At 72.1% G+C, this 43,394-nt stretch carries 43 protein-coding genes; 23 read left to right on the forward strand and 20 right to left on the reverse strand.

What is annotated here, in order from left to right; all coding sequences use genetic code 11:
* From ACTB72_RS05315 to cysK, 7 genes are all read left to right on the forward strand, one after another.
* A partial coding sequence (locus tag ACTB72_RS05315) for an MFS transporter (RefSeq protein ID WP_463035944.1) occupies positions 1–580 on the forward strand: 580 nt, incomplete at its 5' end.
* A gap of 133 nt (positions 581–713) precedes the next feature.
* Positions 714–1,433 (forward strand): endonuclease III, encoded by a 720-nt coding sequence (gene nth, locus ACTB72_RS05320; RefSeq protein ID WP_463035945.1) that lies wholly within the window; start codon positions 714–716, stop codon positions 1,431–1,433.
* Complete coding sequence (locus ACTB72_RS05325) at positions 1,430–2,431, forward strand: adenosine kinase (protein ID WP_463035946.1); 1,002 nt, start codon at positions 1,430–1,432, stop codon at positions 2,429–2,431. Before nth ends, ACTB72_RS05325 begins: the two co-directional genes overlap by 4 nt.
* A gap of 138 nt (positions 2,432–2,569) precedes the next feature.
* Entirely contained in the window at positions 2,570–3,811 is a 1,242-nt protein-coding gene (gene coaBC, locus ACTB72_RS05330; RefSeq protein WP_463035947.1) for a bifunctional phosphopantothenoylcysteine decarboxylase/phosphopantothenate--cysteine ligase CoaBC, read from the forward strand.
* Positions 3,808–4,290, forward strand: coding sequence for a dUTP diphosphatase (gene dut, locus ACTB72_RS05335; RefSeq protein ID WP_463035948.1), 483 nt, complete (start codon positions 3,808–3,810; stop codon positions 4,288–4,290). The genes coaBC and dut overlap by 4 nt, the downstream gene beginning before the upstream one ends.
* Before the next feature lie 2 nt (positions 4,291–4,292).
* Complete coding sequence (locus tag ACTB72_RS05340; RefSeq protein ID WP_463035949.1) at positions 4,293–4,742, forward strand: RrF2 family transcriptional regulator; 450 nt, start codon at positions 4,293–4,295, stop codon at positions 4,740–4,742.
* Positions 4,743–4,799: 57 nt separating this feature from the next.
* Positions 4,800–5,795, forward strand: coding sequence for a cysteine synthase A (gene cysK / locus ACTB72_RS05345; RefSeq protein ID WP_463035950.1), 996 nt, complete (start codon positions 4,800–4,802; stop codon positions 5,793–5,795).
* A 160-nt stretch (positions 5,796–5,955) separates the two neighbouring features.
* On the opposite strand, the gene ACTB72_RS05350 is transcribed toward cysK, so the two are convergent.
* Positions 5,956–7,185, reverse strand: coding sequence for an FAD-dependent monooxygenase (locus ACTB72_RS05350; RefSeq protein WP_463035951.1), 1,230 nt, complete (start codon positions 7,183–7,185; stop codon positions 5,956–5,958).
* 96 nt (positions 7,186–7,281) lie between these two features.
* On the opposite strand from ACTB72_RS05350, the gene ACTB72_RS05355 reads away from it, so the two are divergent.
* A complete protein-coding gene (locus tag ACTB72_RS05355; protein WP_463035952.1) occupies positions 7,282–8,619 on the forward strand; it encodes an amidase in 1,338 nt (445 codons plus the stop codon).
* A gap of 198 nt (positions 8,620–8,817) precedes the next feature.
* On the opposite strand, the gene miaB is transcribed toward ACTB72_RS05355, so the two are convergent.
* The 7 genes from miaB to ACTB72_RS05390 form a co-directional block, all read right to left on the reverse strand.
* Entirely contained in the window at positions 8,818–10,122 is a 1,305-nt protein-coding gene (gene miaB, locus ACTB72_RS05360; RefSeq protein WP_463035953.1) for a tRNA (N6-isopentenyl adenosine(37)-C2)-methylthiotransferase MiaB, read from the reverse strand.
* Between the two features lie 91 nt (positions 10,123–10,213).
* On the reverse strand, positions 10,214–10,618 hold the full coding sequence (locus ACTB72_RS05365; RefSeq protein WP_463035954.1) for a GFA family protein: 405 nt from the start codon (positions 10,616–10,618) through the stop codon (positions 10,214–10,216).
* Between the two features lie 123 nt (positions 10,619–10,741).
* Positions 10,742–11,158 carry a Ros/MucR family transcriptional regulator gene (locus ACTB72_RS05370; protein WP_463035955.1) on the reverse strand — a complete coding sequence of 139 codons (417 nt, stop codon included), beginning with the start codon at positions 11,156–11,158 and terminating at the stop codon, positions 10,742–10,744.
* 219 nt (positions 11,159–11,377) lie between these two features.
* Complete coding sequence (locus ACTB72_RS05375; protein WP_463035956.1) at positions 11,378–11,926, reverse strand: GNAT family N-acetyltransferase; 549 nt, start codon at positions 11,924–11,926, stop codon at positions 11,378–11,380.
* On the reverse strand, positions 11,923–12,723 hold the full coding sequence (gene tsaB / locus ACTB72_RS05380; protein WP_463035957.1) for a tRNA (adenosine(37)-N6)-threonylcarbamoyltransferase complex dimerization subunit type 1 TsaB: 801 nt from the start codon (positions 12,721–12,723) through the stop codon (positions 11,923–11,925). Before tsaB ends, ACTB72_RS05375 begins: the two co-directional genes overlap by 4 nt.
* Positions 12,724–12,739: 16 nt before the next feature.
* Complete coding sequence (locus tag ACTB72_RS05385) at positions 12,740–13,315, reverse strand: NifU family protein (protein WP_463035958.1); 576 nt, start codon at positions 13,313–13,315, stop codon at positions 12,740–12,742.
* A gap of 154 nt (positions 13,316–13,469) precedes the next feature.
* Positions 13,470–13,925 carry a universal stress protein gene (locus ACTB72_RS05390; protein WP_463035959.1) on the reverse strand — a complete coding sequence of 152 codons (456 nt, stop codon included), beginning with the start codon at positions 13,923–13,925 and terminating at the stop codon, positions 13,470–13,472.
* A 165-nt stretch (positions 13,926–14,090) separates the two neighbouring features.
* On the opposite strand from ACTB72_RS05390, the gene ACTB72_RS05395 reads away from it, so the two are divergent.
* The 4 genes from ACTB72_RS05395 (at position 14,091) to ACTB72_RS05410 (ending at position 19,140) form a co-directional block, all read left to right on the forward strand.
* A complete protein-coding gene (locus tag ACTB72_RS05395; RefSeq protein ID WP_463035960.1) occupies positions 14,091–15,386 on the forward strand; it encodes an amidohydrolase family protein in 1,296 nt (431 codons plus the stop codon).
* A complete protein-coding gene (locus ACTB72_RS05400; RefSeq protein ID WP_463035961.1) occupies positions 15,383–16,207 on the forward strand; it encodes a purine-nucleoside phosphorylase in 825 nt (274 codons plus the stop codon). Before ACTB72_RS05395 ends, ACTB72_RS05400 begins: the two co-directional genes overlap by 4 nt.
* Positions 16,204–17,007 (forward strand): SDR family NAD(P)-dependent oxidoreductase, encoded by an 804-nt coding sequence (locus ACTB72_RS05405; RefSeq protein ID WP_463035962.1) that lies wholly within the window; start codon positions 16,204–16,206, stop codon positions 17,005–17,007. The genes ACTB72_RS05400 and ACTB72_RS05405 overlap by 4 nt, the downstream gene beginning before the upstream one ends.
* Before the next feature lie 123 nt (positions 17,008–17,130).
* The gene (locus tag ACTB72_RS05410) at positions 17,131–19,140 is read left to right on the forward strand and encodes a lytic transglycosylase domain-containing protein (protein WP_463035963.1); all 2,010 of its coding nucleotides are present in this window, start codon (positions 17,131–17,133) and stop codon (positions 19,138–19,140) included.
* 103 nt (positions 19,141–19,243) lie between these two features.
* Here ACTB72_RS05410 and ACTB72_RS05415 read toward each other — a convergent pair whose 3' ends face one another.
* From ACTB72_RS05415 to ACTB72_RS05445, 7 genes are all read right to left on the reverse strand, one after another.
* On the reverse strand, positions 19,244–20,719 hold the full coding sequence (locus tag ACTB72_RS05415; RefSeq protein ID WP_463035964.1) for a pilus assembly protein TadG-related protein: 1,476 nt from the start codon (positions 20,717–20,719) through the stop codon (positions 19,244–19,246).
* A gap of 343 nt (positions 20,720–21,062) precedes the next feature.
* Complete coding sequence (locus tag ACTB72_RS05420; RefSeq protein WP_463035965.1) at positions 21,063–22,478, reverse strand: pilus assembly protein TadG-related protein; 1,416 nt, start codon at positions 22,476–22,478, stop codon at positions 21,063–21,065.
* Positions 22,471–22,872, reverse strand: coding sequence for a TadE/TadG family type IV pilus assembly protein (locus tag ACTB72_RS05425; RefSeq protein ID WP_463035966.1), 402 nt, complete (start codon positions 22,870–22,872; stop codon positions 22,471–22,473). Before ACTB72_RS05425 ends, ACTB72_RS05420 begins: the two co-directional genes overlap by 8 nt.
* Before the next feature lie 360 nt (positions 22,873–23,232).
* Complete coding sequence (locus ACTB72_RS05430) at positions 23,233–23,970, reverse strand: peptidase (RefSeq protein WP_463035967.1); 738 nt, start codon at positions 23,968–23,970, stop codon at positions 23,233–23,235.
* A 135-nt stretch (positions 23,971–24,105) separates the two neighbouring features.
* Entirely contained in the window at positions 24,106–24,972 is an 867-nt protein-coding gene (locus ACTB72_RS05435; protein ID WP_463035968.1) for a transglutaminase domain-containing protein, read from the reverse strand.
* 13 nt (positions 24,973–24,985) lie between these two features.
* A complete protein-coding gene (locus tag ACTB72_RS05440) occupies positions 24,986–25,921 on the reverse strand; it encodes an alpha-E domain-containing protein (protein ID WP_463035969.1) in 936 nt (311 codons plus the stop codon).
* Positions 25,922–25,988: 67 nt separating this feature from the next.
* The gene (locus ACTB72_RS05445; RefSeq protein ID WP_463035985.1) at positions 25,989–27,383 is read right to left on the reverse strand and encodes a circularly permuted type 2 ATP-grasp protein; all 1,395 of its coding nucleotides are present in this window, start codon (positions 27,381–27,383) and stop codon (positions 25,989–25,991) included.
* A 366-nt stretch (positions 27,384–27,749) separates the two neighbouring features.
* Here ACTB72_RS05445 and ACTB72_RS05450 point away from each other — a divergent pair, with 366 nt between their 5' ends.
* The 6 genes from ACTB72_RS05450 (at position 27,750) to ACTB72_RS05475 (ending at position 33,438) form a co-directional block, all read left to right on the forward strand.
* Positions 27,750–30,194, forward strand: coding sequence for a ligase-associated DNA damage response DEXH box helicase (locus ACTB72_RS05450; protein ID WP_463035970.1), 2,445 nt, complete (start codon positions 27,750–27,752; stop codon positions 30,192–30,194).
* Between the two features lie 96 nt (positions 30,195–30,290).
* On the forward strand, positions 30,291–30,950 hold the full coding sequence (locus ACTB72_RS05455; protein ID WP_463035971.1) for an MliC family protein: 660 nt from the start codon (positions 30,291–30,293) through the stop codon (positions 30,948–30,950).
* A complete protein-coding gene (locus ACTB72_RS05460) occupies positions 30,947–31,492 on the forward strand; it encodes a GNAT family N-acetyltransferase (protein WP_463035972.1) in 546 nt (181 codons plus the stop codon). Before ACTB72_RS05455 ends, ACTB72_RS05460 begins: the two co-directional genes overlap by 4 nt.
* A 126-nt stretch (positions 31,493–31,618) precedes the next feature.
* A complete protein-coding gene (gene pdeM / locus ACTB72_RS05465) occupies positions 31,619–32,356 on the forward strand; it encodes a ligase-associated DNA damage response endonuclease PdeM (protein ID WP_463035973.1) in 738 nt (245 codons plus the stop codon).
* A 49-nt stretch (positions 32,357–32,405) separates the two neighbouring features.
* On the forward strand, positions 32,406–32,849 hold the full coding sequence (locus tag ACTB72_RS05470) for a PaaI family thioesterase (RefSeq protein ID WP_463035974.1): 444 nt from the start codon (positions 32,406–32,408) through the stop codon (positions 32,847–32,849).
* A 127-nt stretch (positions 32,850–32,976) separates the two neighbouring features.
* On the forward strand, positions 32,977–33,438 hold the full coding sequence (locus tag ACTB72_RS05475; RefSeq protein ID WP_463035975.1) for a PaaI family thioesterase: 462 nt from the start codon (positions 32,977–32,979) through the stop codon (positions 33,436–33,438).
* 15 nt (positions 33,439–33,453) lie between these two features.
* Here ACTB72_RS05475 and folD read toward each other — a convergent pair whose 3' ends face one another.
* The 4 genes from folD to ACTB72_RS05495 form a co-directional block, all read right to left on the reverse strand.
* Positions 33,454–34,374 (reverse strand): bifunctional methylenetetrahydrofolate dehydrogenase/methenyltetrahydrofolate cyclohydrolase FolD, encoded by a 921-nt coding sequence (folD, locus tag ACTB72_RS05480; RefSeq protein WP_463035986.1) that lies wholly within the window; start codon positions 34,372–34,374, stop codon positions 33,454–33,456.
* A gap of 16 nt (positions 34,375–34,390) precedes the next feature.
* Positions 34,391–34,852, reverse strand: coding sequence for a preQ(1) synthase (gene queF, locus ACTB72_RS05485; protein ID WP_463035976.1), 462 nt, complete (start codon positions 34,850–34,852; stop codon positions 34,391–34,393).
* Between the two features lie 13 nt (positions 34,853–34,865).
* The gene (locus ACTB72_RS05490; protein ID WP_463035977.1) at positions 34,866–35,399 is read right to left on the reverse strand and encodes a hypothetical protein; all 534 of its coding nucleotides are present in this window, start codon (positions 35,397–35,399) and stop codon (positions 34,866–34,868) included.
* 156 nt (positions 35,400–35,555) lie between these two features.
* Positions 35,556–36,722 carry an NAD(P)/FAD-dependent oxidoreductase gene (locus tag ACTB72_RS05495; RefSeq protein ID WP_463035978.1) on the reverse strand — a complete coding sequence of 389 codons (1,167 nt, stop codon included), beginning with the start codon at positions 36,720–36,722 and terminating at the stop codon, positions 35,556–35,558.
* 287 nt (positions 36,723–37,009) lie between these two features.
* Between ACTB72_RS05495 and ACTB72_RS05500 the strand changes: the two genes are divergently transcribed.
* Genes ACTB72_RS05500 through ACTB72_RS05510 form a run of 3 tightly spaced genes read left to right on the forward strand, consistent with a single transcriptional unit; the run spans position 37,010 to position 39,589 of the window.
* The gene (locus ACTB72_RS05500; RefSeq protein WP_463035979.1) at positions 37,010–37,648 is read left to right on the forward strand and encodes a uracil-DNA glycosylase family protein; all 639 of its coding nucleotides are present in this window, start codon (positions 37,010–37,012) and stop codon (positions 37,646–37,648) included.
* Positions 37,645–38,748, forward strand: coding sequence for an alpha/beta fold hydrolase (locus ACTB72_RS05505; protein ID WP_463035980.1), 1,104 nt, complete (start codon positions 37,645–37,647; stop codon positions 38,746–38,748). Before ACTB72_RS05500 ends, ACTB72_RS05505 begins: the two co-directional genes overlap by 4 nt.
* Positions 38,741–39,589: an SseB family protein gene (locus ACTB72_RS05510; RefSeq protein ID WP_463035981.1), complete on the forward strand. Its 849-nt coding sequence runs from the start codon at positions 38,741–38,743 to the stop codon at positions 39,587–39,589. Before ACTB72_RS05505 ends, ACTB72_RS05510 begins: the two co-directional genes overlap by 8 nt.
* Before the next feature lie 83 nt (positions 39,590–39,672).
* Here ACTB72_RS05510 and ACTB72_RS05515 read toward each other — a convergent pair whose 3' ends face one another.
* The gene (locus ACTB72_RS05515) at positions 39,673–39,927 is read right to left on the reverse strand and encodes a DUF3253 domain-containing protein (protein WP_463035982.1); all 255 of its coding nucleotides are present in this window, start codon (positions 39,925–39,927) and stop codon (positions 39,673–39,675) included.
* 274 nt (positions 39,928–40,201) lie between these two features.
* Here ACTB72_RS05515 and ACTB72_RS05520 point away from each other — a divergent pair, with 274 nt between their 5' ends.
* Positions 40,202–42,502: a xanthine dehydrogenase family protein molybdopterin-binding subunit gene (locus ACTB72_RS05520; RefSeq protein ID WP_463035983.1), complete on the forward strand. Its 2,301-nt coding sequence runs from the start codon at positions 40,202–40,204 to the stop codon at positions 42,500–42,502.
* A 19-nt stretch (positions 42,503–42,521) separates the two neighbouring features.
* On the forward strand, positions 42,522–43,343 hold the full coding sequence (locus tag ACTB72_RS05525) for a metallophosphoesterase (RefSeq protein WP_463035984.1): 822 nt from the start codon (positions 42,522–42,524) through the stop codon (positions 43,341–43,343).
* Positions 43,344–43,394: the final 51 nt, after the last annotated feature.

Here is a 43,394-nt window from a genome sequence, read left to right on the forward strand (position 1 = left end):
GATGGCCGAGGGCGCCCGCTACGTCGCCGGCCATCCGATGATCCGCGACGCGATCCTGCTGACCGCCGTGGTCTCGCTGCCCGCCCGCGGGGCGCTGGAACTGCTGCCGGTCGCGGCCGACGGGCTCTATGGTCGGGGCGCGAGCGGCTTCGGGGCGCTGACCGCAACGGCGGGGGCCGGGGCGGTGATCGCGGCGCTGTGGCTCGCCCGCGGCCGGCCGGGGCCCGAGCAGATGCGTCGGCGCGCCATGGTCTGCGCCGCGATCTCGCTGGCCTGCGTGGCGCTTCTGGGCCTGATCGAGAGCTGGCCGGCCGCCATCGCGCTGGTCGCCGGCCTGGGCTTTCTTGGCACCGCGGTAGGCGTGTCGAACCAGACCATCGCCCAGACCCAGACCTCCGACGACCGGCGCGGGCGGGTGATGTCGCTGTGGCTGCTGGTGGCGATCGGCGGGACGTCTCTGGGCGCGATCGGCATCGGCGTGCTGTCGGACCTGATCGGCATCCGCCCGGCCCTGCTCGCGGTCACCATGGTCGCCGCCATCGGCCTCGCCGCGATCTGGCGGTTTTCGGAGCGCGCCTAGGCTCGGCGCCCGTCCCGACCCGCGCCCCCGGCTCCGCGCGCCGCGGGCGCCCCGATCCCGCCCGCGCGTCGCCGGCGCGGCGCCTCTCTCCCCGCTTGCGCCCCGCCCCGCCTCCGGGGCAAGGTCCGGCGCCATGACAGCCCAGCTCCCCTACGCCGCCATCTCCGAGATCTTCCGCCGCTTCCAGCAGGAGGAGGCCGAGCCGAAAGGCGAGCTCGAGCACGTCAATGCCTTCACCCTGCTGGTCGCCGTCGCGCTCTCCGCCCAGGCCACCGACAAGGGGGTCAACCGCGCCACCCGCGCGCTGTTCGCCATCGCCGACACGCCCGAGAAAATGCTGGCGCTGGGCGAAGAGGGGCTGACCGCGCATATCAAGACCATCGGGCTCTTCCGCAACAAGGCCAAGAACGTCATCGCCCTGTCGCGCCGGCTGATCGATGAATTCGACGGAGAAGTCCCGTCGTCGCGCGCCGCCCTCGAATCCCTGCCCGGGGTGGGGCGCAAGACCGCCAACGTCGTGCTCAACATGTGGTTCGGTCATCCGGCGCAGGCGGTGGACACCCATATCTTCCGGGTCGGCAATCGCACCGGCCTCGCGCCCGGCAAGGACGTGGTCGCGGTCGAGCGCGCCATCGAGGATCACGTCCCCGCCCCCTACCAGAAGCACGCCCATCATTGGCTGATCCTTCATGGTCGCTATGTATGCCTCGCCCGCAAACCGGGCTGCCCGGACTGTCTGATCGCCGACCTCTGCGGCTTCGAGGAGAAGACGCTCCCCGAGGTCCCCAAACCCATTCGCGCCCGCAAGGCCGCGCTCAAGTCCACCCAAACGCCTCCTGAGGAGCCCGCATGAGCGATAAACGCTTCCACGTCGTCGGCATCGGCAACGCCATGGTGGACGTGCTCGCGCGCGTCTCCGACGAATTCCTGACCCGCAACGCCGTCGAAAAGGGCATCATGACCCTGATCGACGCCGAACGCGCCGTCGCGCTTTACGGCGCGATGGGTCCGGCGCAGGAGATCTCGGGCGGCTCGGTCGCCAACACCATCGCCGGGCTCGGCATGCTCGGCGCGAAGGCGGCCTTCGTGGGCAAGGTCAAGGACGACCAGCTGGGCGCGATCTTCGCCCATGACATCCGCTCGCTCGGCGTCGCCTTCGACACGCCGATGACCGGCCGGGAACGGCTGGACGAGGAGACCGGGCGCTGCATCGTGCTGGTCTCGCCGGATGGCGAGCGGTCGATGAACACCTATCTCGGCGTCTCGGCCGACCTCGCCGCCTCGGATATCGACGAGGCGCTGATGGCGGACACCGACTGGCTCTACCTCGAGGGCTACCGCTTCGACGGGTTCGAGAGCCAGGAGGCGTTCCGCAAGGCCATCGCCGCCTGTCGGGGCGCGGGGGGCAAGGTCTCCATCACCCTGTCGGACCCGTTCTGCATCGAGCGTCACCGCGATCTTTTCCGCGCCATGGTGCGCGACGAGGTCGATCTGCTCTTCGCCAACGAGCATGAGCTGGTGTCGCTCTACCAGACCGAGACGCTGGAGGACGCGATGGACGCGGCCCGCAAGGAGGTCGAGCTGGTCGCCTGCACCGTGGGTCCCGCCGGCGCCTATGTGCTGAAAGGCGACCGCACCGTGCACGCGCCCGCCGCGCCGATGGCGCGGGTGGACGCGACCGGGGCGGGCGACATGTTCGCGGCGGGCTTCCTCTACGGCCTGACCCGCGGGCGCAACCTGCTGACCTGCGGCACCATGGGCTGCGTGGCGGCGGGGGAGATCATCTCCCATATCGGCGCCCGGCCCGAAGAGAACCTCAAGTCCCTGTTCGACAGGTTCGGCCTGAACTGAGGCCCCGCCGGCCGGGCTCGCGCCCGGTCGGCGCCTCCCCCACGGGCTTTCCGTTAATCCACGCCTTGCCGCGCCCTCCGGCGCAAACTACGTTCCGCTCTCGTGAATGCGCGCCAACTCCCGCGGAAGGGTGGCCAAATGCTTCAGGGCAAGCGGATACTGCTGGTGATCGGCGGCGGCATCGCCGCCTTCAAGGCGCTGGACCTGATCCGGCGGCTGCGGGCGCGCGGGGCCGAAGTGGTTCCGGCGATGACGGCTGCGGCCGAGCATTTCGTGACGCCGCTCTCGGTTTCCTCGCTGGCCGGGGTGGCGGTGCATCGCGCCCTCTTCGACCTGACCAAGGAAGCGGAGATGGGGCATATCCAGTTGTCCCGCGCCGCCGATCTGGTGGTGGTGGTCCCCGCCACCGCCGACCTGATGGCGAAGATGGCGGGCGGGCATGCCGACGACCTGCCCTCGACCCTGCTGATGGCCACCGACAAGCGGGTGCTGATCGCGCCCGCGATGAACGTGCGGATGTGGGAGCATCCCGCGACACAGCGCAATCTCGCGACGCTGATCGCCGACGGCGTGCTGGTCTGCGGACCCGACGACGGCGACATGGCCTGCGGCGAGTTCGGGCCCGGCCGGATGTCGGAGCCCGAGACCATCCTCGCCGCCATCGAGACCGCGCTCGCCTCCGGCCCGCTGGTCGGCAAGCGGGTGCTGATCACGTCCGGCCCGACGCATGAGCCGATCGACCCGGTGCGCTACATCGCCAACCGATCTTCGGGCGCGCAGGGCACGGCGCTGGCCGAGGCGCTGCGGGATCTGGGGGCCGAGGTGGTGTTCGTCACCGGCCCCGCCGCCGTCGCCCGCCCCACAGGGACCCGGGTGGTGGAGGTCGAATCGGCCCGCGACATGCTCGACGCGGTGGAGGCGGCGCTCGCCCCCGAAGCCCCCGTGGTCGACGCCGCGATCTTCGCCGCCGCGGTGGCGGACTGGCGGGTCGCCTCGGCGTCCACCTCGAAGATCAAGAAGCGCGCCGACGGGACCACGCCGGCCCTGGAATTCGCCGAAAACCCCGACATTCTGCGCACCGTCGCCCGGCGGGCGGAGGGGCGGCCCGGTCTGGTGGTCGGCTTCGCGGCCGAGACCGACGACGTCGTCGCCCACGCCGCCGCCAAGCGGCTGCGAAAAGGCTGCGACTGGATCGTGGCCAACGATGTCTCGCCCGGCACCGGCATCATGGGCGGCACCGAAAATGCCGTGACCCTGATCACCGCGGCTGGATCCGAGAACTGGCCGCGCCTGACCAAGACCGAGACGGCGCGCCGCCTCGCCGCCCGCATCGCCGCCCACCTGACCGGGCCGGACCACGCGGACCGGGGGGCCGCATGACCGCGCCCCTCTCCGGCCCCGAAGTGGCGCTGATGCGCCTGCCCCATCACGACGCGGCCCTGCCCCTGCCGGCCTATGAGACGCCCGGCGCCGCGGGCATGGACCTGCGCGCCTGCTTTCCTGAGCGCGACCCGAAAACCCTCGCCCCCGGCGCCCGGGCGCTGATCCCCACCGGGCTCGCCATGGCCCTGCCCGTGGGGTGGGAAGGCCAGGTCCGCCCCCGCTCCGGCCTCGCGCTGAAACGCGGGCTGACGGTGGCCAATGCGCCCGGCACCATCGACAGCGACTATCGCGGCGAGATCGGGGTGATCCTCATCAATCTGGGGACCGAGCCCGTCGAGATCGCCCATGGCGACCGCATCGCCCAGCTGGTCATCGCCCCCGCCCCGCAAGCGCGGTGGAGGGAGGTCGAGACCCTCGACGACACCGCGCGCGGCGCAGGGGGCTTCGGCTCCACCGGCATGGGGGGAAAGACCTGACCATGCTGAAACTGACCCGCAAGACCCTGCTCGCCATCGAGGCGGTGGCCGACATCGCCTACAACGCCCGCCCCGACCCGGTGCAGGCCCGCGACGTGACCGAACGCCAGGGCATCCCGCAGCGCTATCTCGAACAGGTCATGCAGGCCCTGGTGCGCGCCGGCGTGCTCAAGGGGGTGCGCGGCCCCCGCGGCGGCTATACCCTGGCGCGGGAGCGGCGGCGGATCACGGTGGGCGAAGTGGTCCGCGTGGTCTCGACGCTCGACCAGGAGGACGGCGACGAGGGCGTGACCTCGGCGCTGGGCCTCGGCGTGGTGGCCCCGGTGTGGGAGGAGATGCAGCGTGAGCTGCTCGACCGGCTCGACCGGATCACCATGGAAGATCTGTGCCGCGAGGCGCAGCGCAAGCGGGTGCCGCGCGCCGACGAGGCGCGCCCCGATTTCACCATCTGATCCGCCGCGGGGGGCCTGGACCGGCCCCGACGTGGCGACGCAGGGAGGACCCCGACGATGAACGCTCCTGGACCGCACGACGCCGCGATCGCCACCCATGGCCGCTACACGCCGCCGCGGGGGCGCATCTACGACGACATCACCCAGACCATCGGGGCGACGCCGCTCGTGCGCCTCGGCCGGATCGCGGTGGAGCTGGACCTGAAGGCGGAGATCCTGGCCAAGCTGGAGTTCTTCAACCCGCTGAGCTCGGTCAAGGACCGCATCGGGGTCGCGATGATCGAGAGCCTGGAGCGTCAGGGACGCCTCGGCCCCGACACCACGGTGATCGAGCCGACGTCCGGCAACACCGGCATCGCGCTCGCCTTCGCCTGCGCTGCGCGCGGCCGCAAGCTGATCCTGTGCATGCCCGAGAGCATGTCGATCGAGCGGCGCAAGATGCTCGCCCTGCTCGGCGCGAAGCTGGAGCTGACCGACCCCGCCAAGGGGATGCGCGGCTCGATCCAGCGGGCGGAGGAGCTGGCCGAGGAGATCGGCGACTCGGTGATCCCCCAGCAGTTCGAGAACACCGCCAACCCCGCGATCCACGAGGCGACGACCGCCGAGGAGATCTGGGCCGACTGCGGCGGAGAGATCGACGTGTTCATCTCGGGCGTCGGCACCGGGGGCACGCTGACCGGCGTGGGCCGGGTGCTGAAGGCCCGCGCGCCCCATGTGCGCATCGTGGCGGTGGAGCCGGAGGACAGCCCGGTGCTGTCGGGCGGCGAGCCGGGGCCGCACAAGATCCAGGGCATCGGGGCGGGGTTCGTGCCGGGCAATCTCGACCGGGCGCTGATCGACGAGGTGCTGACCATCGGCAACGAGACGGCGTTCGAGATGGCGCGGCGGCTGGCCTCCACCGAAGGCATTCCGGGGGGGATTTCGTCGGGCGCGGCCATCGCCGCGGCCATCGAGATCGCGGAGCGGCCGGAAATGGCCGGCAAGCGCATCGTCGCGATCCTGCCGAGTTTCGCCGAGCGCTACCTGTCGACCGCGCTCTTCGACGGGCTCTGAGCCCCGGCCGCGCGCCCTGCCGCCATGCGCGGCGCAGCGCGGGGCCGGAGAGGGGGCGCGGCGGGTTTGCACCCGCCCTACGCTTCCGAGCCGACGGGGCCGAGCCGTAGGGCGGGCGCCCCGTCGCAAGCCGAGCCGCCGGCGCGCTCAGCCGGCTTCCTCAGACGGGCAGGCCGCGCAGCATCCGGGGCACGTCGCCCGACAGGCCCGCGGCCTCGCGCATGAAGAAGCGCCGCGCCGGGGCGAGACGCCCGGCGAGCTTCAGGCCCGCGTCGCGCAGCAGGCGCAGGCCCGGATCGTCGTTGGAAAACAGGCGGTTGACCGCATCCATCCCCAGCGCCATCGAGACGCCGTCGAAGCGCCGCCAGCGGGAATAGCGCTCGAGCACGGTGATGGCGCCGATGTCCTCGCCGCGCCGCCGCGCCTCGGCCAGCACTTCGGCAAGGGCCGCCGCATCGCGCAGCCCGAGGTTCAGCCCCTGGCCGGCGATGGGATGCACGGCATGGGCGGCGTCGCCGACCAGCGCCAGCCGCGGCCGCGCCCAGTCGGAGGCCACCGACAGCTTCAGCGGATAGCGCCAGCGCCGCCCGGCGAGGCGCACCGCGCCCAGCGCGCCGCCGAGCCGGGCCTCGATCTCCGCCAGATAGTCCGCGTCGGGCAGCGCGTGGATCCGCGCCGCCTCGCCGCTGCGCTCGGTCCAGACCAGCGAGCTGCGATGCCCGCCCGCCAGCGGCAGCACCGCGAACGGCCCGCCGGGCATGAAGCGCTGGCGGGCGACGCCCTCGTGGTCCGCGTCATGTTCGATGGCCGAAACCAGGCCGGTCTGGTCATATCCCCAACCCACACGCCGGATGCCGGCGCGCCGGGCGACCGCGCTGTCGCGCCCGTCGCAGGCGATCATCAGGGGCGCGCGCAGGATGGCGCCGCCGGCGAGATCCGCCTCGGCCCATCCCGGGCCCTGGCGGGTGGCGACCACCTCCGCCCCGCCGCGGATCTCGACGCCCGGATGCGCCATCGCCGCTTTCAGCAGCGCCGGGCGCAGCGCACGGTCCTCGAGGATCACGCTGACCGGGCCGTCATCGAGCTCGGCATGGTCGAAATGCGCCAGCGCCGGGGTGGGGCCGGCGCCCGGCCGCGCATCCTCCAGCGCCACACGGGCGACCGGCTGGGCCGCGGCCGAGACCGCGTCCCATACCCCCGCCACCTTGAGAAACCGCTGCGAGCCGAGGCCGAGATTGTAGGCTCGTCCGTCGAATTCCGCCGCCCGCTCCAGGTCCGTCGCCGCCGCGTCCAGCACCACGACCTTCAGCCCCGCGCAGGCGAGCGCCAACGCCGTCGCCGGGCCGTTCAGCCCGCCCCCCACGATCACCGCATCCGCATCCATGTTCATGCGCCGAGAGATGGGGCGCGCGCCCCCGATTGTCCATTCCTCACCGCCTCGTTACCGTGCGGCCGGAAAGCGCGGACCAACAGGAGGGCGGGGCACATGAGCGACAGCTGGCGGAGCATGACGGCGGCGGATCTGGGCCGCGGCATCGGCGCGGGAGAGATCGATCCGGTCGCCCTGGCCGAGACCTTCCTCGCGGCGACGGCGGCGCATCCCGAGCGCGACCGCATCTACGTGACCATGACGGCGGAACGCGCCCATGCCGAGGCCGAGGCCGCCGCGACGCGCGCCCGCCTCGGGACCCGGCGCCATCTGCTCGACGGCGTGCCGATCTCCTGGAAGGATCTTTACGAGGTGGCGGGGACCCGGGCCTCGGCGGGCTCGGCGATGCTCGACGACCGGCCGCTGGCGGATGCGGATTGCCCGGCGCTCGCCCGCGCCACGGCCGCCGGCATGGTCTGCCTCGGCAAGACCCACATGACCGAACTGGCCTTTTCGGGGCTGGGCGTGAACCCGGTGACGGCGACGTCGCCCAACCCGCATGACCCGGACTGGGCGCCGGGGGGATCTTCGTCGGGGGCCGCGGCCTCGGTCGCCTTCGGGCTGGCGGCGGCCGGGATCGGATCCGACACCGGCGGCTCGGTCCGCATCCCGGCGGCCTGGCAGAACCTCACCGGGCTCAAGACCACGCTGGGGCTGATCCCGGTGGAGGGCTCGGTTCCGCTCTCGGCGGCCTTCGACACGGTCGGGCCGCTCTGCCGGTCGGTGGAGGACGCGGCCGAGATCACCGCGATCATGGCGGGCGGGGCCGCCCCGGACCTGGGCGCGGCGAGCCTCGCGGGCAAGCGGATCCTCATCGACGAGACCACGATGCTGGCGGGGGCCGAGGCCGCGCCGGTCGCGGCCTTCGAGGCGGGCATCGCCCGGCTGGAGGCCGCGGGCGCGGTGGTGACCCGGGCCGAGATCCCGGAATTCGCCCAGGTGCTGCCGATCTCCGGCACGCTGGTCGCCGGCGAGGCCTGGGCGCAGTGGGGGGAGACCATCGAGGCGCGCGGCGACCGCATGTTCCACCAGATCCGCAACCGCACCCGGGGCGGGGCGGCATTCTCGGCGGCGGATTACCTGCGGGCGATGAATCGTTTGCGGGCGCTGCGGGCGAGCTACCTCGCGCGGGTGGCCGGCTTCGACGCGGTGGCGGCGCCCACGGCCCCGATCCAGCCGCCTTCGGTGTCGCGTCTGCTGTCGGACGATGACTATTACGAGCGGATCAACCTGATGGCGCTGCGCAACACAAGGATCGGCAACCTGCTGGGGCTCTGCGCGCTGACCCTGCCGCTGCCGGTCCCGGGCTGCGGGCTGATGCTGATGGCGAAGCCGTTCGACGAGGGGGCTTTGTGCCGGCTCGGCAAGGCGGCGGAGGACGCGCTCGTCGCCTGAGGACGGGAGCCGCGCGACGACCCGGGCGCCGGCGGCCCCGGGGCGCCCGCGCGGCGTTGGACCGGGGGCGCCGGGGGGCGACGTCTCCCGGCTCCGCCTGCCGTGCGGGGATAGCGCCGGGGGCGACCGGCGCCACGACGCAACGCCGCGCGGGCGCCCCGGGGCCGCCGGCGCGACCGCGGCGCGCGGCTCCCGGCCTCAGCCCGCCAGGCGCCCGGAGAGGGAATTCGTCGAGGACGCGATCACCTCGACCCCGATCACCTGGCCCGCGACCTCCGGCCCCGCATCGAAATGCACCGCGTGCAGCCAGGGCGATTTGCCGACCATCTGCCCCGGCATCCGCCCGGCCTTCTCCACCAGCACCGGCAGGGTCCGCCCGACCATCGAGACCTGGAAGGCCTTCTGGTCCGCCTCGATCTTCGCCTGCAGGCGGTGCAGCCGCTCGGTCATCACCGCCTCTTCCACCTGATCGCCCGCCCCAGCCGCCGGCGTGCCGGGACGCGAGGAATACTTGAACGAATAGGCCGAGCCGTAGGAGACCGCATCGCACAGATCCAGGGTCGCCTGGAAATCCGCCTCGGTCTCCCCCGGGAAGCCCACGATGAAATCCCCCGACAGCGCGATGTCGGGGCGCGCCGCGCGGATCCGGTCGATCAGGCGCAGATACCCCTCCGCCGTGTGTCGCCGGTTCATCGCCCTGAGGATCGCGTCCGACCCCGACTGCACCGGCAAGTGCAGGTAAGGCATCAGCTTTTCCAGCCCGCCATGCGCCTCGATCAGATCCTCGCCCATGTCGTTGGGATGCGAGGTGGTGTAGCGCAGCCGGGCGATCCCCTCGATCCCCGACAGCGCCTCCAGCAGGCGGGCCAGCGTCCAGTCCGACCCGTCGGGCCCCGCCCCATGATAGGCGTTGACGTTCTGGCCCAGCAGGGTGATCTCGCGCACGCCCTGATCGGCCAGCGCCTTCGCCTCGTCGATCAGACGGGCGGCGGGGCGCGAGACCTCGGCCCCGCGGGTATAGGGCACCACGCAGAAGGCGCAGAACTTGTCGCAGCCCTCCTGCACCGTCAGGAAGGCCGAGGGCGCCCGGCGCCGCGGCGCGGGCGCCATGTTGGAGAACTTGTCCTCCAGCGGAAACTCGGTATCCACGCCGCCGTCGCGCACCAGCTTGGGCAGGCGGTGATAGGCCTGCGGGCCGACCACGAAATCCACCGCCGACTGCCGGCGCTGGATCTCCGGCCCTTCGGCCTGGGCGACGCAGCCGGCGACGCCGATCTTCAGATCGGGGCGCGCATCCTTCAGCCGCTTCAGCCGGCCGAGCTCGGAATACACCTTCTCCGCCGCCTTCTCGCGGATATGGCAGGTGTTGAGCACGATCAGGTCGGCGTCGTCGGGGGTGTCGGTCTGCTCATAGCCCTCGGCGACCATCACGCCGGCCATGCGCTCGGCGTCGTAGACGTTCATCTGACAGCCATAGGCCTTGATGAAGAGCTTGCGGGCCATGGGCGGGGCTCCCTCGGGCATGCGGAACGGGGACGGAACGCGTAGGCGCGGGGCTTATCAGGTTCCCCCCCCGCCACGCAACGCCGGGGGGTCAGGCGGGCGCAGGCCGCCCTTCGGGATGGGCGGGGATGCCGTCGGGCGGCTCCAGCAGGGGCGAGGCCTCGGACATCCAGATATGCAGCGCCGGGCGCAGCGGCGGCGGGGCGTCGAGCGTCGCCACGTGGAGGATCACGTGGTCCTCGCCCTCCCGCTCCACCATCAGATGAGCGCCGCAGGACGGGCAGAACCAGCGGCGCTTGCCGGGCGAGCTTTCGTGATGCGCCACCAGCAGCGCGCCCATGGTCCAGGAGAACTGGTCCCGCGGCGCGCGGGCGGTGGCGGCGAAGGCGCTGGCATGGGCCTTCTGGCAGGTGCGGCAATGGCAGAGCGCGACCGGCGTGGTCAGCGCCCCGCTCTCATAAGCGACGCCCCCGCAGAGGCAGCTTCCGTGCAGCATGTCCTAGCCTCTCGCCTGGACCCCGTCCGCGAAAACGCGAACGGCGCACGAGTTGCTCCCGCGCGCCGTCCGATCATCGGTCCGTGGCCCCGGCCCGCGCAAGCGCGCGAACGGGGCGCGGGATCACTTCGCCTTGGGCTTGCGGCCGAGGCCGATCTGCTTGGCCAGTTCCTGGCGCTTGCGGGCGTAGGCCGGGGCGACCATCGGGTAGTCGCCGGACAGGCCCCACTTGGCGCGGTAATCTTCGGGGGTCATGTCGTAGGCGGTCTTCAGATGCCGCTTGAGCATCTTCAGTTTCTTGCCGTCTTCGAGGCAGATGATGAATTCGTCGGTCACCGACTTCTTCACCGGCACCGCCGGCACCAGCTCTTCCACCGGCTCCGGCGTGTCGGAGGCCAGCTCGGACAGTTTGGTGAACACCTGCTCGATGAGCCCGGTCAGTTCCTGCGGGGAGACCGTGTTGTTGGACACATGAGAAGACACGATGTCGGCCGTGAGGGCGAGGACTTCGGATTTCTCGATATTCTGGGTGTCGGACATATTTTCTCTCGACCTTCGGGCGTTTGGCTCGGATCACGGCGAGGCCGACGGTTGAACGCGGGGGGCTATGATCGGGCCGGGCAATTCATTACTGCGAGCGTCATAGATTGGCGCTATTCGAAGGTCAATTCTTTTTGCGGCGTGGTTGTCGTGAAGTTTATCCGACCCGGCCAAGGTTCATCTGCGCCATCGCGTCCGATTTCGCGCAGTCATGAAGGATCAAGCCTCGAACCCAGGGGCTTCGGCTTCGGTTTCTCGACGAATGCCGCGAAGGTCGCAGGACATTACCACGGCGTCGGCGCGGTCTCCGGACAGCAGCCGGTAGTAATCGCGCCGCTGGCCCACCGGAATCCAGCCCATGTCGAGATAGAGCGCGCGGGCGGCGTCGTTGGGTTCGGCCACTTCCAGAAACGCCGACTCCGCGCCCAGCGCCGCGGCCCGACGGGCGAAACGCGCCAGCAGGAGGCGGGCGAGGCCGCGGCGGCGCGCCCGGGGGCGGGTGGCGATGGTGACCAGCTCGGCCTCCGGCCCCACCACGCGGCCGAGCATCAGGGCGTCGGGCATCAGCGCGCGGAAGGCGCCGGGGCTGGCGCAGAAGCCGATGAATTCCCGCGGCGCCCAGGGGCGGATCGCCTTGGGGCCGGCGAAGGCGGCGGCGTGGATGGCGGCGGCGGCCTCGGCCTCGGCCTCGGTCATCGCCGGGTCGGCCATGGGCAGGTCGAAGGACAGGGCCTCCCCGCCCGGATCGTCGCCCGGATCGGAGGTCATCGCGGGGCGGCGTCGGGCAGCAGGGTCGGGGCGATCTCGCGCGATGGCGCGGCGTCGGCCGGGCGGGGATAGCAGGGCGCGGGCGGGGGAAGCCGGGCGCCGGGGGCGAGCCGGTCGAGCGCGGCGCCCGCCAGCCGCCCGATGGCGGCGGGGTCGGCGAGATCGCCCAGATCGCCGAGCGTCGTGGCGAAGCCGCGCCCCTCCAGCATCGCCGACAGGCGCGGCGCCGCCGGGCCGCAGACCCGGACCGGGCCGGCGACCGCGGAGCCGGAGAGCGCCCCGGCCAGCCCGGCCTCGATGTCCTCGGGCGCGCCCTGGACCAGCGGGGCGAGGGCGCGCGGCGCCTCGCCGGCGCGAAGTTCGAAAGCCTGGGCGTGGATCTCGTCGCGCCGCGCTTCGGAGGCGACCACGATGCGCAAGGCGGCGTCCGGGTCGCCCCCGGTCAGGCGCAGGCCGAGGCCCCAGCCTTCCGTCTCCGCCAGCGCGACCAGCCGGCCGACGCCCAGCGCCGGGCGCCCGGTCGACAATGCCAGCCCGCGGGCGGCGGCGACGGCGATGCGGACCCCGGTGAAATTGCCCGGCCCCTCGCAGACCGCGAAGCCGCGCAGGTCGCGGGGGGCGAGGGACAATTCGGTCAGCAGTTCGGCGATCATCGGCATCAGGCGCTCGGCCTGGCCGCGGCTCATCGGCTCCAGCCGCTCCGCCGCCACGCGGCCGTCGATCATGATCGCGGCCGCGCATTGCGCGGCCGAGCTGTCGATGGCCAACACGGGGCCCGCCGGGTAGGGAGCGGTCACGCCCGGCCCTCCGGCGTCAGAGCTGGACGCCGACCGGGCGCACCTCGGACACTTCGGGGATGTAGTGCTTGAGCAGGTTCTCGATGCCCATCTTCAGGGTCATGGTCGAGGACGGGCAGCCGGCGCAGGCGCCCTGCATGTGCAGGTAGACCACGCCGCGGTCGAAGCCGTGGAAGGTGATGTCGCCGCCGTCCTGGGCGACCGCCGGACGCACGCGGGTGTCCAGAAGCTCCTTGATCTGCACGACGATCTCGCCGTCGGGGCCGTCATGATCGGCATGGCCGGTCTGGGCCGACTGGGCGGCGTCGCCCTCGATCGCGGGGGCGCCGGACTGGAAATGCTCCAGGATCGCGCCCAGCACGCCGGGCTTGAGATGCGCCCAGTCGAGCGGCTCGGCCTTGGTGACGGTGATGAAGTCGGGGCCGAGAAACACCCCCTCCACCCCGTCGACCGCGAAGATGCGCGTGGCGAGCGGCGAGGCGGCGGCCCCGGCCTTGGCCGGAAAGTCGGCGGAGCCCGCCTGCATCACGGTCTGGCCGGGCAGGAATTTCAGCGTCGCCGGGTTCGGCGTGGATTCGGTCTGAATGAACATGGCGCGGCCCTCCGTTTCAGGTCCTCATGTGGACCCATGGCGCGGCGAAATCAAGAATCATTCCAAACTGAGCGATCCCGTCCCGCCCCGCGACGCCTCCCAGGCGAGCACGTCGCTGTCCCGCGACGCCCCTCAGGCGAGCACGTCGCTGTCCTCAGGCGAGCGCGATCACCTGGTCGCGCGACAGGGCGCCGGGCACGACGGTGACCGGCACCGGCAGGTCGCCGGCGAGCTTGCCGACCAGATGGGCGACCAGCGGCCCCGGCCCGTTCTCCACCCCCGCCCCCAGCACGAGGACCCCGATTTCCGGATCCTCCTTGATCTGGGCCAGCACCTGTTCGACCGGCTCGCCCTCCCGGATCACGAATTCGGGGTAGATCCCGACGTTTTCGGTGACCTTGCCGGCGACTTCCTGGAACCGCGCCTCGGCCGCGTCGCGGGCCTCCTGGCGCATGATGTCCTGCACGCCCATCCAGTGCTGGAACTCGGTGGGGCGCAGGATGAACATCATCTGCAACCCGCCGCCCGTCGCCTTGGCCCGACGGGCGGCGAAGCGGATGGCGTTCATGCATTCGGGCGTTTCGTCGACGACGACGAGGAACTTGCGCATCGGGTCCTTCGCGGAGGCTGCGGTCGGGAACCCATTGTCCTGCAACCGCGACGGGCGCGCAAGCGGCGTGCGCCATCCCCCGCCTTCCGGCCATGCCCCGCCTTCCCAACCTGCGCCCCGGCCGATAGGCTCCGCCCGCCCAGCCCCAGCCGACGGAGCGCCGAGATGACCGACCTCATCATCAACAACGCCACGCTCGTCACCGCCGACCGGGCGGGAACCGTGCTGACCGGCGGCATCGCCGTCGCAGATGGCCGCATCACCCATCTGGGCGCGGTCCCCGACCGCGCGCAGGAGGTGGTCGACGCGCAGGGCGGCATCGTCATGCCGGGCCTGGTCAACACCCATTGCCACGCCGCCGACAGCCTGTTCCGCGGGCTGATCGAGAACCTGCCGCTGGAGCCCTGGCTGCAGACCGTGTGGAAGGCCGAGGGCGCGATCCTGTCGGCCGCCACCTGCCGGCTCGGCGCGCGGCTGGGTTTCGCGGAGCTGCTGCTCTCGGGCTGCACCTCGGTCGTCGACATGTTCTGGCATCCGCATTCCACGGCGCGGGCGGGGGCCGAGCTCGGCCTGCGCGTCTCCTGCGGGGGCCTCTTCTTCGATTTCCCCGGCATGGACGGCAAGACCGCCGAGACCCGCCTGCCCGACGCCGAGGCCTTTTTCCGCGACCACCCCAGGACCGACCGCCTGCGCCCCGGGACCTTCCCGCATGGCGCCTACACGGTGGGGCCCGAGAACCTGCAGGCCGCCAAGCGCCTTGCCAACGACCACGGCGCGCTCTTCTCCATCCACGCCGCGGAGACGAAGGTCGAGCAGCGGACGGTTCAGGACAGTTACGGAGCCTCCGTCCTCCGCCACATGGACGCGCTGGGGATTCTGGATCCGCGCACCATCCTCGCCCATTGCGTGCACTGCGACGACGAGGAGATCGCCATTCTGGCCCGCACCGGCGCGGTGGTGGCGCATAATCCGGTGTCGAACCTCAAGCTCGCCTCCGGCTTCGCGCGCATTCCGGAGATGCTGGAGGCGGGGGTGCATGTGACGCTCGGCACCGACGGCGCGATCTCGGGCAACGACATCGACATGTGGCTGGCGCTGCGGCTGGCGGCCACCCTGCACAAGGCCGTGACCGGGCGCGCCGCCGTCATCACCACGCGCGAGGCGCTGCACATGGCGACGCTGGCGGGGGCCGAGGCGATGGGGCTCGGCGCCGTTACCGGCTCGCTGGAAATCGGCAAGGCCGCGGATCTGGTGGTGCTCGACGCCTCCGCCCCCCATGCGGTCCCGATGTTCGACCCGCTGACCCATATCGTTTATTCCGCCGGCCGCGCCGACGTCCGCCATGTCTTCGTCGACGGGCAATGGCGGGTGCGCGACCGGACGCTCACCGTTTTCGACATGACCGACACGCTGGACGAGATCCGCGCCCTGGTCCCCGCCATCAAGGAATCCATCGCATGAGCCTCACCGCCCGCCTCGAAGCCGCCGCCTCGGTCGTCGTCCCCCGCATGGGGGGGCCGGTGGAGATCGCGCTGGCGCTCGGCTCCGGCCTCGGCGGCCTCGCCGACGCGGTGACCGACGCGGTGACCATCCCTTATCATGAGATCCCGGGCTTTCCGGTCTCCACCGCGCCGACCCATGCCGGGCGCTTCGTGATCGGCACGCTGCACGGCAAGCGCGCGGCGCTGATGCAGGGGCGGCTGCATCTTTACGAGGGGTGGAGCGCGCAGGATGTGGCGCTTCCCGTCTGGCTGATGAACCGGATGGGGGCGCAGGTCTATATCGCGACCAACGCCGCCGGCGCCCTGAACCCGGGCCTGAAGCCCGGCACGCCGATGCTGATCGAGGATCACCTGAACTTCACCGGGACCAACCCGCTGATCGGGTCGAACAACGAGGCGATCGGCGCGCGCTTTCCCGACATGTCCCGCGCCTATTGCCCCAGGCTGCGGGCGGCGGCGGTCGCGGCCGCGGAAAAGGCCGGGGAACCGATGGCCGCCGGCATCTACGCCGGCATCACCGGCCCGTCGCTGGAGACCTCGGCCGAACGTCGCTGGCTCCGCTCCACGGGGGCGGACGCGGTGGGGATGTCGACGGTGCTGGAGGTGATCGCGGCCAACCATTGCGGGATGAGGGCGCTGGGGCTCTCGGCCATTACGAATGCCGCGGATGGCGGCCCGGACCAGCAGCCCGACACCATCGAGCAGGTGCTGGAGCATGCCGCCCATGCCGGGGCGCGGATGGCCCGAATCCTCGAAGCGCTGGTCCCCGAACTGGCATGACCCGCCCCCGCCGCGATCCCCGCCGCGACGCGGCGCCCGGGACGCCCCCCGCCGCCCGCGACCTGCTGGCGCTGGACGGGCGCCGGGCGCTGGTCACCGGGGCATCCGGGGGACTGGGCGCGGCGGCGGCCCGACGGCTGGCGGAGGCCGGAGCCTTCGTGATCTGCCATGCCGCGACAAGGCCCGAGCGGGCCCGCGCGCTCGCCGCCAGCCTGCGCGCGGCGGGGCTGGAGGCGGATGCCGGCCAGGCCGACCTCACCTTGCCCGGCGCGGCGGAGGCGCTGCTCGCCGATGGCGGCGGGGCCGATCTGCTGGTCCACGCCGCCGCCCGCCAGGACATGGGCGCGCTGAACGGCATGGGGGCGGAGGACTGGGCCGCGGTGCTGGGCGCCAATCTGGGCGCGGCGCGGGCGCTGCTGACCGCCTTCGCCGCCCAGAAGGGGCCCCCGCCCCGCGCGGCGGTCCTGATCTCGTCCATCGAGGCCGCCCGCCCCCTGCCCGGCCACGCGGCCTACGCCGCCTCCAAGGCCGCGGTGGAGTCCCTGGTGCGCTCGGCGGCGACGGAGCTTGCGCCGATGCGGGTCAACGGCCTCGCCCCCGGCCTGATCGCCCGGCCGGGACTGGCCGAGCAATGGCCCGAAGGGCTCGCCCGCTGGAACGCCGCCGCGCCGCTCGGCCGCCCCGCCGAACCCGTCGAAATCGCCGACGCGGCGCTCTTTCTCGTCTCCGACGCCGCGCGGTTCGTCACCGGGACCACGCTGGTCGTCGACGGCGGATTGTCCGCCGGCCCCGGCTGGTGAAACCCGCAGGGCGGGACGCGCTTCCCAAACGCCTCCTGCCCAGCCGCCCCGCGCCGTGCTAACATGCCGCCATGGGACAGCTGGCGCAGACCGGCGACCCGAGGCGAGATAAGGCGAGCACACATGATTTACGTTCGGCGCGACCGCCGGACCACGCGGCAGCGCGCGGTCGTGGCGATTCTGTTATCGTTGGCGGCGGCCGTCTTCGCGCCGCCCTGGACCGGCGCGCAGGCGCAGAACCTGCCGACGGCGCGCGACGCCGCCCGCCTCGCGCCCGCGCTGGACGCCGTCAAGCGCGAGGACTGGGGCTCGGCCCTGTCGCTGGCGCGCACGCTGGGCGAGCCGTCGGTGGTCGACCTGGTGCTGTGGCGCATGCTGTCCGACGAGGCCGGCGGCTGGTTCGATTACGCCGATTTCCTCAAGCGCAACGAGGACTGGCCCGGAACCAACCGCCTGCGCCGCCTCGCCGAGGAGCGCATGCCCCCCGATCTGCCCGGCGCCCAGGTGGAGGCGTTCTTCGCCGGACGCGCGCCGCAGACCGGCGCCGGCGCCGTGCGGCTCGCCCACGTGATGGCCCGCAACGGTCGCAAGGCCGAGGCGACGGCCCAGGCCGTGCGCGCCTGGACCGAGCTGTCGCTGACCCCGTCCGAAGAGCAGGCCCTGCTCGCCGGCTGGGGGGGCGAGCTTTCCAAGCACAACGCCCAGCGGCTCGACATGCTGCTGTGGCGCGGGCTCTCGGGCGAGTCCGAGCGGATGTTCGCGCGGGTCGACGCGGGGCTGGTCGCGCTCGGCCGCGCCCGGCTGGCGCTGCGCCGCGGCGAGGCCGGGGTGGACGGGCTGATCGCGCGCATCCCCGCCAACCGCGCCGAGGACGCCGGCCTCGCCTATGAGCGCTTCCGCTGGCGCGAGGCGAAGGGCCTGGAGTCGGGGGCGGAGGAGCTGATCCTGCAGCGCTCCACCTCCGCCGCGTCGCTGGGTCGGCCGGAGCTCTGGGGGAAGGAGCGCATCGACATGGTGCGCGCCGCCGACCGGGCCGGACGCGCCCGCGTCGCCTATCAGCTCGCGGCGAAGCACTTCATGAAGGCCGATGACGGCTACGACTACGCCGACCTCGAATGGCTGGCGGGCTGGATCGCGCTGCGCAAGCTCAACGATCCCGCCTCGGCCGAGGCGCATTTCGCCCGCTTCACCGCCGCCGTCGGCTCGCCGATCAGCCTCGGGCGCGGCTATTACTGGCTGGGCCGGGCGCGGGAGGCCAAGGGCGACAAGAGGGGTGCGGGCGACGCCTACAAGGAAGGCGCGCGCTGGCAGACCAGCTTCTACGGCCAGCTCGCGGCCGAGCGCGGCGGGGTCTCCGGCGACCCGACGCTGGCGGGGCTCGCTCCGCCGACCGACTGGCGCTCCGCCGCCGTGCTGCAGACCAGCCAGGTGCGGGCGGCGGTGCTGCTGCACTATGCGGGCGAACGCAGCCTGTCGCACCGCCTGATGAGCAACGCGGCCGGCGAGGCGCGCAATCCCCGCTCCCAGGCCGCGCTCGGCCAGTTGGCGCTGGAGCTCGACCGCCCGGAAGTGGCGGTGCGGGTCGGCAAGGCCGCGGCGTCCGACGGGGCGGTGCTGCCGAACTACTACTACCCGGTGATGGACCTCGCGCAGGCTTCGGGCCCGATCTCGCCGTCGCTGGCGCTGTCGATCGCGCGGCAGGAAAGCGAGATGAACCCTGAGGCGATCAGCAACGCCGGGGCCCGCGGGCTGATGCAGCTGATGCCGGGCACGGCGCAGCTGGTCGCCCGACGGCTGGGCATCGGCTACGACCTCGGCGCGCTGACCCGCGACTGGCGCTACAACGCACGGCTGGGCACCGACTACCTGGCGGGGCTGGTCAGCGACTTCAACTCGCTGCCGATGGCCGCCGCCGGCTACAACGCCGGCCCGGGCCGCGTGCGCCAGTGGATCGAGCGTTACGGCGACCCGCGCACCGGGAGCGTCGACATGATCGACTGGATCGAGACCATCCCCTTCGACGAAACCCGCAACTACGTGCAGCGGGTGATGGAGGGGCTGCATGTCTACGACGCGCGGCTGAGCGGCAAGGTGAAGGCCCCGATGCTGACCGCGCGGCTCGCGCGCCCCTGAAGGGCGGGCGCCCCGCCGAAAACGCCGGACCGAACGCGAACGGGCCCGGATGCGTCGCATCCGGGCCCGTTTCGCATCGCCCCCTAGCCTCGCAGCCCCCGGCCTAGCGCACCAGAGACCCGGCGAAATTGACGTTCGCCTCGTCCTCCACCACGATCGTTTCGTAATGCCCCGACATGTCGACGTCGCACCCCGCGAGGATGATGTCGCCGCCCATCTGCACGGTCTCGTGCGCCTCGACATAGATGCCGCCGGAATTCTTCATCGCCCCGCCCGGCGAGAAGGTCGGCGCCGCCGCCATCAGCGCATGGGTCCAGGACGAACTGCCCCAGCCGCCGAGCGAGATGGTCTTCTTGGAGAACAGATAGACGTCGAACTGCCCGTCGTCGCAGAAATGGTTCTCCTGCCCGTAGGAGACGTCGCCCGAGAAATTCAGCATCCCCTCGCCGAAGATCAGCACCTTGTCGAAGCGCAGCGCCGGCCCGCCGCCCACGCCGATCTGGCCCTTGGCGATGATCGCGACGTTCTGCGCATCCACCCCGCCCGCGAGCTGCATGCCGTGATTGACCACGTAGATGGTGTGGGGCTGCAGGTCGCCCGGCTGCACCGTCCACCACCACTGATTGATCGGCACCACATTGGCGTAACCCGCCTCGTTGTAGACGAAGTCGGGGATCAGCGGCCCGGAATAGGTGGAGATCCCGCTGTCGTAGATCGCCGTCCAAAGATCCTCGAACATATCGTCGAGCTTGGGCAGGACCTTCGCCTCCAGTTCCACCGGCGTGTCGACCTTGACCTCGGCCTCGGTGGCCGAGCCGGCGTCGACATGGCCGATGGTGATGGTGTTGGGATCGTTGGCGCTGACCCGCACGTCGGCGGTGAAGTTGCTCGACCCGCCGAAATGCACCCCGGTGTCGCCATGGATGCAGATGCCGTCGGACAGGTCGTCGTTGCCGCCCATCTGCAGCGAGCTTTCGGACATGATCAGCCCGCCGCCGCACAGGTCGCCCCTCGGGCTGGAGGAGACGGGGCGCGCGATGGCGGTGGAGGACGCGGCCACCGTCCAGCGATCGGCGCTCATCAGGCCCAGCAGGAGGGTGGGCACCGGAAAACCGCCGTCGTCGCCGCGTTTGGCGGTGACGCGCACGGCGTTGTAGGGCGGCGGATCGGTGGTGACGAAGCTGGCGGTGTCGGCCTGCCAACGGCCCAGCTGGATCAGCGTCACGGGCATCACGTCGCCGTTGTCCGAGGCGGGCATGTTCAGCTCGGCCAGCTGCTTCGCCGCCGCGCGGGCCTGTTCGGGATTCTCGATCCGCAGCACCGCGGCGAGGGCCGCGGCGTCGGCCGTGGCCTGCAGCTGGGCGCGCACCCGATAGGCGTTGGCCACGTCGACCGCGACGCCGAGCAGGGTCATGAACATGACCAGCCACATCATCGACATGATGGCGCCGGATCCGTCCCGGTCGGCCCAAAGTCGCGTGAGATGAACGACCGCGGCAGGTCGCGCCGCAGGGGCCCGGGCCCGGTCGGACGCGCCGCAGCAGGCGCCACGCAGCCCGAGGCGTCTGAAGACGCGCATGAAACACTCCCGAACCTGACGCTACGCACAACACCGATACGGATCGCACCCCCATACGGAAAGCGGGGCGCGGAGAAGAGCCGCTCGGTCGTCCGACGCGGCGGCGGCGCGAAACGCGAGAGCGCCTCCATCGGACCGGATGTCAGCACGCTAACGGCTATGATGGAATGTTCAAGGATTCATTCATCTGGCGATCAGGTCGTCATGACCCGTTCGCCGCGGAGGGGGCCGCGTCTTCGGACCCGTCCTCCCCCCCTCGAAACGAAGGCCGCGCCGCCCTGCAAGCGACGCGGCCAACAGCCCGCAACACGGTGGAGGGATCCCTCGGGTTCCGGGCGTCGGTTCAGCGCACGAGCGCGGCGCCGTAGCTGGCGGCGGAGGCGTCGTCCACCGTGATGGTCTCGTAATGCCCGACCATGTCGCCCTCGCAACCCTGAAGCCGGGCGGCGCCGCCGATCTGCACCTGGTCGCGCGCCTCCACATAGATCCCGCCGCCGTTCTTGAACGCGCCGCCGGGGTGGAACTGCGGAGCCGCCGCCATGAACGCATGAGTCCAGGCCTGGGGGTTGGAGCCGCCGAGCGACACGCGGGTCTTGGAGAACATGTAGACGTCGTATTTCAGGTCGTCGCAGTAGTGCTCCGCCTCGCCATAGGACGCGGATCCGGAGAAGTTCAGATCGCCCTCGCCGAAGATCAGCACCTTGTCGAACACCAGGTTCGGCCCGCCGCCCATGCCGATCTGGCCCTTGGCGACGATGGCGACGTTGCGCGCGTCGACGTTCCCGGCAAGCTGCATGCCGTGGTTGACCATGTAGATGGTGTTGGGCTGCAGGTCGCCCGGCTGCACCGTCCACCACCATTGATCGATCCGCACCACATTGGCGTAGCCGGCGCCGTCGTAGACGAAATCGGGGATCAGCGGGCCGGAATAGGTGGCGACGCCGCTGTCGTAGATCTCGGTCCACAGCGCTTCGAACATCTCGTCGAGCCGGGGGAGGATCTTGGCCTCCATATGCACGGACGCGTCGATCTTCACCTCCGCCTCTGTCGCCGAGCCCGCCACGACATCGCCGATGACGATGTCGTCGGGATCGAAGGCGCTGATCCGCACGTCGTCGCCGAAGAAGCTGGCGCCCCCGAAATGCACCCCGGTTTCGCCATGCACGCAGACGCCGTCGGTCAGCGTGTTGCCGCCGCCCATCTGCAGGTCATGTTCGGACATGATCAGCCCGCCGCCGCAGACATGGGCCGCGGGGCCGGCGGAGGTCGGCCGGTAGACGGCTGTGGAGGATGCGGCGACGATCCAGGTCTTGTTGTTGAGCAGCCCCAGCAGGAACGTCGGCACCGCGATGCCGCCGTCGTCGCCGCGCTTGGCGGTGACGCGCACCGCATCGTAGGGGCCCTCGTCCCCCTTCACGAAGCGGCCCGCGTCCGGCTCCCACCGACCGAGCTCGACCAGCGCGAGCGGCACCACATCGCCGTTGACGTCGACGGGCATGTTGATGCGGGCGAGCTGCTGGGCCGCGGCGCGGGCCTGGTCGGGGTCGCCGATGCGCAGGATCGCCGCCAGCGCCGCGGCGTCGGCGGTGGCCTGCAGCTGGGCGCGCACCCGATAGGCGTTGGCCACGTCGACCGCCACGCCGGCGATCATGATCAGCCCGGTCAGCCAGATGATCGAAAAAACGGACGCGGCGCCGGACTCGTCGCGCCACAGGCGTCGCCGTTTCGACGCCGGAACCCGGCCGGTCGGGTCAGCCATTGGTCGAGGATTCGTCGACCATCGTCACCGATGCGCCCAGCGAATTGTCCTCCGCAAGGAATGCGCTGAAAATCACCACATCGGAATAAGGCATGTTGAGCGTTGCGGTCACGAAGCCGTTCTGCACGGTGACGGTGACGCGGCTCTCGTCGGTGGAGTTCATCTGGCGCAGCGCGAAGGCCTTGGCTTCGGCTTGCGAGGACACGCCCATCGACACGGCGCGCGAAGCGGAGCGCGCGACGTCGATCATCTGGGTCTGCTTGTGCATCAGGAGGGTGGCGTCGGTGGCGGCGCAGAACACCATGAAGAATATGGGGAGCCAGAGCACGAACTCGACGGTCGCGGACCCGGACTCGTCGCGCCGGAACGCGGACATGCGCCGAATGACGCTCATGTTGTCCTCCAGGACACGCTACGCACCATCCGAAAACGACGTTCGTCCGTTCTACGCAGGACGATCCTTGTTCATCTTCGGGACGATCGACCCACGAGGCTCCCAACGGCGGGATTCGTCGCAATCACCTGCATTCATACTAGGCTGTTTTCGAATTTGGACAAGGTATCCGATTCGGGGCAGGCCCTTCGCAACAGGGCGTTTTCCGGCCGCGGCGGGGGGCGCGAAACCCCTCCATATCCGGTCGTTTCGGCCTTTCCGGGGTCCGGAAGCCGGCGCGCGGGCCGGTTGCCGGATGAAATCGCGGCGCGGCGCGGCGCGATCGGCGGCGTGGCTGACCTGCGCTCCGGCGACGCAGGGTCAGAACACGATCTCGGGCAGGCGCTCGAACGCGTCGCGCAGCGATTCGCTCCAGGCGCCGGAGACCTTGCCGAATTCCGGGTCGTCCTGCTCCATCCGTCGGCGCACGCCGAAGCGCAGGCTGCCCGCCTCCATCACCGCCAGATCGAGCGGCATGCCCACCGAGAGGTTGGAGCGCAGGGTGGAATCCATCGACACGAACGCCGCCTTCAGCGCCATCGGCAGCGGGGTCGACGGCTCGATCACCCGGTCGAGGATCGGCTTGCCGTATTTGTGCTCGCCGATCTGGAAGAACGGCGTGTCCTCGGTCGCCTCGATGAAATTGCCGGCCCCGTAGATCAGGAACAGCCGCGCCCGCCCGCCCTTGCGCTGACCGCCGAGGATGATCGAGGCGCCGGTCCCGGCCCCCGCCTCCTCCAGCCGCTCGCGGTAGCGGCGCTGCTGGGCGGCCATCTCGTCGCCGACCAGTTGGGCGGCGCGGAACATGGTCTCGCAGGTCAGGATGCTTTCGACGTCCTCGCCGGCCTCGGCCCGGGCGCAGGCCCCGTTCAGCGCGGTGATGACCCCCTGCGTGATCGACAGGCTGCCCGCGGTCATCGCCACCAGGGCGCGCTCGCCCTCCCGCTCCCAGGTGAACATCTTGCCGAAGCGGGAGATGTTATCCAGCCCGGCATTGGTGCGGGTGTCGGACAACATCACCAGTCCGGCGTCCAGGCGCAGTCCGACGCAATAGGTCACGGCAGGGTCCCCCTCGGGTCCGGGGCGCCGGCAGGGCGCCCGAGTCGCGCGGGGGATACAGGGCCGGGCGGCGGAAGTCATCCGTCGGCGGGGCCCGCGGCCCTGCTGACCGCCGGGAACGCGCCGGACGGGGCCTTACTGCTGGCTCTGGCTCTGGGCCGCGGGCTCCACATTGACCTCGGCGGTCAGCGTCGTCTCGCTCTGCCCGGTGATCGAGCCGCGGATCGGGGCGGCCTCGTTGGCGTCGAGCCCGGCGATCAGGCGCACATAGCCCTCGGTCGGGCACATGTCGTTGGACGGATCGAAGCCGACCCAGCCCAGCCCGTCGATGAAGGCCTCGGCCCAGGCGTGGGTTTCGCTGAGCTCGTCCTTCTTCATCTTCTCCTCGTCCTCGTCATCCTCCTCGGACGGCTCGACCAGCAGATAGCCCGACACGTAGCGCGCCGGCACGCCGAGCGAGCGCGCGGCGGAGATGAAGACATGCGTGTGGTCCTGGCAGACCCCGGCCCCGAGCGCGAGCGCGCGGGCGGCGGTGGTGTCGGCCTCGGTGACGCCGGAGCGATAGGCGATGGCCGCGTGCACCGCGTTGCAGAGCGCATGCATCACCGCGAGCGTGCCATCGTCGCCCTTGTCGGCGGCGACGGTGGCGGCGAGCTCGCAGATCGCGTCGTCAGGCCTGGTCAGCGGCGTGTCGCGCAGGAACACCCCGGCGGCGCGGGCATGGCCGAGACCGCGGACCACGCCGGCGGTGTCGGTGGTGTCGATCTCGCCCTCCGCCACGATCTCGACCGCGCCGATGGGATCATGCGCGTGCCAGAGCGCGAGCGCGTCGCCGAAATCGTCGGTCAGAAGCGGCGTGACCGCCTCGCCGTTGACGGTGACCTTCCAGCCGGGCGCGGACTGCCCCTCATAGGCCGAGGGCCACAGGCGCAGCCGCAGCGCCAGGCGCAGGGCGGCGGGCTCGTATTCGTAGACCGTGCGGTGACGGATGCTCAGGCGCATCGGGACGGTCCCCTCAGAAATGATAGGCTTGTTTGATCTCGACCGACAGGCGGGCGGTCACCGCCAGCGCGTCCGAGACGAACTCGTGCAGGCCCTGCTTGAACAGCTCCCCCATGCCGGCGCTTTCCAGCCGCTCGATCATCGCCTGGGCGGTGTCGTGGCACGGATGGGTCTGGCCGTAGCGCCGGGCGATGTGATCGAGATGCCAGCCCATCTGCCGGTAGCAGTGCGACAGCGAGCGGGGGAAGGCCTTGTTGAGCAGCAGGAAGTCGGTGATCTGCCAGGGCGCGTAGTCGCCGCGATAGACATGGTGGAAGGCCCGCGTCGCCGAGGTGGCGTGCAGCACCGAGGTCCACTGATGGTGATCTCGCCCGCCGCCGACCACGTCGGTTTCGGGCAGCAGCACGAAATATTTCACGTCGAGCAGGCGCAGGATCATGTCGGCGCGCTCGATGAACCCGCCGATGCGCATGAAGTCCCAGCCATCGTTGCGCAGCATCGAGGTCTCGGCCGCGCCGCGCAGCAGGTTGGCCCGCTTCTTGGTCCAGTCCAGCAGCTCCGGCAGCTCCCGGCGCAGGGTCTGGGCGTTGCCGTCGACGCTTTCCAGCTTGCGCCAGTCGTCGTTCAGCGTCTCCCACATCTCGCGGGTCAGGGCGGTGCGCACCGCCTTGCCGTTGATCCGGGCGCCGGCGAGGCAGGCGCGGATCGAGGACGGGTTGTCGGGGTCGAGCACGAGGGATCGCGCCGCGGCGACCTCGGTGATCCGCTCGTCGTCGTCGAAATGATGGGCGGAGCCGCAGGAGGTGACGACGGAGCGCCACTCGTCACGCTCCCCCGCGCCCGGCAGCATCGCCATGCGCTGACCCATCTCCATCAGGCGGGCGGTGCTTTCCGCGCGCTCGACATAGCGGGCCATCCAGAACAGGTTCTCCGCGGTCCGGCTCAGCATCCGATGGCTCCCTGGCGCTTGGCCGGTCGAGGGTTCGCTCCGCGGGTTTCTCCGGGATCGGGGGCGCTCATTCGCTCAGCACCCAGGTGTCCTTGACCCCGCCGCCCTGCGACGAGTTCACCACGAGGCTGCCCTCGCGCATGGCCACGCGGGTCAGGCCGCCGGGGACCAGCCGCATCTCCTGCCCCACCAGGCAGTAGGGGCGGAAATCGACGTGCCGTCCCCCGACGCCCGAGGGCGTGAGGGTCGGCGTCGCCGACAGGTCCAGCGTCGGCTGGGCGATGAAGTCGGACGGGTCGGCGAGGATCCGCTTGGCGTAGTCCTCCCGTTCCCGCTGGGTCGACCGCGGGCCGATCAGCATGCCGTAGCCGCCTGAGCCGTGGACTTCCTTGACCACCAGCTCCTCGAGATGCTCGAGCACGTATTTGCAGCTGTCGGTCTCGGCGCAGCGCCAGGTCGGCACGTTGTCGAGGATCGGCTTTTCGCCGAGATAGAAGCGGATCATGTCCGGGACGAAGGTGTAGACCGCCTTGTCGTCGGCCACGCCCGCGCCGGGGGCGGAGCAGAGCGTCACGCCCCCCGCCCGGTAGGCGTCGAAGAGGCCGGGCACGCCGAGCAGGCTGTCGGGGCGGAAGGCGAGCGGGTCGATGTAGTCGTCGTCGATCCGCCGGTAGATCACGTCGACCCGCTGCGGGCCGCGGGTGGTGCGCATCCACACAAGGCCGTCGTCGACGAACAGGTCCTGCGGCTCCACCAGCTCGACGCCCATCAGGTCGGCGAGGAAGGAGTGCTCGTAATAGGCCGAATTCAGCGGCCCGGGGGTCATCACCACGCAGGTCGGGTCGCCCTTGCAGGCGGACGGCGCGACCTCTTCCAGCGTCTTGAGCAGCGCGTCGGGGTAGTCGTCCACCGGCTCCACCCGGCCGCCGTCGAACAGCTCGGGGAACATGCGCATCATGATCTCCCGGTTCTCCAGCATGTAGGAGACGCCGGACGGCGTGCGGCAGTTGTCCTCCAGAACCTGGAAGTCCTTGGGCCCGGTGCGCACGATATCGATGCCCACGATGTGCGAATAGACCCGGCCCGGCGGCTCGATCCCCATCATCTCCGGCAGGAAGGCCGAGTTGCGGTAGACCAGCTGCGAGGGGACGATGCCGGCGCGCAGGATCTCGCCGCGATGATAGACGTCGTAGAGGAAGGCGTTGAGCGCGCGGGCCCGCTGGCGGATGCCGCGGTCGAGCCGGCGCCATTCGGCGGCCGAGAACACCCGCGGGATCAGGTCGAAGGGGATCAGGCGCTCCGGGTCGCCGCCTTCGCCATAGACGGCGAAGGTGATGCCGATGCGCCGGAAGATGGCCTCGGCCTCTTCCGAGCGGCGGTTGAGCAGCTCGACGCCGCTCGCTTCCAGCCATTCGGCGATGCCCGCATAGGGCTCGCGCAGCTTGCCGTCCGATCCGGACATCTCGTTGAACACGGTCCGTCCCCCTCATGGCCGAGGCCCCGGGCAAGCGGGGCGGCGGCGCAGGTGATTGCCTCTCGATCAGAAACGGATGGCCTGCCGAGGTCAAGGGCGGCGCGGGGAAACTTGGCGGAACGCGCCGTGGCGCCGCAGGGGCGCGCTGCGGCGGATGCGGGCGGGGGCGGGCCGGAGGCCGCATCGGGCCCTGGCCCCACGCCGGCTTTGCATGCCGCGGGCCGGGATCCGGCGCCATTCCGGCCGCGGTCCGGGGCGCGGCGCCTGCGAAACGGGCAATCCGCCGGCGAAGCGGACGCCCGGCGCGTTCACCGCCTGTTCCCGTCGTCGCCCGGCCCCGCTATGCTCCGCCCCATGGACGCCCCGCTCCCTCCCGCCACCCATCCCATCGGCCTGCCGCCGCGCTTCGCCGACTGGTTCGCCCGGCGGGGCTGGGCGCCGCATCCCCATCAGCTGGACCTGCTCGCCTCCGCCCGCCCCGGGGGCGCCGACCTGCTGGTCGCCCCCACCGGCGGCGGCAAGACGCTGGCGGGATTCCTGCCGACCCTGGTGGCGCTGGAGGGGGATCCGCCGAAAGGCCTGCACACGCTCTACCTCTCGCCCCTCAAGGCGCTGGCCGCCGACATCCGCCGCAACCTCGCCCGCCCGATCGAGGAGATGGGCCTGTCGATCCGGGTCGAGGACCGCACCGGCGACACCACCCAGACCGCGCGGCGCCGCCAGCGCGCCGACCCGCCGCATATCCTGCTGACCACGCCCGAAAGCCTCGCGCTGCTGCTGTCCTACGAGGACGCGCCGCGGATTTTCGCGGGCCTGAAGCGGGTGATCGTCGACGAGGCGCACGCGCTGGCGGAGTCGAAGCGCGGCGATCAGCTGGCCTTGCAGCTCTCCCGCCTGCGGGGGCTCGCGCCCGGCCTCTCCATCGTCGGGCTATCGGCCACGGTCGAGGATCCGCCGGCGCTCGGCCGCTGGCTCTCGCCCGCCGGCTGCCGGGTGCTGCTGGCCGATCCGGGGCCGGAGCCGGATATCGGAATGCTGGAGACGGAGGCCCCGCCCCCCTGGTCAGGCCAGGGCGGGCGTCATGCGGCGAGCGCGGTCATGGACCTGATCCGCGCCCATCGCATCACCCTGGTTTTTCACAACACCCGCGCCCAGGCCGAGCTGTTCTTCCAGGCCCTTTGGAACGTCAACGACGACGCCCTGCCCATCGGCATCCACCACGGCTCCCTCGACCGCGAGGCGCGAAAACGGGTCGAAGCTGCGATGGCCGAGGGGGCGTTGCGCGCCGTCGTCTGCACCGGGTCGCTCGATCTCGGCATCGACTGGGGCGACGTCGACCTGGTGGTGCAGGTCGGCGCGCCCAAGAACGTCAAGCGGCTGGTCCAGCGCATCGGGCGGGCCAACCATCGCTACAACGCCCCCTCGCGCGCCCTGATCGTGCCCGCCAACCGCTTCGAGGTGCTGGAGTGCCGGGCGGCGCTCGACGCGGTGCTGGACCATGACCTCGATGGCGACGACGTGCGTCGCGGCCCGCTCGATGTGCTCTGCCAGCATATCCTCGCAACCGCCTGCGCGGGGCCGTTCGAGGCCGGGGCGCTTTTCGACGAAATCAAATCCGGCGCCGGCCCCTATGCCGACCTCACCCGCGCCGCCTTCGACGACTGCCTCGAATTCTGCGCCACCGGCGGCTATGCGCTGCGCGCCTACGACAAGTGGAAACGCCTCGCCGAGGGGCCGCCGGGAACCTTCCGCCTGCGCGACCCGCGGGCGTCGCGCACCATCCGGATGAATCTCGGGACCATCGTGGGGACCGAGACGCTTTCCGTCCGCCTCGGCGGTCGCGGCTTCGGCGGGGCCAAGCTGGGCGAGATCGAGGAGGATTTCGCCGCCACCCTCGCCCCCGGCGACACCTTCCTGATCGGCGGCGAGGTGGTGCGCTTCGAAGGGCTGAAGGAGATGACCATCATGGTCTCCCGCGCCCCGGGCCGTCAGCCCAGGATCGCGGTGTTCGGGGGCTCGAAGCTCTCGACCTCCACCCTGCTGTCGAACCGGGTGATGGACCTGCTGGAGGATCCCGACGCCATCCGCGCCCTGCCCGCCCATACCGCCGACTGGCTCGCCCTGCAGGCGGAACGCTCCGAACTCCCCTCCCGCCAGGGTCTTCTCTGCGAGACCTTCCCGCATTTCGGGCGGAAATACCTGGTGATCTACGGCTTCGCGGGGCGCAACGCGCATCAGACGCTGGGGCTGCTGGTCACGCGGCGGATGGAGACGGCGGGGCTGGGTCCGCTGGGTTTCGTCGCCAACGACTACGCGCTGATGGTCTGGGCGCTGGAGGAGGCGCCCGACCCGGCCGCCCTGCTCGACGCAGAAGGCCTGCGCGAGGGGCTGGAGGGCTGGCTCGGCGACAACGCGGTGATGAAGCGGACCTTTCGGGCCGCGGCGATCATCGCCGGGCTGATCGAGCGGAACCTGCCCGGCATGCGCAAATCCGGGCGGCAGGCGACGTTTTCGTCGGACATCCTCTACGACACGCTGCGCCGCTTCGACCCCGACCACCTTTTGATGCGCATCACCCGGGCCGAGGCGGAACGCGGCCTGGTCGATTTCGCCCGGATCGAAGCGCTCTGCGCCCGGGCCGCCGGGGCGGTGCGCGTGGTGCGGGCCGACCGGACGACCCCGCTCGCCGCCCCCCTGATGCTCGAGGTCGGCCGCGTGCCGATCAAGGGCGAGGGGCGCGAGCGGCTGCTGGAAGGCGAGGCGGCGGCGCTGATGGCGGAGGCGGGGCTGAAGGCCTGAGGCCCCGCGGCTCTGGCGCCGACTCTCATGCCGGTGCAGATTTGGCTCGCGGCCCGACCCGGCGCGGCGCGTCGCCGGAAGCGGAGGAGAACCGACATGACCCGCCCCATCGCCCTGACCTGCCTGCTCGCGGGGCTGACCCTCGCCGCCCCGGCGCGCGCCGCCGACGCCGGCCCCAGCTTCGACTGCGCCAAGGCCGAGCATGAGGCCGAGGTCCTGATCTGCGGCGACGCCCAGCTTGCGGCGCTGGACCGGGAGATCACCCGTCTCCACCGGCTCGCCGCCCGCGGCCTGCACATGGACGACGCCCGGCTGAAAGAGCTCAGGGCCGTGCAGCGCGGCTGGATCAAGGGCCGCGACGATTGCTGGAAGGCCGCCGATCCGAAGACCTGCGTGCGCGACGCGCAGGCCCTGCGCATCCACGCCCTGCGCGCCGGCTATCTCGACGCGCGCGCCGATGACGACGCCGGCGTCTCCACCGGGCCGTTCGTGGCCGAATGCCCGGGGCTCGACGCCGCGATGGGCCTGACCTTCATCGGGGTCGATCCGCCGGTGGTGGCGCTGGAATGGCGGGAGAACCGGATCGTGCTGCCGCTCGGCCCCACCGGCTCGGGCGCGCGCTATGCGGCGGAGGCGGGCTCGGCGGCGCCCTGGCTGGGGGAGGGCGAGATCATCTTCTGGGTCAAGGGCGACGAAGCGCGGTTCGAGCTGCCGGGCCGCGCGGCGATGACCTGCGGGATCGAGGAACCGGGATGAGCGGGGACGGCTACAGCCTGCGGCTGGCGCGGGCGGAGGACATTCCGGCGATGACCATGGTGATGGACCGCGCCATCGCCGGGCTGATGAACGACGTGCTCACGCCGCAGCAGGTGGCCGACAGCACCGCGATCATGGGCATGGATCCGCAGCTGATCGCGGACGGGACCTATCTGCTGGCCGAGGACGCGTCCGGGGCGGTGATCGGCTGCGGCGGCTGGTCGATGCGCCGGACCACGCATGGCGGCGGCCACAGCGCCGGGCGCGACGACGGGCTGCTGGACCCGGCCACGGAGCCCGCCCGGGTGCGGGCGATGTACACCGACCCCGCCCAGGCGCGCCGCGGGATCGGCCGGGCGATCCTGGCGGCGGCGGAGCGGGCGGCGGCGGCGGCGGGGTTTTCGCAGGGCGTGCTGGTCGCGACGCTGGCGGGGGCGCCGCTTTATCGCGCCGCCGGGTGGCGGGAGATCGAGCGGATGGAGGCGCCTGCGGTCGAAGGACGGACGGTGCCGGTGATCCGGATGGGCAAGACGCTGGCCTGAGGGGGAGACGGCGCGCAGGGGGCGTCGAGCCCCCTGCGCGCCGCGCCGGGCAAGGGCCCGGCGGGCGCTCCGCCCCAGCGTTTCCCTGTCTTGCCGCGGATCGGAACATTCCACTAACATCGCGCGATGAGCGACTCTCTTCCTTCGGCGCCCGATCTCGCCCCGGTCGGCCACGCCTTCGCGCTGGCGGGGGCGGCGCTGGTGGCGCGGCCCTCGGGCGCGCTGTGGTGGCCCGCCCGGCGGACGCTGATCGTCGCGGACCTGCATCTGGGCAAATCCGAGCGCCTCGCCCGGCGCGGCGGACCGCTGCTGCCCCCTTACGAGACGCCCGAGACGCTGGACCGGCTGGCAGCCGAGATCGCGGCGCTGGGGCCGGCCGACATCATCTGCCTCGGCGACAGTTTCGACGACCGGGCGGCGGCGGCGGGGCTCGACCCTGCGGCGCGGGCGCGGCTGGAGGCGATGGCCGCGGGGCGGCGCTGGACCTGGGTGGAGGGCAACCACGACCCCGGCCCCAACGGTCTGAGCGCCCCGGGCATGACCCAGGCGGCCGAGCTGCGCGCCGGGCCGCTGGTGTTTCGGCACATCGCCGCGGCGGAGGCGGAGGCCGGTGCGGGAGAGATTTCGGGCCACTACCATCCCAAGGCGCGGCTGCCGGGGGGCGGCGGGACGCGGCCCTGCTTCGTGCTGACCGCCGCCCGCCTGATCCTGCCGGCCTTCGGCCGCTACACCGGCGGGCTCTGCGCCCGCGACCCGGCCCTGCGCGCGCTCGCCCCCGCGGGCCTCGCCCTGCTGATCGGGGCGCGCGTGGCGCCCGCCCCGCTCGCCGCCCTGCGCCCCATCCCCCGGCTGACGCTCACCTGAACTGCCGCAACCGCCGCCGCCGAAGAACCGAACCGAACGGAGCCCCGCCATGCCCGACTTCACCCCTCGCGATCCGGACTGGGAAACGCGGATCCGCCATCTCTTCGCGCATCAGGGCATGATGGGGCATCTGGGGATCGAGATCGAAAGCCTCGCCCCCGGGACGGTCACGCTGACCGCCCCGATCCTGCCCGCGATCACCCAGCAGCACGGCTTCGCGCATGCGGGGCTCAGCTTCTCGGCTGGCGACACGGCGGCGGGGATGGCGGCGCAGTCGTTGATGGCGCCGGGTTTCGGGGTGCTGACCATCGAAATGAAGATCAACCTGCTCGCCCCCGCCCGCGGCCGGTCGATCCGCGCGGTGGGGCGGGTGGAGCGCGCCGGCCGCACGGTCACCGTGGTGCGCGCCGACGTGACGGCGCTCGACGACGGGCGCGAGACGCCGGTGGCGACGATGCTGGGCACGATGGCGGTGCTCGACGGGATGGTCTGAGGGGGGGGTCTGAGGCGAGCCCCCCTGCGGCGGATCGCGCGACGCCCCCGGAACCCTTCCGCCCGGGCTTGATGCGGGGGTGGAGGGCGGGTCTGCTGAGCCGCTCCGCCCCTATGGACCTCTCCGCATGACCTTCGACGCCCCGCCGACCCCGATCCCCCGCGACCCGGACTGGGAGGCTCGCGCCCGCGCCCTGTTCGAGGTCCAGAACATGATGCGCCTGCTCGGCTGGCGGCTGACCGCGCTCGCCCCCGGCGCGGCGGAGCTGGAAGCGCCGCTCGGCCCCGAGACCGCCCAGCAGCTCGGCCACGCCCATGCCGCGATGGCCTTCGCCGGCGGCGACACCGCGGCGGGGATCGCGGCCAGCACGATGCTCGCCCCCGGCGACGGCGTGGTGACGCTGGAGATGAAGACCAATTTCCTCGCCCCGGCGAACGGCGCGCGGATCGTGGCGCGGGGGCGGGTGGAGCGGGCCGGACGCACGATCATCGTGGTGCGCGCCGACGTCGACAGCATCGATGCGGGCGGGATCGCCACGCGGGCGGCGATCCTGCTGGGCACGATGGCGGTGACGCGCCCCCGGGGCTGAGGCCCCAGGCCCCCTTCAGAAAGCGAAGGCGGCGGGGGGCTCGAGCCCATGGATGCGGCAGGCGGCGGTGACGGTGTTGGCGAGCAGGCAGGCGATGGTCATCGGGCCGACCCCGCCCGGCGCCGGCGTGATCGCGCCCGCGACCTGAGCGGCCGAGGCGAAGTGGACGTCGCCCACGATGCGGGTCTTGCCCTCGCCGCGCTCCGGCGCGGGGATGCGGTTGATGCCGACGTCGATCACCGTGGCGCCCGGCTTGATCCAGTCGCCGCGGATCATCTCGGGCCGGCCCACAGCGGCGACGAGGATGTCGGCGCGGCGGCAGACGTCCTCGATGTCCCTTGTGCGGGAATGGGCGATGGTCACCGTGCAGCTCTCGCGCAGCAGCAGCTGGGCCATAGGCTTGCCCACGATGTTGGAGCGGCCGACCACCACCGCGTCGAGGCCCGAAAGACTGCCGAACTGGTCGCGCAGCAGCATCAGGCAGCCGAGCGGCGTGCAGGACACCATCGCCGGCAGCCCGGCGGCCAGACGGCCGACGTTGATCACATGGAACCCGTCCACGTCCTTTTCCGGCGCGATGGCGTCGATCACCCGGTCGGCGTCCATCTGCGGCGGCAGCGGCAGCTGCACCAGGATGCCATGCACGGACCTGTCGGCGTTGAGCCGGGCCACGATGTCCAGCAGCTCGGCCTCCGACGCGTCGGCGGGAAGCTTGTGCTCGAAACTCGCCATCCCCGCCTCGAGCGTCTGGCGGCCCTTGTTGCGCACATAGATGGCTGAGGCCGGATCCTCGCCCACCACCACCACCGCGAGCCCGGGGGTGACGCCCTGGGCGGCCAGCTTCGCCACCTCGACCCCGACCTGGGCGCGCAGCCCCTCGGCGAAGGCCTTGCCGTCGATGACCCGGGCGGCGCCGGCATGAGTGTTCGCGTCCATCATCGCCCGATCTCCTTCATCCGCGCCCGCGATAGGGCGCGACGCCCGGATCGGGCAGCCACAATCCGGCCGGCGGCGGGCCCGATTGCCAGAACACGTCGATCGGGATGCCGCCGCGCGGATACCAGTAGCCGGCGATGCGGATCCAGGTGGGCTTGGCGACGTCCGCGATGCGCTTGCCGATGGAGACGGTGCAGTCCTCATGGAAGGCGCCGTGATTGCGGAAGCTGGTCAGGAACAGCTTCAGCGATTTGGATTCGATCAGGAATTCGTCCGGCGCGTAGTCGATCACCAGATGGGCGAAATCCGGCTGGCCGGTCACCGGGCAGAGCGAAGTGAATTCCGGCGCGACGAAGCGGGCGAGGAACAGCTCCCCCCGCTGCGGGTTGGGCACGGGATCGAGCTGCGCCTCTTCGGGGGAGGCGGGCTGCTCGGTCGCGCGGCCCAGCGTGGTGATCGTGGCGAGATCGTCGGTCATCGCGCGGCCCCTCTCATTGCGGTTCGAAATTGATGCGGTGGGTCCAGGTGGCGCCGTCGGAGACGGTCAGGCTCTCGAAGCCCAGCAGCTTGAGCGCGTCGAAGAAGGTGGCCGACGCCTCCAGCCCCTGCCCGCGGAAAAGCGGCGTGGCGCGCAGCCCGTAGGTCAGCTGGGCGAGCACGGCGCGTGCGCGATAGATCGTGCGGAAGACCTCGTCGTCGAGCGCGATCATGATCAGGCGCTTCGAGCCGTCGCCCTTGGCGAAGAGCGCGAAGCGCGGTGTCTGGGCGGACCCCGCCTGGGCGCGGGCGATGGCGCCGACGAAGGCCTCGCGGTCGAGCCCGTCGCGGCGGGGGCCGGAGAGCATCGAGCGCTCGAAGGTCTCCTCCGAGGTGAGGGGCGGGTAGTAATAGCTCTCGGCGGGTTCCGCGGCGGAGAGCGGGGCGGCCCCGGCGGCGAGGACCAGCGCCAGCAGCGCGGGGACGGCGCGGCCGGATGCGGTCCGGCGAGGCCGGGCGGCCGGGATCGCGCAGGCTTGGTGATGCATGTCGGTCGCTCCCGTCATCGCCCCGCCCATGGCGCGGCCGGTCGGTGTCCGCGCCTCTCTTACGCCGGCGGGGGCGGCGCGGAAAGTCGGGCGAAGCGCCGCGTCGACGTCGCGCCGGCGGGCGCCCGGATAGGGTGGAGGGCGAAATGGTCGGGCTCAGGGGGCCGCGGGTCCGCCGGGGCGGCGGAACTCGGGCAGGGGCGCGTCGGCGGGGGGCGTGAATTCGGGGGGGAGGTCGGGGACGGGCGCGCCCGCCGCCATCGCCGCCGCGGACCGACCGCAGGCCGCCGCCACCCCCAGACCGATCTTGTAGCCGCCGGTGGCGAGGATCAGCCCCGGCGCGCCCGGGGCCGGCCCGATCACGGGCGAGGAGCTCGCCGCCCGCGGCCGCAGGCCGGCCCAGCGCGCCAGCACCGGGGCGCCGGCCAGCAAGGGGCAATGCCCCGCGGCCCGCGCCAGCAGGCGGTCGAGGGCGGCGTCGGTCGAAAGATCCTCGCGCCCGCCCTGCGAAGTCGCGCCCACCGCCACCGTGCCGTCGGCATGGGGCGTGATCCACAGGCCCGGCGCGCCGATCAGCGGCGCGCGCGCCGGCGCGCGGACCCGCAGCCGCGCCGCCTGACCCTGCACCGGGCCGCCGCCGAGCCTCGGGAACAGGCGCAGGGTGGCGGTTCCGGCGGCGAGAATGGCGGTGCGGGCGCGGATCTCTCCCCGTGCGAATCCCGCGGTTCCGGCCGACCAGCCGAGGAAGGCGCCCAGGTCGACGAAGCCCGCCCCAGCCACGGCGCAGCCCGCGCGCAGGGCGGCGAGCAGCGCCGGCGGGTCGATCCGCGCCGTCAGATGGTCATGCAGCGCGCCGTGGGCGGCGGGGGCGAGCCAGGCAGGATCCCAGGCCCCGCCGGGCGCCGGCCCGTCCAGCAGGCTCACCCCCGACCCCGCCCCCCAACGCGCCTCGCAATCCGCCACCCGGGCGACGGCATGGGCGCGCTGCGCCTCGGAGGTCAGCGGACTGAGGCGGCCAAGGCGGGCGTAGCCGGTGGCGAGGCCGGTCTCCGCCTCCAGCGCCGCGATGTCCGCCGCCAGGGCGTGCAGGGCGGCGAGCTGGAAAGCTTTCAGGTCCGTCCAGGGCTCGGCCAGATGGGGGGCGAGGGCGCCGACCGGGGTGGCGGAGGCGGCGGGGGCCACGCCCTCGCCCGCGATGGCGACGCGCAGGCCGAGGCGCAGCGCGGCGCGAGCCGACCAAAGCCCGAAGGCGCCGGCGCCGATGACCAGCAGGTCGAGGTCTTCGCCGTTGGCGGCGGGAGGGCGGGAGGGGGCGGGCGACATGGCACGCTGAATGGCCTGTGCGGCCCGCGCAGGCAAGGCCGGAAGCCGAATCCCGGCCGAGCGCCCCGCACCCGTGGGCAGGCCGTTCCCGAAGGCGACGGGCTGGCGCACGGCCCCGGACGATGAAGCGTCGCATCGCCTGCGGCGCCCGGAACGCGCGCGATCACGGAGAGGCGAGGCGACGCCGCCTCCGCCGGGTTGCGTCCCGGTCCATCGAAACCCCATCTTGAGCCCGCGCCCGCCCCATCCGCCGCCGAGGGCCGCGCCACGCAGGGAGAACCCGAAGCATGACCGGCGACAGGCCCGAGACGCGTCCCCTCCCCGCCGACCCGGTCGCCGCGGCGCCCGGCCCCCTGAGCCGCGAAATCGAGTCCTGCCGCGTCTGCGCCGACCGCTTCGCCGCCACCCGCACCGCGCATCGGCCCCGTCCGGTGGTGCGCCTGTCGGCGACCGCGCGCCTGCTGATCGCGGGGCAGGCGCCCGGCGCGCGGGTCCATGCCTCGGGCCTGCCCTTCGACGACCGCTCCGGCGACCGGCTGCGCGACTGGATGGGGATCGGGCGAGAGACTTTCTACGACGCCGCGCGCGTCGCCATCCTGCCGATGGGCTTCTGTTTTCCGGGCTATGACGCCAAGGGCGCCGACCTGCCGCCCCCGCCGGTCTGCGCCGCGTTGTGGCGCGCACGGGCGCTCGCGGCGATGCCGCAGGTGGAGCTGACGCTGCTGATCGGCCAGTATGCGCAGGGCTGGGCCCTGCCCGGCCGGATCTCGGTCACCGCGCGGGTCGCGTCCTGGCGCGAGGCGCCGCCCGGCGCCTTGCCCCTGCCCCATCCCTCGTGGCGGAATACCGGCTGGCTGAAGCGGAACCCCTGGTTCGAGGAGGAGCTGGTCCCATGGCTGCGCCATCGCGTGCGAGCGCTGACATGACCCGCATCGCCCGCCGTTCGCCCGGGCGGGCGATGCGGACGACCGCGTGGCTGGCGCTGGGGCTGACGCTCGCCGGGTGCGGGACGCCGGGGGGGCCGTTGCTCACGGCGGCCGAACTCCCGCCGCCCGGCGAAGCGCAGAGCATGACGCTTCCCGCCGCCGTCCCGGTCGGCGGGGCGGCGGCCGAGGACGACGCCGCCCCCGCGGAGGCGACGCGCGAGGACGGCTGGCTCGACCTCCCCGCCGGCCCGCTCGCCCTCACCCGCTGGCCCGCCCGAAACCCCCGCGCCGTGCTGCTGGCGCTGCATGGCTACGGGGACTATGCGCCGTCCACCTACGACCTCGCCGCCCGGCGCTGGGCCGCGGCGGGGATCGAGACCTTCGCCTACGATCAGCGCGGCTTCGGGCGGAACCCGTCGAACCGCCGTTGGCCGGGGCCCGAGGCGCTGGTGGCCGACCTGGAGGCCGCCGCCGCCCGCATCGCCGAGCGGCGGCCGGGCGTGCCGCTCTTCGTCGCCGGCCATTCCATGGGCGGGGGCGTGGCGCTGATCGCGGCGGGCGAGGGGCGGCTGCCGGGGGTGCGGGGGGTGATCCTGCTCGCCCCGGCGGTGTGGGGGGGCGACACGCTCAACCCCTTCTACCGCGCCTCGGCCTGGAGCATGGCGGCGATCGCGCCGGACATGCGGATCTCGCCCCGCCGCGCGCCGGTGCGGATCCGGCCGTCGGACAACATCCCGATGCTGATCGCCCTCTCCCGCGACCCGGTGCGCTTCGCCAACCCCTCGCCCCGCGAATTCATGGGGCTGATCCGGCTGATGGACCGGGCGGTGCTGGCCGCGCCCGGCGACGGGACGGACACGCTGGTGGTGATGGGCGCGCATGACGAGGTGGTGCCGGAAAGCACGGTGCGGCGCGCATACGACGCCTTGCCCGGGCCGAAGTCCTTCGCCTATGTGCCGACCGGCTGGCACATGCTGCTGCGCGATCTTCAGGCGGTCCGGGTCCATGACCTGGTGGCCGAGTGGATTGCGGCGCGCGCCCTGCCCGACGCGACCGGCGCGCAAGCGCCCGAACCTCAGGATACGAGCCGCCATGACTGACGCCCCCCTCGCCCTCCCCGAAGACGAGACCCCGCTCGACCGCGCCCTGCGCATGGCGGGGGGCGACGCGACAGACGGGCGGGCGGTGGACGCGCTGATGGGCACCGAGCTTCTGCTGCTGCTCGAAGCCCCGATGCAGGGCGACCGGCTGCGCCCGGTGATCCTGGAGCTGGAGGCGGGGCCGACCGCGCTCGCCTTCGACGCGGAGACCCGGCTCGCCGCCTTCGGGGCGGGCACGGATTACGCCGAACTCAACGGGCTGGCGCTGGCCCGGCTGCTGGGCGGCCAGGGGCTGAACCTCGCGGTGAACCCGGGCGTCGCGCCCTCCGAGCTTTTCCACGAAGCCGCGGCGCTGATCTGGATGGCGGAGTCGGCCGAGACCGAGACGCGGGCGGAAGCCGCGCGGGTCGGGCGGCTCGGGCCGCCCCGCGCCGCGCCCGAGGCGCTGATCACCGCGCTCGACGGGCGGCTGGCGGCGCTGGCGGGCTACCTTTCGGAGGCCTGGCTGGTGGAGGCCGCGCCGACCGAGGAGGCCGCCGCCCCGACCCTGCTGATGATCCTGCGCGAACGCCCGGGGCTCGACATGGAAGGCAAGAAGGCCTTGGACGCGGCGGCGGAGGCGCGGCGTCAGGCGATGGTCTCGGCGCTCGGCCGTTCCGCCCGGCTGGCGGCGCCCGAGGGCCCGGATTTCGCGACCATGTTCGTGGAGGAGAGCGCGCCGGCGCTGCAATCCGCGAGGCGCTTCGGCCTGGGGTTCGAGCTGCCCGAGCCGGCGGCCCCGCGCGCGTCGGATCCGTCGGCGCCCGGCATGGACCCCGACAAGCCGCCCATTCTGCGTTGAGCGACCGGGTCCGACGGGCGGGCCCGATCAGAAGGTCAGTGCATCGCCCGAAACGGGCGTCAGCTCATCGCCCGAAACGGGCGTCAATGCATCGGCCGGGACAGGCGGATGGGACCGTTGGCCGACAGGGCGTCGACCGCCTTGCCCGACTGGGTGACATGGATCAGCCCGTCGCGCTGCAGTCGACCTGCGACCTCGCGCACCCGCGTCAGCAGGGGGCGCCAATCCTCGGGCTTGAGCTGCCGCGCCACGTCCGAAGGACAGAAGCTGGGGCCCAACGTGCCGCTGCGGGCGAGTTCCAGAAGCGTTTCCGCGATTCGATCGTCGGTTGTCGTCATTATGATTCGCTCCTCCCTTGGGTCCATCGTATCACGCATGGCCGGGGAGCCATGACGTGCGGACCGACCCGGCATGGGCCCGCCTCCGCGGCAAGACGGATGGGCGGCGGGCTTGGCCGGATCCGTCATTTGGCCCAGCCCGCCCCTCAAAGCAAGCCGAAGCGCATCAGGCCGCGGGGCGGCGGCGGCCTCGGGCATGGACTTCGCGGCCTGCGGTTGTAGGGTTCGCACCGAAACCGGGTCTTCAGACCCGCCAGAATGACAGGGTGGATTCATGGAAAAGTTCGGCGTTTCCCAGCCCGTGCTCCGCAAGGAGGACGTCCGACTTCTCACCGGCGAAGGCCGCTATGTGGACGACATCGCGCCCGAAGGCGCGGCCCACGCCTTCTTCCTCCGCTCCAGCATCGCGCATGCCGACTTCGCGGCGCCTGACCTGAGCGCGGCGCGCGCCGCGCCGGGCGTGCTCGGCGTCTACGCGGCCGGCGATCTCGCCGGCAAGATGAAGAACTTCGTCAACGCCGGCCTGGTCAAGAACCGCGACGGCAGCAACGGCGCCGCCCCGGTCCGCCCGATCCTGGCCGAGGGCCGCGTCCGCTATGTGGGCGAGGCCATCGCCATCGTGGTGGCCGAGACCTTCGCCCAGGCCCGCGACGCCGCCGAGCTGATCGAGATCGACTTCGACGAGCTGCCCGCCGCCTGGTCCACCGCCGGCGCCTTCGACGAGCCCGAAGTGCATCCCGAGGCGCCGAAGAACGTGGCTTTCGACTGGGCCTTCGGCGACGAGGACGCCACCCGCGCCGCCTTCGCCGCCGCCGCCCATGTGGTCGAGCTGCCGCTGGTCAACAACCGGGTCATCGCCAACCCGATCGAGCCCCGCGGCGCCTGGGCCGAATGGGCGGGCGAGCGTCTGCACATCTCGACCAACGGTCAGGGCGTGTGGAACCTGAAGAACGAGATGGCCAAGAAACTGGGGCTCGAGGCCGATCAGGTCCGCGTCACCAATCCCGATGTCGGCGGCGGCTTCGGCATGAAGGCCTTCTCCTACCCCGAGCATTTCGCGGTGGGCTTCGCCGCGCGCGAGCTGAACCGTCCGGTGCGCTGGATGTCGGATCGCTCCGAAGGGATGATGACCGACGCCATGGGGCGCGATCACGTCACCACGGCGCGGGCCGCCTTCGACAAGGACCTGAAGCTTCAGGCGATCTGGTTCACGGTGATCGCGGGCCTGGGCGCGTATAATTCGCCCTTCGGCCAGTACATCCCGTCCGAGGTCGCCAAGAACGTGCTGCCCGGCGTCTATGACGTGCAGATCGGCCTCTTCGAAGTGAAGGGCGCCTACACCAACACCTGCCCGGTGGATTCGTACCGCGGCGCCGGTCGCCCCGAAGCGATCTACCAGATCGAGCGGCTGATGGAATTCTCGGCCCGCCAGCTCGGCGTAGAACCCGACGAGCTGCGCCGCCGCAACTTCATCGCCCCCGACAAGTTCCCCTACAAGACCCTGGTCGGCCAGCTCTACGACGTCGGCAACTTCGAGAAAGTCATGGACCGCGCGATGAAGGAGGCCGACTGGGCCGGCTTCGACGCGCGCAAGGCGGCGTCGGCCGCCAGGGGCAAGCTGCGCGGCCGCGGGATGGCGACCTATATCGAGTCGATCCTCGGCGCCCAGAACGAGACCGCCAAGATCGAGTTCGCCGACGATGGCGGCATCAACCTCTATGTCGGCACCCAGTCCAACGGTCAGGGGCATGAGACGGTCTACGCCCAGATCCTGCATCAGCGCTCGGGCCTGTCTTTCGACAAGATCCGCATCGTGCAGGGCGACAGCGACCTGATCGCCAAGGGCGGCGGCACCGGCGGCTCGCGCTCGGTCACCATGCAGGGCAACGCGATCAACGCGGCGTCCGACGAGATGGTGGAGCGGTTCCGGCCGCTGGCCGAAGAAGAGCTCGAGACCGCCGCCGCCGACCTGGTGTTCGAGGCAGGCGCCTTCATGGTCGCGGGCACCGACAAGGCGGTGACGCTGGAGGCGCTGGCGGAGAAGGCCCGCGCCAAGGGCATGATCGAGCTGCTGGTCCACGAGACCGAGAACGTGGTCCCCGGCCGGTCCTTCCCCAATGGCTGCCATATCGTGGAGCTGGAGATCGACCCCGACACCGGCACGCTGGCGGTGGACCGCTACACGATCGCCGACGATTTCGGGCTGCTGATGAACCCGGTGCTGGCCATCGGCCAGGTGCATGGCGGCGTCGCCCAGGGCCTCGGCCAGGCGGTGACCGAGCAGGTGGTCTACGACGAGACCGGCCAGCTGCTGACCGCGACCTTCATGGATTACGCCATGCCGCGGGCGACCGACATGCCCGAGATGACCTTCCACTCCGAGCCGACGCCCTCCACCGCCAACGCCATCGGCATGAAGGGCTGCGGCGAGGCCGGGACCGTCGGCGCGCTGGCCGCGGTGACCAACGCGGCGCTCGACGCGCTGACCCCGGCGGGGGTGGCGCATGTCGACATGCCGCTGACCCCGCAGCGGGTGTGGGGCTGGCTCTCGGCCGCGAAGATGGCCGCCGAGTGAGACGGGCCGGGGAGGGCGCATGACGGGCTTCTTCAGACGCCTGTTCGGCGGCGGCGACGGCAATGACGGGAAGAAGGGCGGGCGCAGGCCCGCCCGCAGTCCCCGCGCCTTCGACGCGCCGCTGGAGATCGACCGCCCGACCTACGCCATCGGCGACGTGCACGGGCGCGACGACCTGCTCGGTCGGCTGATCGCCACCATCGCGGCCGATGCGGCGGCGCGCGGCCACGGGGCCGACTGGCGGCTGATCCTGATGGGCGACTATGTGGACCGGGGCGACCATTCCGCCGCCGTGCTCGCCCGGATCCGCGGCCTGCTGGCCGGCGACGTCCCGGGCGCGGAAATCCACGCCCTGCGCGGCAATCACGAGGCGATGATGGCCGGCTTCGTCGCCGAGCCCGGCTCCGGCTCCCGCTGGCTGCGCAACGGCGGGCTGCAGACCATGGCGAGCTACGGCGTCGGCGGGGTGGATCTGACCCGCGAGGGCGCGGACCTCTCCCCCTACGCCGCCGCGCTCGGCCGCGCCGCCGCCGAGGATCTGGCGATGATCGCCGCCCTGCCGGTCTGGCTGCGCTTCGGCACGGTGCTGTTCAGCCATGCCGGCGCCGATCCCGACCTGCCGCCCGACATGCAGTCCGACCGGACCCTGACCTGGGGGACCTCGCGCTTCTTCCAGGGCGCGCGCAAGGACGGGCTTTGGTGCGTCTACGGCCACTACATCGTGGACGAGGCCCATGTCTCCCAGGGGCGGATCGGGGTGGATACCGGGGCCTATCATTCCGGCGTGCTTTCCGCCGTGCGGCTGGAGACCGGGGCGGAGCCCGCCTTTCTGACCACCTGAAGCCGCTCCCTTCCCCGCCGACATGAAAGCGGCCGCGCCCCCGGGGGCGCG

The organism is Albimonas sp. (assembly GCF_055129145.1).

Bases quoted from the DNA above. Each gene is read 5' to 3' on its own strand.
- nth (WP_463035945.1), top strand. From the start codon at position 714: ATGACAGCCCAGCTCCCCTACGCCGCCATCTCCGAGATCTTCCGCCGC.
- ACTB72_RS05325 (WP_463035946.1), top strand. From the start codon at position 1,430: ATGAGCGATAAACGCTTCCACGTCGTCGGCATCGGCAACGCCATGGTG.
- coaBC (WP_463035947.1), top strand. From the start codon at position 2,570: ATGCTTCAGGGCAAGCGGATACTGCTGGTGATCGGCGGCGGCATCGCC.
- dut (WP_463035948.1), top strand. From the start codon at position 3,808: ATGACCGCGCCCCTCTCCGGCCCCGAAGTGGCGCTGATGCGCCTGCCC.
- ACTB72_RS05340 (WP_463035949.1), top strand. From the start codon at position 4,293: ATGCTGAAACTGACCCGCAAGACCCTGCTCGCCATCGAGGCGGTGGCC.
- cysK (WP_463035950.1), top strand. From the start codon at position 4,800: ATGAACGCTCCTGGACCGCACGACGCCGCGATCGCCACCCATGGCCGC.
- ACTB72_RS05350 (WP_463035951.1), bottom strand. From the start codon at position 7,185: ATGAACATGGATGCGGATGCGGTGATCGTGGGGGGCGGGCTGAACGGC.
- ACTB72_RS05355 (WP_463035952.1), top strand. From the start codon at position 7,282: ATGAGCGACAGCTGGCGGAGCATGACGGCGGCGGATCTGGGCCGCGGC.
- miaB (WP_463035953.1), bottom strand. From the start codon at position 10,122: ATGGCCCGCAAGCTCTTCATCAAGGCCTATGGCTGTCAGATGAACGTC.
- ACTB72_RS05365 (WP_463035954.1), bottom strand. From the start codon at position 10,618: ATGCTGCACGGAAGCTGCCTCTGCGGGGGCGTCGCTTATGAGAGCGGG.
- ACTB72_RS05370 (WP_463035955.1), bottom strand. From the start codon at position 11,158: ATGTCCGACACCCAGAATATCGAGAAATCCGAAGTCCTCGCCCTCACG.
- ACTB72_RS05375 (WP_463035956.1), bottom strand. From the start codon at position 11,926: ATGACCTCCGATCCGGGCGACGATCCGGGCGGGGAGGCCCTGTCCTTC.
- ACTB72_RS05385 (WP_463035958.1), bottom strand. From the start codon at position 13,315: ATGTTCATTCAGACCGAATCCACGCCGAACCCGGCGACGCTGAAATTC.
- ACTB72_RS05390 (WP_463035959.1), bottom strand. From the start codon at position 13,925: ATGCGCAAGTTCCTCGTCGTCGTCGACGAAACGCCCGAATGCATGAAC.
- ACTB72_RS05395 (WP_463035960.1), top strand. From the start codon at position 14,091: ATGACCGACCTCATCATCAACAACGCCACGCTCGTCACCGCCGACCGG.
- ACTB72_RS05400 (WP_463035961.1), top strand. From the start codon at position 15,383: ATGAGCCTCACCGCCCGCCTCGAAGCCGCCGCCTCGGTCGTCGTCCCC.
- ACTB72_RS05405 (WP_463035962.1), top strand. From the start codon at position 16,204: ATGACCCGCCCCCGCCGCGATCCCCGCCGCGACGCGGCGCCCGGGACG.
- ACTB72_RS05410 (WP_463035963.1), top strand. From the start codon at position 17,131: ATGATTTACGTTCGGCGCGACCGCCGGACCACGCGGCAGCGCGCGGTC.
- ACTB72_RS05415 (WP_463035964.1), bottom strand. From the start codon at position 20,719: ATGCGCGTCTTCAGACGCCTCGGGCTGCGTGGCGCCTGCTGCGGCGCG.
- ACTB72_RS05420 (WP_463035965.1), bottom strand. From the start codon at position 22,478: ATGGCTGACCCGACCGGCCGGGTTCCGGCGTCGAAACGGCGACGCCTG.
- ACTB72_RS05425 (WP_463035966.1), bottom strand. From the start codon at position 22,872: ATGAGCGTCATTCGGCGCATGTCCGCGTTCCGGCGCGACGAGTCCGGG.
- ACTB72_RS05435 (WP_463035968.1), bottom strand. From the start codon at position 24,972: ATGCGCCTGAGCATCCGTCACCGCACGGTCTACGAATACGAGCCCGCC.
- ACTB72_RS05440 (WP_463035969.1), bottom strand. From the start codon at position 25,921: ATGCTGAGCCGGACCGCGGAGAACCTGTTCTGGATGGCCCGCTATGTC.
- ACTB72_RS05445 (WP_463035985.1), bottom strand. From the start codon at position 27,383: ATGTCCGGATCGGACGGCAAGCTGCGCGAGCCCTATGCGGGCATCGCC.
- ACTB72_RS05450 (WP_463035970.1), top strand. From the start codon at position 27,750: ATGGACGCCCCGCTCCCTCCCGCCACCCATCCCATCGGCCTGCCGCCG.
- ACTB72_RS05455 (WP_463035971.1), top strand. From the start codon at position 30,291: ATGACCCGCCCCATCGCCCTGACCTGCCTGCTCGCGGGGCTGACCCTC.
- ACTB72_RS05460 (WP_463035972.1), top strand. From the start codon at position 30,947: ATGAGCGGGGACGGCTACAGCCTGCGGCTGGCGCGGGCGGAGGACATT.
- pdeM (WP_463035973.1), top strand. From the start codon at position 31,619: ATGAGCGACTCTCTTCCTTCGGCGCCCGATCTCGCCCCGGTCGGCCAC.
- ACTB72_RS05470 (WP_463035974.1), top strand. From the start codon at position 32,406: ATGCCCGACTTCACCCCTCGCGATCCGGACTGGGAAACGCGGATCCGC.
- ACTB72_RS05475 (WP_463035975.1), top strand. From the start codon at position 32,977: ATGACCTTCGACGCCCCGCCGACCCCGATCCCCCGCGACCCGGACTGG.
- folD (WP_463035986.1), bottom strand. From the start codon at position 34,374: ATGGACGCGAACACTCATGCCGGCGCCGCCCGGGTCATCGACGGCAAG.
- queF (WP_463035976.1), bottom strand. From the start codon at position 34,852: ATGACCGACGATCTCGCCACGATCACCACGCTGGGCCGCGCGACCGAG.
- ACTB72_RS05490 (WP_463035977.1), bottom strand. From the start codon at position 35,399: ATGCATCACCAAGCCTGCGCGATCCCGGCCGCCCGGCCTCGCCGGACC.
- ACTB72_RS05495 (WP_463035978.1), bottom strand. From the start codon at position 36,722: ATGTCGCCCGCCCCCTCCCGCCCTCCCGCCGCCAACGGCGAAGACCTC.
- ACTB72_RS05500 (WP_463035979.1), top strand. From the start codon at position 37,010: ATGACCGGCGACAGGCCCGAGACGCGTCCCCTCCCCGCCGACCCGGTC.
- ACTB72_RS05505 (WP_463035980.1), top strand. From the start codon at position 37,645: ATGACCCGCATCGCCCGCCGTTCGCCCGGGCGGGCGATGCGGACGACC.
- ACTB72_RS05510 (WP_463035981.1), top strand. From the start codon at position 38,741: ATGACTGACGCCCCCCTCGCCCTCCCCGAAGACGAGACCCCGCTCGAC.
- ACTB72_RS05515 (WP_463035982.1), bottom strand. From the start codon at position 39,927: ATGACGACAACCGACGATCGAATCGCGGAAACGCTTCTGGAACTCGCC.
- ACTB72_RS05520 (WP_463035983.1), top strand. From the start codon at position 40,202: ATGGAAAAGTTCGGCGTTTCCCAGCCCGTGCTCCGCAAGGAGGACGTC.
- ACTB72_RS05525 (WP_463035984.1), top strand. From the start codon at position 42,522: ATGACGGGCTTCTTCAGACGCCTGTTCGGCGGCGGCGACGGCAATGAC.